This window comes from Gudongella ferriphila (assembly GCF_046224405.1).
Lineage (GTDB): Bacteria > Bacillota > Clostridia > Tissierellales > Tissierellaceae > Gudongella.
The window spans coordinates 1-49,697 of sequence record NZ_JBJXRK010000016.1; the positions used below are offsets into that span (position 1 = coordinate 1).

Consider the following 49,697-nt stretch of genomic DNA (forward strand, 5'->3'; position numbering starts at 1 on the left):
ACACACCGAATTTTAGAAAAAGCTAAAGTTTATTGGTGTGATTTTTTATTTCTATATGATTTTCTGACAGCATGGTCATTGTAGTTGATTATGGTGTAAGATTTCATTTTACGGGTATTTAAGTTTTATTAGGAGTTAAGGATAAAAACTATATAAATACTTAATATGGAAAGCAGGGAGAAATATGAAGATTGTTATTGCACACTGTGGCCTTGGAGAGGCTCTGACTCCAGAGGATACTGTTAAACACATTGAAAATGGAATAAGGGAATCAATTCCTTTAGCTAAGACAAGCGGTTATCCATTGCTTAGGGGGGATAGTCCCCTTGCGCAGGTGTCAGCTTTTGGTGGGGAAATAGTTACAGCAGAAACTACGGACCCCCTTTACAGAAAAATTACTGCAAGATACGGCATTATGGGAGGAGATCAGGTTGTAATAGATCTTAAGGAGGCATCAGGCCTTGAAAGACTTCAAGAGGATGAGCTAAATCCATTACTTACAACTACCTATGGCACTGGACTTTTAATAAAGAATGCATTGGACAGAGGCTTGAGGGATTTCTACATCTTCACCCACGGCTCAGCTACAAATGATGGTGGAGTGGGGCTTCTTTCTGCACTTGGATACAGGTTTCTCAATAGGGAAGGTGAGTCAATAACCCTTAATGGCAGCGGACTTTATGCAATCAGGGAGATAGACGAAACAAATATTGATGAGAGATTAAAGGAATCAAGATTTACCCTTGTAACTGACTATACCGACCTTTATTCTGGTGTAAGAGGTATAGCCTACGGGTATGGTCCCCTTAAGGGAGCTAGTCCCTTGATGATCCAATCACTTGACAGGGGACTTAGAAACTATGCCATGGAGGTTGAAAAGGCCACGGGAGTGGATGTTGAGAAAATAAAGGGAACCGGAGCGGGTGGTGGAACCGGAGCTGGAGTGGTTGCATTTCTAAAGGCGGAAATAGTCTCCTTTATTGAGTCCTTTGTAAGGATGACAGGAGTGAATGATGAGATTAGGGATGCGGACCTTGTAATAGTTGGCTCAAAGGAAGTGAGAAACCCCAGAAGGATGCACAGGGGCATGATGGCAACAGTCGAAATGGCACAGAAGAACCACATTCCTGTAATCGGTGTATTCGGCAGCCTGTCTAGAGGATACGAGGACCTGTATTCAAAGGGGTTCAGGGGGATATATGCCCTGTACAATCATCCCTATGGAGAGGGAGCTGCTTGGGATAAGCCAGAGAAAGTAACCCAGAAGATGGTATCGGCCTTGGCCCACCTTTTTGTGGGAGATGACGAAAATAATGAATGAAGGGAAAAGATACAACAATCTTAGCGGCTATTTGAGAGAGACCTTCGGGGGAAAGGTTGCAAAGCTCTCCATCGACGGAGGCTTCACCTGCCCGAACAGGGACGGTCATAAGGGTGACCGGGGTTGCATTTTCTGTGGGGAGATGGGGGCTGGAGAATTCGCCTCAAGGCTTGGCCCGGTCCAGGATCAGGTAGATGAACAGATCAGGCTACTTGGTAACAAATGGAAGACTGATAAATACATAGCATATTTTCAGTCATTTACAAACACCTACGCTCCTGTTGAAAGACTTAAGGAGGTCTTTGAACCAGTGCTTGGCCATCCTAAAATAGTTGGGATAGCAATTGCAACAAGACCGGACTGCCTGCCGGAGGAGGTGCTTGATTACCTGTCCCAACTGAACGAGAGGACCTTTGTATGGATTGAGCTTGGACTTCAGACCATTCATGAAGAGACTGCAAAGCTTATAAGGCGAGGTTATCCCTTGGAAACCTATGAAAAAGCGGTTGAACAATTGAAAGAGAGGGGAATTAGAACGGTGACCCATCTGATAGTGGGACTTCCCCATGAATCCAGAGAGATGATCCTGGAATCTGCAAGATATGTTGGAGAGACAGATACCTGGGGGATAAAACTCCACTCCCTGTACATACAAAGGGATACAGATTTGTACACAATGTTTTTGGAAAGACCCTTTCCTTTGATGACTCTGAAGGAGTATGTGGAAACAATATCCGAAATAATATCAATTCTCCCCAAGGAAATGGTTGTACACAGAATTACAGGGGATGGTGACAAGTCCCTTCTACATGAACCAAAATGGAGCAGGGACAAGCTTAAGGTCATAGCATCAATTGATAAGAGACTCAAGGAAATGAATATATTACAGGGCTGTGCACTGTAATTGTAATTGAATTGTAAAGACTTCCCATATGGGAGGTCTCTTTTATTGGGTATATATGATTTAGGGAAATGTTTAATGAAAGTGAGGTGCAGACATGACAAATAGAAAATGGATGTTGATTCTTGTTTCTCTTGCAATGGTTTTGGCTCTGGCAGCTTGCGGAAACAATGAAGAGGAAGTACAGGAGCCTGAGGCTGAACCTCCAGTTCAAGAGGAGCCGGTCCAGGAAGCTGAGGAAGACGAAAAGGAAATGATAATGGAGGAATTCAGGATAATCGTTGAGGACGAGAGAGCATCAGCAGCTATCATCAAGGAATTCATGGCTGAAAACCTGCCGGTTCTTGGAGAATTGGAAGGAAACTATATGCTGGATAATTTAGAGAATGCCCTAAAGAGAGAGATTAGAGACATAAACAGGGACTTGATGGAGCTTGACCAGGAGGGTCAGCTTAGTGAACTGATGGGAAACAGTGTCCAGTTTGATCCTGATATGATTGCTCAAATTGGAAATGAAGAACTTAAGGCAGTGGTACAGAATGCATACGACAACCACTACAAGCTCATAACCAGGGAAGGTCAGGTAGAGGCTGTAATAGACTATTCAAGCCTTAAGGAGTATCAAGCGAAGGTAACCGATGAGTGGAAGGAATACATCGACATCATGGCCATGGAATCTGACCAGGAACCATTCAGTGACGGAGCATTGACAATAACCTTTGATGAACTGGCAGAAAGGATTCTAAGGATAGAAAACTACCTGAACAGGTATGTATCTGGTCCTAGACAGGAAGAGCTACTCGACCTGTATGAAAACAGGCTAACTGCCTACTACAAGGGACTTCCAAATACTCCCATTGCAGCATATGATAGTGGAGAGATATTGGATAATGTATACAAGTCCTACGAAAATACAGCAGCAAATGACGGATATGTAACATCAAGCATGATTGGTGAATACAGGATAGCAATAAGGGATAACAATATGATAGTGGATGATGGAATACTGGCTCTTGCTGATCAGTATATAGAAGAGTCCGTAAGAGTATTGAGAGAATTCAAGTAAGTGGAGTTCACAAGGGGCCGAAAGGCCCTTTTGTTGTGTGATTAACAATATTTAGGGGTATATATATTAAAGTTTACGATAAGGAGTGATACAATGAGCGAGTTGATTGACAATAGAAGCAAAAAACCATACGACAAGGAAAAGCTTGAAAAGCTCAAGGAGGTAATCAAGGAGCTGCACGAGGGGAAAACAGTACAGGAGGTCAAGGCGAAGTTTGCAGATGTTCTAGAAGGCACATCGCCCTTGGACATATCCAGGATGGAGGTTGAGCTGGTAAAGGACGGATTGCCCATAGAGGAAATCCAGAATCTATGTGATGTCCATGCGGAGGTCTTCAAGGGCTCCATAGAGGAGATACATCATCCTGATGAGGTTCCCGGACACCCGGTCTATACCCTCCGTCAGGAGAACATGGCATTGACAAACATAATGGAAGAGGTTATACCTGAGGATCTTGAGAGGTTCATGGAGGATGATTCCGACGATAACAGGTTTAAGCTTGTTGAAGATATAAATCTTCTCTGGGACATAGACAAGCATTACAGCAGGAAGGAAAACCTTATATTTCCATATCTTGAAAAGGCTGGAATAACTGCTCCTCCACAGGTGATGTGGGGAGTGGACGATGAAATCAGGGAAAAGATAAAGGCGGCAAAGAAAGAGCTTATTGACTACTCTGGTGACAAGGAGCTTGTAAAGGAGAAGATACTTGCAGCAACAGAACAGGCTGTGGACATGATCTTCAAGGAAGAGAGCATCCTGTTTCCAATGACCCTGGATACCCTTACAGAGGACGAGTGGATCAAGGTTTACGAAGGCTCCGAGGAAATAGGATATGCTGTCATACCACCTCAAAAGGAATGGGAGCTTAAAAGGGTAAATGTGGTAAAGAAGGAAGAGGACAAGGGAATCACTGAAAGTGGGTTTGTAAAGTTTGAGACGGGAATACTGTCTTCTAAAGAGCTTGAGCTTATGCTAAACAACATCCCAGGAGACTTCACCTTTGTTGACAAGGACAATATTGTGAAATACTTTTCTCAGGGTAAGGAGAGAATTTTTGCCAGAACAAAGGCTATAATCGGAAGAACAGTTGAGAATTGCCATCCTCCAAAGAGTGCACACATAGTGGAAGACCTGGTAAACGACTTCAAGAGTGGAAGGAAGGACTCAGAGAGCTTCTGGATTCAAATGGGTGATAAGTTTGTCCTTATACAGTATTTTGCAGTAAGGGATGAAAACGGAGAGTTTATGGGAACTCTTGAGCATACAATGGACATAGCACCCCTAAGGGCGCTTGAAGGAGAAAAGAGGCTGATGTCTTAGGACAATAACACTAAATTCTGCAGTGGAGGTGATCAAGGTGAATAAGGTTTTAGTAATGCTGGCCAATGGTTTTGAAGAGGTTGAAGCTCTGACTGTTGTGGATTATCTAAGGAGAACCGGAATTGAGGTTAAAATGGTCTCCACGGAGAAGGATTTGGAGGTTGAGGGAGCTCATGGAATAAAGGTGATTGGTGATGTTATGATAGACAACATCAAGGACCCTTTGAATTATAGAGGAATCTTCATACCAGGAGGACTTCCAGGAGCAACAAATTTAAGGGATGATTCAAGAGTTACCGACCTGGTAAGGACCCTTGCAGATGGAGGTAAAATGATTGCCTCAATATGTGCCGGACCAATTGTGCTGTCGGATGCAGGTGTAATAGATGGGAAAAAGGTTACCAGCTATCCAGGATATGCAAGAGAACTGGTTGGAGCCTTATATAAGGAGGACCTGGTAGTAAGAGATGGAAACATACTAACCTCAAGGGGACCAGCCACCGCAGTTTACCTTGCAATGGAGATTATTAGATATCTGCAGGGCGAGGAAAAATTGAGGGAACTCAGAAAAGCCATCCTGCTGGATTTGGTCAATGAAAAGAAAAAGGGCTGATGCCCTTTTCTTTTTGGAAGTAACAATACCGGTGAAAATGTGATTTGTATCCAAATTGTAATACAACTGGCTGGATAAATAATTGTAAATACACCTTAATTATAGTATTATATAATGTAGCATAAAAACAAATGAGGTGTATTATGAAAAAACAGTTTATAGCGGTGTTTATTGCCTCTTTCATCCTTTTTGGCGTTTTTTATGGTATCTTGGCAAATACAATATTCAAAAATGATACTGTAGTTGCCACAGATCCAGATCCATTGGAAACGGAAAATGGAACAGAGGACCCCGTTGAAGAAGAGAAAAATGATATATTATTCCTGCTTATGGGTGTAGATGCACAGGATGTTACACAGTCAAAGGGAACCAGAACTGATACATTGATGTTGACAAGTGTAGACTTGGATACTGGAAAAATCAGCATTCTATCAATACCCAGGGACACAAGAACAACCGTACAGGGTAGACAGGACAAGGTAAATGCAGCACATGCATATGGTGGAGCAGAATACACAGTAGAGGTAGTGGAAAATCTGCTCAACATTGACCTGGAATATTATGTTAAGGTGGACTATCAGATAGTTCAGGATGTTGTAAATGCTATTGGCGGAGTGACCGTTGAGGTTCCATTCAACATGAGATACAGCGACCCCACTGCAAAGCCTCCTTTGAACATCAACATAGACAAGGGAGTACAGACGCTTGATGGCAAGAATGCCCATGACTTTCTAAGATTCAGACATAACAACGCCATGACTGTGGGGTATCCCGATGGAGACGTTGGAAGGACCAAAACTCAGCAGTACTTCATGAAGGAGCTTGTAAAGCAGACCATAAAGCCTAGGAATCTTTTGAAGCTTCCAAAGTTGATCGAGACATACTTTGACAATGTTGAAACCAATATACCAATTGGTGTAATGCTTAAGGGAGCTCTAGCTGCAAACAAGATAGATGTGGAAGCCATGGAAACGGAAACACTGCCGGGAGAGGGAAGCTATATAGGTGGTATCAGCTACTATATCAGCGATGGAGCTCAAGCAGAGGAAGTTGTCAGAAACATGTTCGGAAATTACTTAGTGGATTGATTTTTTGCCACAAGAATAATTAAAAGAGGTGTAATTATGCGAAGGGTAAGAAAGAAAGAACATATTGAAAACTATCTGAAGACTTCCTACAGGGGAGATACATTGCTGGGGGATGTTTTTATAGCCCACAATGCATTACCGGAATTAAACTTTGATGAGATTGACACCAGTACTGAGTTTCTTGGTAAGAAAATAAACAATCCAATAATGATAAATGCAATGACCGGCGGCTCTGACTTTTCCCAGGAAATAAACAAGGACCTGGCAACACTTGCTAAGGAGCTTGGAATTCCAATGGCTGTAGGTTCCGAGACCATAGCTCTTGAGGACGATGATAGTGTGGAGTCCTTCAAGGTGGTCAGGGAGATTGTTGGCCCTGAAGGAATAGTAATTGCCAATTTAAGTGGTATTGCTTCAGTTGATGAAGCAAAAAGGGCAATTGAAATTGTTCAAGGTGATGCCATTCAGCTTCATCTTAATCTTGCCCAGGAGCTTGTTATGGAAGAGGGAGACAGGGATTTCAGAGGTGTTCTGAAAAACATAGAAGAAATAGCGAAAAATGTTGACAAGCCCTTGATAGTCAAGGAGGTCGGTTTTGGGATCTCCTACGTTGTTGGTAAAAGACTCTACGATGCAGGAGTGAGATATATTGATATATCTGGCTATGGCGGCACCAATTTTATTGAGATAGAGAATCTGAGAAGCCACGAGGTTGATTTTTCGGAGCTGTATTCATGGGGAATACCCACGGCAGCATCCCTTGTACAGTGTAGACATCTGCCTGATGATGCAAGACTTATAGCTTCTGGGGGAATCAGAAACTCCATTGATATTGTAAAATCCTTAGTTCTTGGTGCAGACATAGCTGCCGTAAGTGGGGAGCTACTTGCATATCTGGTGCATGGAGGCTATGCAAATGCAAAGGATTATCTTGAAAGCAACCTATACAAGCTTAAGGTACTGATGATGCTGCTTGGAAAGGGGAACATCCAGGAGCTTAAGAAAACAGAGTATAAACTTACAGGAAAACTGAAAGAGATTATCTAGATTGAGGAGGGTTCCAGTGAGAACCCTTTTTTCGTACATAAAGGAGGGGTGCAAATGAAGCATAAGATTTTGGACAGACTACATGAAGTGGATGGGTTTTTATCTGGAGAAAAGCTTTCTGAGGAGTTTGGCCTAAGCAGGACAGCTATATGGAAGCATGTAAAGGCTTTGAAAGCTGATGGCTACCAGATTGAGTCGGTTACCAGAAAGGGATACAGGCTTGTGGCATCCCCGGATATTGTAAATTACGATGAGATTAAGGAGATCCTGCACACAAAAATAGTTGGGAGTAGGGTGATATATTTCAATTCCCTGGAATCCACAAACAAGACTGCTAAAGAGATTGCGGCTGTAAACAACGAAGGTACAGTTGTTGTTGCAGAGCAGCAGACAAAGGGAAGGGGACGTCTTGGACGGGAGTGGATATCGCCAAATAGGAAGGGCCTTTATTTTTCAGTTATTCTAAAACCCGATACTGATCCCACAAAGGTAGCCAAACTGACACTACTGGGAGCGGCAGCTGTAAACAGAGGACTTCTTGACATGGGGATCCAGTCCCAGATAAAATGGCCCAATGACATTGTGATTAAAGGGAAGAAGGTAGCTGGGATACTGACAGAGATGAACTGTGAGTTGGGCACCATCAATCATATAATCATCGGAATCGGAATAAATGTAAATCAATCTAATGAAGAGATTCCCTATGAATTGAGGGACAGCGCCACATCTCTTTTAATTGAAAGTAATAGGGCAATCAATAGGAAGGATCTGTTTGCAGCTGTCCTAAATAGATTGGATGAGTTTTACCTGGATTTTATTGATGGAGAAGATATGGATAGGGTTCTTGAAATTTGTCGGGAGGAATCTGCAGTAATTGGCAAGGATGTTATTGTAATTCAAGGAAGTAACTCAAGAAAAGGTCACGTTGTGGGTATCAACAACGATGGTGAGCTTCAGGTAAGGTTTAGCACAGGTCTAGAGACGGTCTACTCAGGAGAGGTTTCCATCAGAAAAGAAGATGAGTATATTTAGCATGCTGGAGCTCCAGCATGCTTTTTTTACAGAATTTTTCGGAGTCTGTTACCAAGATAAGTAGCTACTGTTAGCTTCAGCAGGTCTCCAGGAAGGAAAAGAAGGAGTCCCATATTAAGAATGGCCGTAAAGGAGAAACCCCCGTCCATTACGTGGTTAAGGATAAAAGCCATATATGGGATTCCAATTATGTACATGGAGACGGTGGCAGCTGCTCCTGCAAAAAAAATACCCATGGGTGTGGGATGCTTTCTCGAAAGAACTGAAGCAATTAAGCTTGCAGCAACGAATCCCACGAGAAATCCAAAGCTTGGTTTTAGTACTGACTGTATCCCTCCAGTAAATCCAGAAAAAATCGGGACTCCTGCCATACCAATTCCAATGTAGACAATTTGTGAAAGAGCTGCAGAGCGAGGCTTCAGTAAAAAGCCCGCCAGCAGGACGAAGAGGGTTTGCAGTGTTATGGGAACAGGTCCCAAGGGAATGGAAATGAATGCACCAATTGCAGTAAGTGCTGAAAATAGAGATATTAGTGTTATTTCCCGTGTTGTAATTTTCATGTGGCCTCCTATTGTCAACCTAAATTTAATAATATAAGTTTACAATTAAATCTTAAAAAAAGCAAGAATAATTTTGAATGATCTATTGATCGATAAAATCAACCTAATGTGTGGTCTTTAAGTGGATAAAGTGGTAGAATTAAAATAATAAAATCCTATGTCCAAAAGGGGGCTTTCCAATGAAGAGAAAAGTGGCTTTGATGCTTGCAATTATGATGTTTTTTAATGTGATGATTTTTACATCCTGTGGTAAGGAAGTGACAAGTAACCCCAAAGGATCTTCTGATACTGAATCAGCCATAGGGGTTGATCTTTATGGATACCCAAAGGAGAGCCTTGTGGATTATCTTGCTGCAAGTCCTTTTTATACCCCAGACCATCTGGAGGGAATATTTAATGAAAGTGAGTACCTTAAGCACAGGCAGACCCTTATAGGCAACATTATGTCGCTTTCAGAGGTGATGGTCTTAAACCTTGAGTATTTTCTGGGATTGTCCGATGAAATTCAGTGGGAGGTTCTCCAGGATTACAGGGAGCTTAGCAGCCTGGACCCCGAAATTGAAATGGTCTATGAGATGGTTAGGGACAGATACACCGGTCAGATGATTCAAACAGCCGGATTATTGGCTCACATAAAAGCCATTGAGGAAGCAAATAGCCAGGATCCCTTTCTGAAGGCCTGGCAGGACTATGACCTGGCAATGAAAAGACTGGAGTTGACAGCCCTTACCTTTGAGAGGATCATGGAAATTACAGAAGACCATCAGCTGCTCAGGGACCATGTAATTGAGGATCTGGGCATGGTGGACAACGAGTACATATTTATGGAAATGGATAATATTGTAGCTCAGTTTTCCAGGGATGACCTTTATGTGGAGCGTCAATACCTGAACATTGCCGAGTTGATTAAAAGTCTTGACCACCTTGGAAGGGCGGATGCTTTTGCAACCATTTGGGCAGTTGAGGACAGTATTTCATCAGTTGAAAGTGACATGGACAAAATCGATGAAGTTGAGAGAAATGGAATTTTAAATGAAACAGAAATCCAGCTTTTGGAATCATCGCTGAAACTACAGAAGGAAATGTTTCTTGGACATAGAAAAGCCATTTTGGAATCAAATGGCCTTGGGAAGGAGCTGTCCTATGATTGGGAGTCAGAAGAGCCTACACTGGAGGCCTTGAAGGTCTTTCTGGCTCAGCTGCAGCAATACCTTGAGACCCCTGTATACGCACAGGGAGAGGATAATCTCCAAACGGCAGTGGAGATTATTCAGGAACCTAAAAGGGGAGCAGAGGAAAACCGTGAGGTTTCAAAGGGATTTTTCGCATCCATGAAGGAAAAGCTGTCAAGTGCCAGGAAGTCCACTGCAAGCTTTGTGGGAAAATACCTTGAAAAGGCCTCCACTGTTACCTATAAGGCATCAATTACAGTTGTGGGAAGCTATTACGGCATAAGCAAGGAAGACATCGAGGATGAGAAAAGAGATGCGGAGGAACTGGAGAAGCAGAGGTTACTTGATGGAAGTGCAGGGAGTCAGGTTATTCGGGATGGAATAGCATGGCTGGAGGATAAGGAGCAATGGATTGGAGAAATTGCCAAGGACGCCTTGGGAGAGGATTCAAGAACAGCCAGGCTTATAGGCTACGGTTCAAAGTTTGCGATCCAGAAATACACAAGTGCCAGCAAAAGCATGATGGTGCTAATTGATTCAAATGCTACAGATGAGGAAATAGCCTCTGCATTCTCAGATGTTGTTGTTACGTCACTGGGTGAGCTGAAGGTGCTTGAGAATACAATCGGCAGACTGGACAAGGACAAGTTTGAGAAAATACTTGGAATATATGATGATGCAATGGATGTATTCAACATATCAAAGGATCTTATTGAGGATGAAGACAATCGGTACAAGGATCAGATCATAAGCAGGTTGGAGGAGAAAAATGATCAAATGGAAAGAGTGGAATTAACTGAGAAGGCTGTTGAGAGTCTAGACCAGATTGAACAGGCATCAAGGGAGAAGACAGCGGAGCAGCTGGAATTTCTCTATGGTGAAGCTGGCAGCCCAGCACTTGGAGGATACAAGACCCCTGCATTTGACTCATCTGTTTTGCTGATAGCCAAGGATATCGTGGAAGCAGGTTTGATAATGGACATGGACTTTTCAGGATTGGGGCTTGAGGACAATACCAATCCTGAGGTGGATCTTGGAATGGAAGACAAGTCAAATTCTGAGAAAGAGCCTGGATTGGAAGAGGACCGGTATGACGGTGCAGTTGTAGCTGTTGAGAACAACTCCAAGGCTGAGGATGCCCAGAATCACATAGAGGAAAAACCGATTAAAGACAATACCGAAGGAAAGCTGACAGGCACCTACACCGGGGTCATTTATGCCATAGACACAATATGGGGAAGTGCAGATCTAAATGATCCAGTACAGCTTGTAATAACAGATAATCAGATGGTGTTGTCAAATACAGGACCTTCAGAACTTTTTGAAACATCCTTTAGCTTTAGCCATACAATTGTTCAGACAGATATTAATTATGTCGCAGGTGTGGGAAAAATTCCTGACAGCTATTTTGAGTTGTTGGATGGTGGACAAATGTATGATTCCCAAATCGGCTGCAGAGTTACAGGCTACACAAAGGGCAAGGGAAAGTTGGAGATAAGCTACAAGAGCGAGTTTGCAGGAACAATTTATTTTGAGGTTGAGAAATAGGTCAAATACCAAAGACCCTATAGAGGGTCTTTAATATAGGTTTCTATATGTCTTCATAACATCTGTGAAGATATCACTCGAGGATGGGGGAGTGTAGGTAATGGCATTTGCACCTGCATCAATTGTACTTAATATGCTGGCATCCGTCGGTCCGCCAGTTGCTATGATAGGGACCTCCTTTCCAACCCTTGAACGTATTTCCATGACCATCTCAGATGTATTGTGTCCTCCAGAAACATTCAGTATACTTACTCCAGCATCCAGTTTGCCCAGGTAATCATCCTCCAGGGAGGCGACCGTAGCAACTATGGGAATGTCTATTACAGATTTCATCTCCCTTATGACTTCATTCTTCGTTGGGGCGTTCACAACCACTCCATATGCACCTAAAAGCTCCGCTTGAAGGGCAATTTGAATTGACCTGGGCCCAGATGTGAGTCCTCCTCCAACGCCGACGAAGACAGGAACGCTGGCAACTTCAAGAATTGCATGGGTGATTGATAGCTGTGGTGTAAATGGATATACAGCGATTATTGAGTTGGCGTTGTTGTTCTTTATGATTGCAACATCCGTTGAGAAAAGAAGGGACTTGATCCTGGTTCCCAGGATTTTGATTCCGCTGGCTCTGTAGATGACCTCTGGTACCACTACGGATCTGCTTCTGAGCGCTGACTTTATTTCCGGGACATATTTTTCTTTTTCCATGGGACACCTCCGTATAAAATGGGTAATCAAATACTGATTGACTATATATTATAGCACACAGATGATCGGGATGTAACAATCTAGAAAGGATATATTATGAGAAAAGAATACGTTGAATACATGAAGGATTTGCCCATCAACATATTTCTGGCTTCAATCGACCAGTATCCCCTCCATTGGCAGGATGCCATCGAGGTTATTTTTGTCCTGGATGGTTCGGTTAGGATAGGTATCGAAAGTGAAACCTATGTCCTTGACAAGCGGGAGCTTGAGATCATAAACCCCAATGAGGTTTATAGAATGGAGGGAATTGGTGAGAACCTGGTGCTGATTCTGCAGATAGACCCTGGCTTTTTTGAGAAATACTACGAGGATGCAAGGGACACCTTCTATTACACCAACACATCAGATGACAACGCCCAGGAAGAGGAGAAATACTACCAGTTGAGGACCCTTATTTCAATTTTGGTATATGAAGCGGTTTCTAAGCTTGATGACCATGAAGACCAAATAGTGGATAATCTTCTTTCCCTTATGTACCACCTGCTGAACAACTTTCATTACCTGTTCTATGACGAGGAAAGCCTTAAGGAGGATGAAATTCAGCTTGAACGATACCACAGGATAATGAAATATCTAAGCAACAACTACATGGACAGGGTAAGCCTGCAGGATTTGGCCAAGCAGGAGTTTTTAAGCTCACAGTACCTGTCCTACAAGATCAAGGAAGTGTTTGGTCATGGCTTCAATGAATATCTCAATCAGATAAGGGTGGAGGAATCAACAAAGCTGCTTCTGGATACTGACAAATCAATAAGTGAAATATCCGATGAGGTGGGTTTTTCACATCCAAGATACTACAACAAGCACTTTAAGATCCATTATAACCTGACACCCCTCCAATACAGAAAAAAGAACAAGGTATCGGAAAAGCAGCTGGAAAAGCTGAGAAAAATTCACTACTTGAGCCTGAAGGAAGCCCTTCCATATCTTGAAACCTACCTATCGGAATACGAGAGGTTCAACTTCGACAACAGAATCTTCAAGCTTGATATTGACCTTAAAAAGGAGTCTGCTGAAAAGGCCCTAAAGCCTACTGTAATAGACCTTGGGGACATTTCACTGCTTCTGGAGGAGGAAAACAGGAAGGTTCTTCGCGAAATCCAAAGTGAGATAGGCTTCAAGTACTGCATTGTGAACAACCTTTTTTCTGACGACATGGATATCTACAGAGGCAAGAACAGGATGTTCATTAACTGGACCCGTGTTGAAAATATTCTTGAATTCCTGGAAGACCTTCGATTGTTTCCTGTGATATCAACAAGGTACGTGGAGAAGTACATTGTGGAGGACTTTAGAAGAACTTTCTCACATATTTATCCCGATCTGGATAAGTGGCTTGAAAAGAGTCCCGATGAGCTTGAACCCGTATTTCCTACCCAGGAGATAAACCACAATCACGACACCCTTTTCATGGCTCCATACATACTTTACAGCTATACAGTGGAGAACAAGAGGATGGTGTTTCAGATGATGGATGAGATAACCAAGGACACTGTTCTTGACAATGAGACATTTTTTGGCGGAAGTGGATTGTTTACTGCCAACTACCTGAACAAGCCATCATTCTATGCATACAAGTTTCTCTCCCTTCTGGGAGAGGAGATTCTGGACAAGGGAGATGGTTACCTGGTGTGCAGGTCGGAGGAAGGCTACCAGATACTCCTATACAATCCTCCAAGGGTAACTCAGGAGGACATATACAGTCACAGCCTGCCCACCAAGCTTAAGGAAAAGAAGATTTCCATTAACCTCTACAACATGGATGGGGACTTTCAGATTACAAAATATGACCTCAACAAAAGCCACGGTTCTGTTTATGACAAGTGGATCTTCCTGGGAAAGCCAGAGAGATTGTCTGGAGAGCAGTGGACCTTATTGGATAATTACGTACATCCCAATGTAAGCTTCTACTATGGAAGAAAAGCTACTGTTTTTAACATAATTGCAACAGTTAAGCCCAATGGATGCATACTCTATACCTTGAACTATGGACAGAAACAGTAAAAAAAATGTACTTTTTTAAGGTTTTGTATAAAACGATTTTTTCCCATTTGCCCAAAACAATCCTAAATACTGCCTAAGCCAGTGAATGGCTTAATTCCTCCAGGATGATAATATATATATATATCAACTGGAGGTTTTATTATGAGTAACAAGGATTTTGGGGTGGAGAAAATCAGCAAATTGCTTTTCAGATTTTCTATACCTGTAATATTATCAATGCTGGTCAGTGAATTGTACAGCATGGTGGATACTTTCTTCGTGGGAAGAGAAGTAGGTGGAGAGGGTATAGGAGCACTTATTGTGGTTTTCCCTCTACAGAGAATACTGATGGCAGTGAGCATCATGATTGCAGTGGGAACAGCTACGGCTTTTTCTAGACACAACGGAAACAACAATATCGGTAAGGCAAGACAGGTTCTTCAAACAGGATTTTCTCTTGTATTCACTGTAATGGTTCCACTTGTAATTGGAATACTTATTTTTAGAGAAAAGATTGTTGGAATAATGGGGGCAGGGCCAGACATTAGCAGTTTGGCGGCTACATACCTTGGAATAATAATTATCGGTACCACGTTTTTAAGTATGACCATTTTTATTTCCCACAATATGATAGCCCTAGGTAACCCAAAGATATCAATTATAAGTACAAGCATTGGAGCGGTAATAAATATAATTCTGGACTTCATTCTTGTACAGGGAAATGGAATGGGCGTGCAGGGAGCTGCCATTGCAACGGCATTCTCACAGATTGCAGGATTCTCATATGCTTTCTATCATTACACAAAGATGAGAAAAATGTACAATATACCATTGAAATATAAACTGGACCATAAGTTAATTGCACCAATACTTTTAGTTGGGTTATCAGCCTTTGTTATAGAGGCCGAGGACGGAATCCTTATGGGAGTTCTGAGTAGTCTTCTCACCAGTACAGTAGGGGATCAGGGAATAATAGTTCTTGGAGTCGTATCAAAGCTATACATGTTCCTCTTTATAACAATATTTGGCATGGCATCAGCCATGCAGCCAATTGCCGCATATAACGTGGGAGCACGAAATTTCACAAGACTGAGAGCACTGATGACAAAGACAATTGCATATGCAACCCTTACCTCTTCTGTGATGTGGGCCGTTGCAATGACATTTGCACCACAGCTGATTGGAATATTCATTGAGGATACGGCAATTATCGGTGAGGCTACAAAGGCCTTTAGGACAATGATTGCGGTATTTCCAGTAATAAGCATGTATTATGTATCAATATTCTATTTCCAGGCTAGCGGAAGGGCGAGGATGTCCATTTCTGTTGCTGTGTTAAGACAGCTGGTCATAATGCTTCCCATATCCCTTATTTTGGTAAAGGGCTTCAATATGGGAGCAGCAGGTGTATGGCTATCATATCCAATAGCGGATGTGCTTTCAAGTATAGCATCATTTATGCTGATACGTAATGAAGGAATTGAGCTTAACACTGCGATTGCAGCACAAAAAAGAGCAAAAACTGCAAACGGAGTCGCTGCACACTGATTTAAGTTTATAATTGGGTATAAATAGGTAGAGAAATCTGCCTATTTTTTATGCCTTGGAGGCGATGACATGAGTAGGGAAACTAAAAATATCGGAAAAACAGTAAACCTTCCACCTGGAACCTTGCAGTACACAGGAGAAGGTGATGGCAAGCAGCAGTTAATTGTCACCAGGTATACTGAGGACAGTGTTGAAAGCAAGAAGCTTGAGTCCTTTGATGAGTTCCAAACCTCAAACGATGGCAGCACAATCTGGCTTGATGTAATAGGACTGAAGAATCCAGATATAGTAAGAAAAATAAGTGACATCTTCAACATCCATCCCCTGGTACAGGAGGATATTCTAAATATTGCACAGATTCCAAAGGTTGAGGAGTATGAAGGCTACCTTTTCACCGTGACAAAGAATGTGTTCTTCAAGGAGGATGGATTTCTGGATACGGAGCAGATTTCAATCCTGCTGATTGAAAATGTTGTGATTACCTTCCAGGAGTATGACACAGACAGCTTTAAGCATATTCACGATAGGATAAAGGATTCAGTATCCTTGAGAAAGCATGGAGCTCTGGATCTTTATTACAGCTTTATCGACTCAGTGGTGGACAAGTATTTCCTTGTACTGGAGAACATTGGCGATAAAATCGACTCGGTTGAAGATGAACTACTTGAGAATCCCAACAAGGATATTCTGGGGAGTATTTATCATCTCAAAAGGGAGCTGGTGTATATAAGAAACATACTCTGGCCAACGCGAAATCTTGCTAGCTCCCTGGCAAGAGGAGAATTTGCGGAGATAGATGGAAGGATGGCCCTTTACTTCAGAGACATCTACGACCATGTGATACAGATGATCGATATTGTAGAAACCTACCGAGACATATGCTCAGGGATGCTTGATACATACCTTTCAAGCGTTGGATATAAAACCAATGAAGTAATGAAGATACTCACTATCTTTTCTACAATATTTATTCCTCTTACATTTCTGGCAGGGGTGTATGGAATGAACTTCATATATTTTCCAGAGCTTAACTGGAAATACGGATATCTCATATTCTGGCTGATATCCGGTCTTATAACTGCATTTATGATAAGATTCCTAAGGAAAAAGGGCTGGCTGTAGCTCTTTTTTTATGGGGAAACTAAATGAAGGTATTGTAATATTTCGAGTAAAGTGTTATTATAAAAGTAGATACAATACTTATTTTCAAAATAGCGTAACGATACAATTTAAGCGAATGGGGTGTAGAGATGTCAAAAACAAACAGCATTGTAACCTATGGTGTTTTTATGGCCCTTACAGTAGTAATGACCATGATTATACAAATACCGGCGCCTGCCAGTGTCGGTTATCTGAACCTGGGAGATATGGTAATTTTTATGGCAGCCTTTATGTTTGGCAAAAAGGGAGGATTTCTGGTAGGAGGCCTTGGATCAGCACTTGCAGATATCCTGCTTGGTTGGGGAGTGTATGCACCGATCACCTTTGTGGCAAAAGGATTGGAAGGCTTTGTGGCAGGAATGCTTTTTGACACGGCCTGGGGAAGAAAAATGCCACTTCTTGCGGCTGGAATCGGTGGCCTGGTTATGGCGACCGGCTACTACGCGGCAGAGATATTCATGTATGGAATGAAGGCAGCACTTGTGAACTATCCGGCAAACATCATGCAGGGGCTTTTCGGAGCGGTCGCTGCAAGCATATTGTATGCTGTGCTGAAGAACAAGATAAACGTAAAGAGATAAACCAAGGAGTAACAGGAGAAATCCTGTTATTTTTTTCATCACATTTTTATCACAGAAATATCATACAATGATTTTAGTTGGACAAAATATTGAAATATTGGGTATAACGAAGGTAGAGGAGAGATTGCCATGGGTAATATACTTGTTGCTGATGATGAAATGAAAATGAGAAGACTTATACGAGAATACCTGGTTTCTGAAGGATTCACTTGCTATGAGGCAGATAATGGGAATGAGGCGTTGGAGAAATTCTCGGAGAGGGAGTACCAGGCGGTGCTGCTGGATGTTATGATGCCACAGGTTGATGGTTGGACGGTGTTGAGGGAAATCAGGAAGGAGTCCTCAGTACCAATCATAATGCTGACAGCCAGGGGTGAGGAGTATGACAGGCTCTTTGGCTTTGAGCTTGGTGTGGATGACTATATGGTAAAGCCATTCAGTCCCAAGGAATTGATGGCCAGACTAAAGGCAGTCATAAGGAGAAATAATAAAGAGGTAGAGGATGAGCCCAGGATATTCCAGGTTGAAGGAATCAAGGTGGATTTTGAAGGACACACAGTCTACATGGATGGAGAAGCTGTTAAAATGACACCGAAGGAATATGACCTTTTGGTGTATCTTGTGGAGAACAGGAATAGGGCACTTACGAGACAGCAGATTCTCGATGGCGTTTGGGGCATTGATTTCTTTGGAGAGGACAGGACTGTTGATACCCATATCAAGATGCTCAGGGAGAGACTCAAACCCTACAAGCATTTGATTGATACTGTATGGGGAGTAGGCTATAAACTGGACACAGGGGAGAAAAAATAATGAGGAAAATATCCCACAAGCTGATTCTGGGAATGCTCCTCGTGACCATATTATCCGTTGGGATTCTGTGGGTCTATCAGAGGGTTTTTCTTGAAGGTAGCTATATGAACAGCAGGGTGGAAATACTTAAGGCAACAACTGAACAACTAAGTGAGCTTTATGATGATACTGAAGCTTTTTTAGACAATGCAGAAAGCGTATTTATGGAAAGAAACATAGCAACTGAGGTTAGTACCATTGATGGTAGGATTATATATTCAACAGGTAACACAATGGGAAGAGGACAGGCAGCTGGATTCAGGGTTCTTAGAGGGGAGTATTTGGAGGATCTCCTTAGGACAGGGGAAGCTACCACCACAATGGTTCACCAAAGGCAGAGTACTGAGCTCTTTACCTACTCAAAATTATTGGAGGATGGGGATACTGTAATTACAACTAGCCTTCCAATCGAGCCAATAAACGAAACTGTTCAGATTCTTGAAAGACAGCTATTGATCATTTCAGCAATACTTGTAGTGGTCTCCATATTGATTGGAACATTCTTCTCGAGATTTTTCCTGAGACCGATCAAAAATCTTAACAAATCCGTTAACGAATTGGCTGCAGGTGATATGGAGGCAAGGGTGGATGTTGAAGCAGAGGATGAAATTGGAGAACTTGCGGTAAACTTCAACAAGATGGCTGAGCAGATATCCAAGGTTGACAGGTTGAGAAAGGATCTTGTGGCTAATGTTTCCCACGAGCTGAGGACCCCCTTGGGACTTATCAGGGGCTATGCAGAAATGAGCAGGGATATTCACCAGGATGACCCTGTCATAAGAAGGGAGAATCTTGATATAATCATAGAGGAATCTGAAAGGCTTGGGCGGATGGTGGATGAAATCCTTGATATGTCACGTATTCAGTCAGGCAACATGGAACTGTGGCAGGAGGATGTTGATATGATGGATCTTGCAAGATCTGCAGTCAACAAGTACTCAATAGTTGCAGAAAGCAAGAATATCAAGCTGGATGTTATGGGTGAAAGAGAAAGCTTTTATGTATGGGCTGATAGAAGAAGGATGGAGCAGGTATTCCATAATCTAGTATCCAACGCAATTGCCCACACGGAAAATGGCAATGTTGATATTGTACTGACAGAGAGGGACAATGTATTAAGGGTAGATGTTCGTGACACAGGAAGCGGCATCCCACAGGATGAGATTGAACATATTTGGGACAGGTACTACAAGGTCAACAGCAGCAACAGAGTCAGCGGAGGATCTGGAATTGGTCTTTCCATAACAAAGGCCATATTTGAGTCACATGACATAAAATATGGTGTGGAGAGCATACCTGGAAAGGGATCTGATTTTTATTTTGAAATTCCAATAAATAAATAAAGTTTACACCTGTTCATCATATTTTCATCACAACTTTTCTTTATACTTAAACCATAGAAAGAAAACAAGAAAAGGAGTGTTGAAAAATGAAAAAGACAATTTTGGTTTTGGCAGTTGCAGTTATGGTACTTGGAACAATGAACGTTGCATTTGCAGATGCAAGCTGGGGACCTGCAGCTATCTTCGCAGGAGAGAAAGGAATCTCCGAGGCTGATGCTTACGAATTGAAGGTGGAGAAGGACATGACATTTGGCGAGTTGGCCAAAGAAGAAGGAGTATATGAAGCCTTCCAAACAGCTGCATTGGCTGGGAAGCAAAGTATGATCGCTGAAATGGTAGACGCTGGTGAGATATCAGAAGAAGAAGCAAGCAGTATACTTGCTGCATTTGAAAACTGTGATGGAACACAAAGACAGGTTCTACAGGGAACCGGGCTTTTCGGTCAAGGCGGAGGCTTTGGACAGGGCAATGGACTTAGAGCAATGGATGGAGAAGGCTTTGGAGCCAAGGAAGGCGGATTCGGCCAAGGCGGCGGACAGATGAGAAGAGGCGGCAGAAACTAAGAGAATCAATGGTCGGAGGGATTAACCCTCCGATTTTTTTCGTTCGTTTTTATTGAATAACATGCTATAATAGTATACAATAATCATGAATTTCCATAGAATTGAAAGTTATAAATTTGTGTGAAATATAGAATGAAAGGGATGGAAAATGGAAAAATTAAAACTGTATGGATTCAACAATCTCACAAAAACCCTTAGCTTTAACATTTACGATGTCTGCTATGCGGTATCACCTGAGGACAAGGAGAAGTACATCGAATACATTGATGAGCAGTACAATTCCACGCGGTTGACAGAGATACTTGTGGAGGTAACAAACATAATAGGAGCGAATCTGCTTAACATAGCCAAGCAGGACTATGAGCCTCAAGGAGCAAGCGTGAATCTTCTTATAACAGAGGAGCCTTTGCCGGACATAAATGTTGATCCATCATGCAACAAAGGAGATTTGATCGCGAATCCAAGGAACGTGATTGGACATTTGGACAAGAGTCACATCAGCGTTCACACCTATCCCGAATATCACCCGGACAGGGGGATAATGACCTTCAGGGTAGATATAGACGTTTCAACCTGTGGAGAGATTTCACCTCTAAAAGCATTGGACTTCCTTTTTGGAAGCTTTGATTCGGACATCGTAACCTGTGATTACCGAGTCAGGGGATTCACCAGGGATGTGGATGGAACAAAGCATTTCAAGGATCACAGGATCAACTCCATCCAGGAGTATATATCAAAGGAAACCAGGGATATGTACAACAGTATAGATGTGAATGTTTACCAGGAGAACATATTCCACACCAAAATGATTCTAAAGGAGCTCGTACTGGATAACTATCTCTTTGAGCTGAATGAGGAGGATCTGACGGGAAGACAGAGGGCAGAGATTCTGGACAAGCTAACTCAGGAAATGCACGAAATATACTATGGAAGAAACTATTAGGAGGGATTTTGTGGAGCTTTGGTATTCGGAGAAAAGTACGGAGACATGTAAGTTTTCAATAAAGGTTAAGGAACAGATCTATTCAGAGCAGACTCCGTTTCAGAAGATAGCTTTTTTTGATTCATATGATTTTGGCAGGTTCTTTACCTTGGATGGCCTTATGATGGTGAATGAGAAAGATGAGTTCATCTACCACGATATGATCGTCCATGTTCCTTTGGCAGTCAACCCAGGCATAAAAAAGGTACTTGTAATAGGTGGCGGAGACGGGGGAACAGTCAGGGAGCTTACTAGATACGAACACATTGAATCAATTGATTTTGTTGAAATTGACCAGAGGGTTGTGGAGCTTTGCAGGGAGTACCTTCCACTGACATCCTCAAGCTTTGATGATGCTAGAGTTAACCACAACTACGTGGATGGTATAAAGTTCATCAGGGAGAAGAAGGATGAGTACGACCTTATACTTGTGGATTCAACAGATCCAATAGGTCCTGGAGAAGGTCTTTTCACCAGGGAGTTCTACACTGACTGCTACAATGCCCTTAATGAGAATGGGATTCTCATTAATCAGCATGAGAGCCCATATTTCCCAAACTATGCAAAGGAGATGAAGAAGGCTCATGCAAAGCTAAAGTCAATCTTTGATGTATGCGAGGTATACCAGTTCCATATGCCGACCTATGCAAGCGGTCACTGGCTTTTCGGATTTGCCAGCAAGGGGCTGCATCCCACAAGGGATCACAAAAGGGAGGAGTGGGAAGCTTTTGGTCTAAAGACCAAGTACTACAACTCGAAGCTTCACCAGGGAGCATTCGCACTTCCAACATATGTAATTGAACAGCTTGAGGAAGCGTAAAAATGTCCGGATCGATATTAATCGATTCCGGACATTTTTTAAAGGTTAAACTACCCATTCTCCATCTTTGAATATCTCAATCAAATCACCTGACGGGCTTGTTCCAACGATTGACATGTCACTTGTACCCACCATAAAGTCAACATGAGTTAGGGAGTTGTTCACTCCATGCTCTGAAAGCTCTTCATCGGACATGTCAGGGCCATTCTTGATGGTTGTTGGATAGGCCTTTCCAAAGGCAAAATGGCAGCTGGCATTTTCGTCAAAGAGAGTGTTCATAAACAGGATTCCCGCCTTCTCGATTGGGGAGCTGAAGGGAACAAGAGCTACCTCTCCAAGCCTCTTTGCTCCTTCATCCATATCAAACAGCTCAGCAAGGAACTCCTCTCCCTTCTGGGCTGAATATTCAACTACCTCGCCATCCTTAAAGACCAACCTGAAACCATCTATGATGTTTCCACTTCTGTTAAGGGGTTTAGTGCTGTAGACAACACCGTTTACACCATCCTTGTGAGGCATGGTGTAGACCTCCTCGGTTGGGATGTTTGCAACGAAATAATCTCCCTTTGCGTTGTTTCCACCACCACCGCTCCATATGTGCCCTTGGGGCAGTTCAACCATAAGGTCGGTTCCATTTGAGGATTTGTAATGGAGGGACCTGAAGTTCATTTTATTCATGTACTCCACACGTTCTGCAAGGGCCTTCAGATGGTCTTCCCAGGCCTTTAGAGGATTTTCCATATTCATTCTTGTGGCTTCATAGATAGCTTCCCAAAGTCTATCCACAGCCTCTTGCTCATCCAACTCAGGGAAGAGCTTTTTGGCCCAGCCTGATGTGGGTATGGAAAGGACACACCAGGAGTTAAGGTCATTCATGGTGTATTTCATGTTTTCCTTGTTGGCTATTGCAGCTGCCTTGTTGAAGGCCGCAATCTTCTTGGGATCAACCCCCTGAAGAACCTCAGGGTCGACTGCCGATATTGAAACAAAGGCACAGCCCTTTTCAGCGTAGTATTTTTCAGCATCCGCCCTCCACTGGGGATACTCTTCAAATACCGCCATTGGAGCATTGTCATACTTCATCCTTGTAAGCTTGTCATCATACCAGTTTATGTGAACATCGCTGGCTCCTCTGCTGTATGCCTCCTCTGCAAGCATCCTTACAAAGTCCGCCCCCTCAATGGGAGCCTTTACAACCAGTGGCTCACCTTTTTGAATATTCACACCAAGGTTTATTATAAGCCTTGCATATTCACGCTTCCTGTCGTTTGTTCCGCTCATTTTCAAATCACCTCTAAGTATTGTATATATCAAGTTTATAGGATTAGTACTAGAATGTAAACATATTTAGGAAAAAGTTCCCTGGAGCATCCAGAATTCGGATTATAAAAATGAACGGTTGTAAAAAATATATCCATCATGTAGAATTGTCATATCTCAGAGGAGACAAATTTCATATTAAGAAGGAGTGATTTGATGAGCAGCATTATGATTCAAGGAACCACATCATCTGCCGGCAAAAGCATGATGTCTATGGCTCTTTGCAGGATTTTCAGCAAAGACGGTCACAATGTCAGTCCCTTTAAGTCCCAGAACATGTCAAGGGAGTTCACCTACACAGAAGATCACAAAAAAATCAGTGTGGCACAGGCAATACAGGCAGTGGCCGCCGGAAAAAGGCCCCAAACCCAAATGAACCCGATACTGCTGATTCCGGATACAAATACAGGCTCCAAGGTTCTCCTCCATGGTGAAGAGGTTGGCCTTATGGAGGCCAGGGAGTACTTTGAATACAGGAAGTCACTGAAGGAGACAGTAAGGTCCACCTATGATGAGCTTCACAGCAGCCATGACATAGTGGTGATTGAAGGTGCCGGAAGTCCCGCTGAAATAAATCTTAGACAGGATGACATTGTCAATATGGGAATGGCTGAAATGGCAGATGCACCAGTGCTTCTGGTGACTGACATTGACAGGGGAGGCGCCTTTGCCGCGCTTTACGGGACCGTTATGCTCCTTGAACCACATGAGAGAAGAAGGATCAAGGGTCTTATCATCAACAAGTTCAGGGGAGATGCATCACTTCTGGATTCAGGGATCAAAATTCTGGAAGAGAAACTTGGCATACCGGTGCTTGGAATTGTTCCTTACGCTGAAACTCAAATAGCTGACGAGGATTCAATTGTGGAAGGGAGTAAAAAGGAGTTTCACGGGGAATCTGGAATAGATTCACTCCAGATGGAAATAGACAGGTTCAGCGAAATTGTTAGGGACTCCCTGGATATGGATTACATTTACTCCTTGCTGGGTGAGATAAATGATTGAAGTGCTCCTTGCTGTTCTACTGGATTTTATTCTGGGAGATCCGGTAAACATGCCTCACCCGGTGAGGCTAATGGGCAGAGTAATAAGCTTTGAGGAAGAGGTTTCAAGAAGGTTTGCCAAGTCTGGAAAAGGGCTTAGACTGGCAGGAACCATTTTGACACTTGCAAACATTGGACTGGCAGTATTGGTTGTCTATGGAATTATTCGGGTCTTTGATGGCTATCCCTTTGTTCAGGGTGCTGTAAAGGTCTATCTCATCTACACATGCATCGCGGCGAGAAATCTCTCCGATGAGGCAAGAAAGGTTATGGACTCCCTTGGCATCAGTCTGAATAAAGGAAGAAAAAGCTTGTCCTTTATAGTGGGAAGGGATACTGAGAGTCTTTCAGAAGAGGGAGTAATAAGGGCGACCGTGGAAACTGTTGCTGAAAACACATCCGATGGAGTCATAGCCCCTCTGCTTTATATCATGGTCTTTGGAGTGGCCGGAGGCATGGTCTACAAGTTTGTGAACACAATGGATTCAATGATCGGCTATAAGGATGAGAAATACAAGGACCTTGGTTGCTTTGCTGCCAGGACCGATGACCTTCTGAATCTTATTCCATCAAGATTGTCCGCTGTTCTTATGATCCTTTCAGCACCAAGGGGAACTGACAGGAAAGCTTCTTTTGGGATTGTAAGAAGGGATGGAAGAAATCACAAAAGCCCCAACAGTGGCTACCCTGAAAGCGCAGCTGCGGGTATCCTTAAGGTGCAGCTTGGAGGAAGCAGCAGGTACAAGGGAGTTTTGGTCCACAAACCCACCATCGGAGATCCCTTGAAACCCCTTGAAAAGACACATGTTGAGGAAGCTGTTGGAATAATGTTCAGGTCTGAAATTCTGTTTGTCCTGATTTTTGTTGTTGTAAAACTTGCGGGCATGTGGTAGCATTTAGATGACAATTTAATATATGTATTTAGGTTTTTAATATTAAAAGGGAAATGGGTTAAAATCCCATGCAGCCCCCGCTACTGTAATTGATGACGAAATCAGCAGATACCACTGGATAATCCGGGAAGGTGCTGAAAGTAGGGTGAATCATAAGCCAGGAGACCTGCCTTGAATACTTTAGTAACCTTCGGAGGGAAGGATATGCTGGTTTAATAGTTTATCCCTGTCTTTGAGTTCATGGGATTTTTTTTGCGCCCTGGACCAAAACGGCAGTGATATATTTCAGAACAGACGACTTCTCTCTAATGTGGTAAAAGAGAGAAGTTTTTAATTTTTTGAAAAGGAGGCGCCATGAGAAAGATATATTTTACTGGAACCGGTCCGGGAGATCCTGAGCTTCTTACAAGAAAGGCCGTCAGAGTGATCCGGGAGGCTGATGTTATATTTGTTCCCGACAATAGGGGAAGAAATATGGCACTGGATACCATCAAGGAGCTTATATCAGGGAAAAAAGTTTGCAGGATAGGATTCCCCATGGGAGAAGTGACAGAATATGACTATGGCAAAGCAGCAAGGATAATTCTTGATAATGTTCCCTGGAGGGGTTCAGGAGTGTTTGTGACAATCGGAGACCCAATGATATACAGTACCGCCATATACATAATGGGACGGCTGGAGGGGAAGTCCATTGAGCTGGAAGTTGTACCTGGAATACCATCATTTGTTGCTGCTGCGGCAAAAGCCCAAAAACCACTGGTTTCCAAGGGGGAGGTATTCTCACTATGTGATTATTTCAGGAAAGACATCCTGGATGTATCAGATTCCATGGCAGTTCTAAAAACCAGCAAGGATAAGATGGATATTCTGGACTCAATGGAGGATAAGGGGTTCTGGTACACATACGTGAGGGAGGCCACACTTCCAGGTGAGCAGATCACAGAAAGCAGGAGTGAGATACTGGAAGATCAGTCGTATATATCAATGATAATTGCACGAAGACAAGGAGAGGATAAGGATGTTAGGGACTAAGAAAAATATTTTGATTTTGCTGCTTCTGGTGGTAACCATTACTTTAGCAGGCTGTTCAGCAGGTGCGGATCCGGCAGCAGGAGAAGCGGAAGCGGGAAGCATGTCGAAAGCTGACAACGTTGAGGATAGATACAAGATTGAGGATAAAGGGGAAACAGTGACTTTTGACGATGGTCGAGGAGAGAGGATTGAGTTGAAAAAGAACCCTGAAAGGGTCGTGGTGCTTATGAACTCATTTGTTGACATATGGGTTGAAAACGGTGGAGAAATGGTCGGAATGGTAGAAGACCCAAACAGTGTGGTGCCAGGGACTGAAAGCGTCGAGACAGTCGGTAGATTTGGTTCAATAAGCCTTGAAAAGGTAATCTCCCTTCAGCCTGACCTTGTCATACTCAGCTCAAATTCAAAGTCCTCAACGGAAATGATTCAACCCCTGGAAGATAACGGAATACCAATAATGGCGCTTACATACGAGTTCAAGGACGACTATTTCAAGATTTCAAGGTTATTTGCCCTGGTCAATGACAGGATTGACCTGTACGAGAAAACTGCACAAAATGTTGAAAAAGATATCAGTGAAATAATCGAGAGAGTACCCGATGAGGACAATCCCACAGTGCTCATTCTGTTCGCCACATCAAAGTCGGTGTCTGCAAGGGGCTCCCTGTCAACACTGGGGGAAATGCTCAATGATCTTAAAACCGTAAATATTGCAGAACGAGATACCTTGATGGAGACAACACAATTTAGCATGGAGCAGGTGATAGCTGAGGACCCTGATTACATACTGGTGCAGACAATGGGATCTGATATGGAGGCAATAACTGAAAGACTTGTTTCAGAGGTGGAGTCAAACCCAGCCTGGAGTGAACTGTCTGCAGTCAAGAACAAGAACTATGTCATTCTTCCAAAGGACCTCTATACATATAAGGCAAACAGCAGGTATGGAGAGGCTTATGAGGGTCTAGCCAAGATACTCTACCCTGAAGTTTTCAACTAAGTGAACAGAGCCATGGAAACGCTAAACATTGCAAAAAAATCAGCGGTACTTTGGGCAATCTTTGCAGTTTTTATTCTGGCAATCTTCCTAAGCCTTGGAAATGGTGCAGTCAAGATTAGTATATCTGAAATTTCGGCAGCCATGATTTCAGAGGAGGTCACGGCAAACAGACAGATTATATGGAATGTTAGGTTTCCAAGAACTGTGGCGGCAATTCTTGTTGGAGTGGCGCTGTCCCTGTCAGGTGCAATTCTGCAGGGTATCATGCGAAATCCCCTGGCAGGGCCCAACATAATAGGGGTATCTGCCGGAGGTGGATTCTTTGGTTTGTTGATACTGATTCTGTTTCCCCAATACTTCTTCCTAGTCCCATTTGGGGCATTTGTAGGGGCCTTGTCTGCCACAATGGTCATATATCTCCTGGCCTGGAAGGACGGGGTCATGCCATCCAGACTTATCCTGGCAGGGGTTGCCATATCTTCTATTTTCGGAGCGGGGAACAATGCCCTGATGACCTTCTATCCGGAAAGGGTTTCCGGTGTTCTAGGTTTTATGGTTGGAGGATTATCCGCCATAACCTGGAGGGATGTAAACATGGTTTACCCGTTTATTTTGACAGGAGTGGCAGCGGCCCTGCTCTTGCCCGGGAAGCTGAATATTCTCCTTCTGGGGGATGATGTTGCCACGGGACTGGGAATGAGGGTTGAAAGGACTAGACTATTTGCCATAGGGGTTTCGTCACTGCTGGCGGGTGCTGCTGTGTCAGTTGTTGGGATGCTTGGTTTTGTTGGGCTTATGGTTCCGCATATAACCAGGATTTTCCTGGGATCTGATCACAGATATCTCATTCCAGGCTCCATGCTTATGGGCGGCACAATACTGCTGCTTTGTGACACATTGGCCAGGGTAATGTTCGCACCAATGGAGATACCCGTGGGAATTATAATGTCCTCACTGGGGGCACCGTTTTTTCTTTATCTACTGAGAAAAGGGAGGGGTCATCATGGATCTTAAAGTTAGCAACCTGGAGGTTTTTCTGGAGAACAAAAGAATCCTAAAGAACATCCATTTAGAGGCACATGAGGGTGAAATAATCTCCTTGATAGGGCCCAACGGGTCAGGAAAGTCGACCCTTGTCAAAACCATTTCAAGGCTTATCAAGGCCCATTCAGGTGAAATCAGCTATTCCGGAAGGCGTATAGGGTCGATTCCCACAAAGGAGCTTGCAAGGCTTATAGCGGTGCTACCCCAGGAAAAGAAGCTCAATACCGACCTTACAGTGGAGCAGCTGGTGTCCTATGGGAGACACCCCCACCTTTCCTTTGGAAATAGATTCGGAAGCGAAGACAGGGAGATTGTAATGGAGGCTATGAGACTGACAGGGATGGCGGATTACTGGGACAGGAGCATGCACAGCCTATCTGGAGGAGAAAGGCAGAGGGCCTGGATTTCAATGGCACTAGCCCAGCAACCAAGATTTCTGATTCTTGACGAGCCAACCACATACCTTGACATCTCATATCAGATGGAGGTTCTGGAGCTTGTTGAAAATCTGAACAGAAGCCTTGGCATAACGGTTTTGATGGTACTTCATGACCTTAACCACGCCTGGAGGTATTCGGACAGTATCTATGTTCTCAAGGACGGATCTGTTCACAGCCATGGTAGACCTGGGGATGTAATCGACCGGAATATGCTAAAGGATGTTTTTGGAATAGATGCAAGGATATATGAGGATACTGCCAACAATTGCAAATTCTTCATACCAGGTGGCAGGACAAAGGAGGGAGCATGATATGGAGCACGGAGGAGATATCTATACATACGGAGAAAGATTCAAGGGTGAAATTCTGGATTACAGCAGCAACATAAATCCATTGGGGCCTCCAGAGGGACTTATGGACCACCTTTTAAAGGGATATGACGAGCTTTTGAGATACCCGGATATTCAGTATAGGCGATTGGGCAGGGAGGTTTCAGCCTACCTCGGGTGTGGAATGGAGAATACCATAGTTGGAAACGGAGCGGTTGAGATAATTGACAATTTTATAATGGATTCCCATAGGGTTGTTCTTATGGAGCCATGTTTTTCAGAATACGAATTGAGAGCCCAGGCCCACAATAAGGAGCTTCTTCTGATTCAGTCCAAGAAGGATTACAGCCTTGATTTGGACTCCTTCATGGGTAAGCTGAGGAGGGGTGACCTTGTAATCCTTGGAAATCCAAACAATCCAACTGGAAAGAGGATAGAAAAAGAGGAGCTAATCAGGCTGCATGAGGAAGTTGTCCATTCTGGAGCATATTTGCTTCTGGATGAAGCATTCTTTGAATTTTCCCCTGAAGACTATGACTCGGTTGAACTGTTCAGGGAATGGGGCTATGAGTCGGTTGGAATAATCAGGGCAGCTACAAAATTCTTTTCGCTACCGGGAATAAGACTTGGGTATTGTTGTGCTGGGGCAATCAAGGCTAAGAAGATAAGGGGTTTGCAGCTTCCCTGGAGTGTAAATTCCATGGCAGACAGGGCGGGACTTCATATATTCAAGGACAAGGAATACATAAGTATGACTAAGGAATATGTAAACCTACGAAGAGAGGAACTTTTAGATGGTATCAAAAAGATACCAGGAATCCATCCCTACCCATCACAGTCCAACTATATTCTACTTAGACTGGAGAAGGTGAACGAGGACTACATATTTCAAAAGCTGATTAATGAGGGAATAATGGTCAGAAAATGCAGCTCCTTCAAGGTGCTTTCAGATAATCACATAAGGATTGCAGTTAAGGATCTTAAGAGCAATCAAATGCTTCTTGAAAAACTCAGCAGGATAATGGCAAATAATTCTAGGGAGTAGCTAGTAAGGGAGGATATGAAAATGAGCAGGAAAAATCTTGTAGCTGCAATAATTGTGGTGATTCTTATGGCAACTCCGGAAATAGGTCATGGAATGCATATCATGGAGGGTTTTCTACCTATTGAGCATGCAGTCTTCTGGGGGCTTGTGTCGCTGCCGTTTTTTGTGGCTGGAACCATGAAGTTGAAAAAAACTGTAAAGGAGGATAGCAATGCGAAGCTGCTTCTTGGATTGGCTGGGGGATTCGTATTTGTCCTGTCAGCCCTTAAGATCCCATCAGTAACTGGATCATGCTCTCATCCCACTGGGGTTGGGCTTAGTGCAGTAATCTTTGGACCTTTGACAACTACTGTCATAGGCACGATTGTATTGGTGTTTCAGGCTGTTCTACTCGCTCATGGAGGACTGACTACATTAGGGGCCAACATGTTCTCAATGGCCATTATCGGACCTTTTGTATCATTTGGAGTATACAAGGCACTTGGCAGGGGAAATATGAAGATGTCTTATGTGATTTTCTTGGCAGCAACCCTCGGAAATTTTGTTACCTATGCAGTGACGGCACTCCAGCTGGCCGTGGCCTTTCCCGATGGGGCAGGAGGATTTGGAGCAGCCCTTGCAAAATTCATGTCAATATTTGCTTTGACCCAAATACCCATTGCAATTATCGAAGGAATTCTTACAGCTTTGGTCTATGGCATGATAATTGAGTACAACACATCAAGCAAGACCATGCTAAACGTGGACAAGGTATAAAGAAGTTAATTCCACTGGTATTTCAATAAAAACGAGGAGTGTGAGGGCATGAAACTTCTGAGAAATAGCAATCTATTGGTTATTATCCTGATTGTACTTATTGCATCAGGGCCACTCTTTTTCATGGGTCAGTCAGAATTTGGCGGAGCCGATGGGGAAGCGGAAGAGGCAGTTCTGGAAATGAATCCGGGATATGAACCATGGGCAAAACCATTCTGGGAGCCACCCAGCGGGGAAATCGAGAGCCTGCTGTTTTCATTGCAGGTAGCAATGGGTTCAGGTGTGATGGGGTATGTGCTTGGGATTTTGAAGGAGAGAAAAAAACTTGCTTCCCATGGATAGGTATGCTTACACAAACAAGATAGCTGATATCGGTCCAGGTATAAAGGTTGCAGTATGCATATTGGCAATACTTATAGCCATGTCATCCGGAAACTGGTTGATAAATGCCGGGATTTTCATTGTTATGGCGGTTTCCACATTGGCATGTGGGATTCCATTATCCTTTTACAGCAAAGTGTTGGCAATTCCTTTTGGTTTCATGCTGATGGGATTCTTTGGGATAGTCTTGAATATATCTGCCGATAATATATTGGCATGGTCGGTAAGATTGGGGCCGCATTACTATGGGTTCACCCAGGAATCGGTTGCAGATGGGGTTCTTACCATATCAAGGTCAGCTGCAGCTCTATCGGGAACCATTTTCCTGGCACTTACAACCTCTGCCGACAGCATAATGAGGGTAGCCTTGAGATACCATGTCCCTAAGGTATTGTTGGAGGTATCGGTTCTTATCTACAGGAGCATATTCATTTTTCTGGAGGAGGCAATAGTGATCTACCGGGCCCAGGAGCTAAGGCACGGATATGAAAGTTTTAGGGTAGCGAGGATTTCGTGGGCAATGCTTTTGAAGGAACTTTTCAAGAGGGTTTTTTCAAGATATGACGCCATGGTGATTTCATTGGAATGCAGAAATTACAATGGACAATTCAAGATGGGTGATTAGATGATAAGAATTGAAGGCCTAAGCTATACATACGATGATGGAACACATGCATTGAAAAGGGTGGACATGGATTTCAACGCTGGAAGATCCATTGGAATCATAGGAGCAAACGGCTCCGGGAAATCGACCTTGCTTCTTGCAGTGATGGGAGTCATCAAGGCAAGCTCAGGAAGGATCACTGTCCAGGATGAGCTTTTGAAATTTGGAAAGAAGCGATTGAGACAGCATAGACAACATGTGAACATGGTATTTCAAGATCCTGAAAAACAGATATTTTTTTCAAGGATATATGATGATGTGGCATTTGGGCTTCGAAACCTGGACATGGATGAGAAACTCATTCATAAGAAAGTGAGAAGTTCCCTGGACAAGGTGGATATGACGCCCCTTGGGAACAAGCCGGTACATTTCCTAAGCTATGGCCAGAAAAAGAGAGTCTCCATTGCAGGCATCCTTGCCATGGATCCAGAGGTAATCCTAATGGATGAACCATCATCTGGACTTGACCCCCAAATGAAAGAGTCTCTAAAGAGAATAATACATACTCAATCAAGGGACAGAAGGATTGTTGTTTCAAGTCATGATATGGATTTCATATATGAGGTGTGTGATTATATCTATGTGCTGTCAGGGGGACAAGTGATTGGAGAAGGAACTCCAACAAAGGTATTCTTGGATAAGGGGCTTTTGGAAAGGGCCAGTCTTAAAATGCCTTGGCTTGCTGCGATACACGCATATCTTGGGTTTCCGCTGGAGAGAAGTGCAAAGGAGCTTTTTGAAAATGATAGGAGGAGCAAAAATGAAGAAGGGAATAATATTGGCCAGTTTTGGAACGACACATCAGGATACAAGAGAAAGGACGATTGATGTCTTAGAGAACCGAATAACTGAAGAGTTTCCGGGTGTTCCATTTAGGAGGGCCTTCACATCAGGCGTGGTCATAGACAGGTTGAAAAGCAATTATGGCATAGAGGTAAAGGACCTTAAGGGAGCAATGGAAAATCTCCAGTCAGAAGGAGTCACAGACATTTACATCCAGCCATTTCTTATAATCGGTGGACTTGAGTTCGAGAAGATTCTAAGGGCGGCAAGGGACTTTATGAAAAAATCTTCAAATACAATTGTAAGAGTGGGCACTCCGCTTTTGGGGGATGATTCCGACTACAGAAGCATAGCAGGTATGCTTGGAAGTCTTGGGGAAAGACCTCTTGTCCTTATGGGACATGGGTCCAAGCATTCGGCTGATGTATCCTATGACAGGCTGTCTGAAGTATTCAGGAAAAAAGGTTTTGACAATATTTTTCTGGGTTCCATTGAAGGAAGTGCCGGCATCGATCATGTAATCAGCAGCCTTGATGGGTCAGAGGCTGGATCGGTTACACTCAAGCCATTTATGCTTGTGGCGGGAGACCATGTGAAGAATGATATGGCATCGGATGAGGAGGATTCATGGAAGAGCATTCTGGAGGAAAATGGTTACAAGGTTCATATTGATATGATTCCTCTTGGAGAAATGGAAAAAATTCAGGAGATGTTTCTTATGAAGCTAAAGGAGGTCTTGATATCATGAAAGGATTTATGATAACAGCCCCAACCAGCAACACAGGAAAGACAACCATCACTACAGGGATCATTAGAGCACTTGAAAACAGAGGACTTCTTGTCAGCCCCTACAAAACCGGACCGGATTACATAGATGGAAAGTTTCTTTCAATGGCGGCTGGTTCAAGGGCTGGAAATCTGGATCTTCACCTGCAGGGGGTGGAAGGTGTGAGGGAAGCTATTTCCATGGGCGAAGGAGATATGGCTGTAATAGAAGGGGTGATGGGATATTTCGACGGAGCTTCTAATTCATGGGAGAACTCCTCCTACGACCTGTCCAGGCAGTTGGATATACCTGCAGTGCTGGTGTACACACCAGAAGGTGAGATGTTTTCTGCCATACCGAAAATAAAGGGGATGGCTGAATTCGGAGACTCCAGAATAAGGGCCGTGATCTTGAACAAGACAAGCAGAAAAATGTATGAAATGCTTAAGGAAGTCATTGAAAACCATACAGACCTTGCTGTATTGGGTCATATACCTTATGACGAGGACCTAAGAATAGGGAGTGGAGCTTTGGGTCTCCTTGAACCCGGGAGTATTGCCGGGCTTGAGAAGAGAATCGAAAAAATGGCCTCCTTGGTGGAGGAAAACCTGGACCTTGCAAAGCTGGTTGAGCTTGCAGAAGATGTGGACATTTTAAGTATGGACAAACCAGAAAGGACCGATCTCAGGATTGCAGTTGCGATGGATGATGCATTCTCATTCCACTACAGGGAAAATCTCAGGCTTTTGGAATCCATGGGAAGGGTCTTTTGCTTTTCACCAATGCACGACAAGGAGATTCCAGAGGCGGATCTGGTACTTCTGGGAGGTGGCTACCCGGAAAAGTACCTTAAGGAGCTTTCCGGTAACAAAGGGATGATCGAGTCAATTAAATCATACGCGGATAAAGGTGGTTACATCCTCGCTGAAGGTGGGGGGATGATGTACCTGATGGATACCCTGGAAGGAGTTGAAATGTGCGGACTACTAAGGGGTGATGCAAGAATGACAGGACGTCTTCAAAGATTCGGCTATGTCAACATCCAACTTGAGAAGGATTGCCTTTTGGGAAAGGCGGGAACTGTCATACCTGGGAATGAATTCCACAAGTCGGTTGCTGATAATACGGAAGATGCAATATTCAAGGTGAAAAAACCAATGGGGCAGGAGGGCTGGAGCTGCGGCTACAAAAAGAACAATATCCTGGGCTATTACCAGCACATAAACTTTGCCGGAAAGAGGGAGCTTCTATCAGGTATTTTGGATAGAATCGGCAATGGAGGTGGAGAAGATGTATATTAAGGACCCATGGGAAATCGAAAAAACCAGCATGGAAATAATTGATGGCTCAACGATGAATCCTGGATTTTCAGCCGAAGAGCTCCTTGTGGCAAAGCGAATGATACACACCACCGGAGACACTGAGTATATGGGAATAATTGATCTTAGGAATGACTTCATGGAGAAGGCTAAGGAATCAATCAAGAAGAGGGGAGTTATTTTTACAGATACCACAATGGCGTCCTCCGGCATCAACAAAAGGGCCATCGAAAAAGCTGGCTGTGAAGTTCGAACCTACATCAACCATGAAAGAGTATACCAGATGTCAAGGGAAAAGAACACCACAAGGTCTGCATGCGCCGTCGACCTTGCGGTGGAGGAGGGCATCGAGATGTTTGTTGTGGGCAATGCTCCAACCGCCCTGTTCAGAATTCTGGAACATGTTAGGGAAGGTAACCTCAAACCGAGGTTTGTGGTGGGAGTCCCAGTGGGTTTTGTGGGAGCGGCTGAATCCAAGGAACTGTTAAGGTCATTTTCCATTCCAAGCATCAGTACCATAGGCACAAAGGGAGGCAGTAATGTAGCGGCATCAATAGTAAACGCACTCCTTTACATGTTGGTGGAAAGATGATTGACAATGGACTTGGACATGAGATTGTGGCTGGCAAGAAGCTAAGACGCGGCTATACAACGGGAAGCTGTGCCACAGGTGCCGCTAAGGCGGCAGCCTTGATGCTTGAGGGTATATCATCGGACTGTGTGGAGATCGGGACCCCTTTTGGAGTAACACTGAGACTTGAAGTGAACAAGAGGTATATGGAAGGGGATGAAGCAATCTGCTCCATAATAAAGGATGCAGGAGATGATCCTGATGCCACAGATGGAATTGAGGTTTTTGCCAGGGTGTCCAAGAGAAGTGACGGCAAGATAATCATTTCAGGTGGAGTTGGTGTAGGTCGAATAGTCCGGAAGGGAATTTTCGGTGAAGTGGGGGAGCATGCAATAAACAAAGTTCCCAGGCAGATGATTGGAAGGGAACTTCAGCAGCCTGGCTCCACAGGTTACAATGTCCAGATATTCGTTCCCGAGGGTGAGGAAATTGCGAAAAAAACCTTCAACAGGAACATTGGAATTGAAGGTGGAATCTCAATAATAGGAACAACTGGAATAGTACAGCCCATGAGTGAGAAGGCTCTTCTTAAGACGATCTATCTTGAGATGGACCAGGTTCTTTTGGAGAGAGGGGACACTGGACTTTTACTGGTCCTTGGCAATCATGGTGAAAAGTTGGCCGAAGGTATGTCGCTGGAACTTCCGGCAGTAAAGATTTCCAACTTTATCGGTGATAGCATCCAATATGCCTATAACAAGGGGTTCAAATCAATAGCACTTCTTGGACACGTTGGGAAGCTGTCAAAGCTAAGCATAGGGGCATTCAACACCCACAGCAGGATCTGCGACACCAGAATTGAGGCTTTTGTATATCATCTGGCCCTGATGGGTGTTCCTCTGGACTTTCTGCAAGACCTTCAAAACTGCCTTACTGCAGAGGAAGCTGTACACCGCTGCATTGACGAGGGATACCCAGAGGTTGTCAAAAGGATGGAAGAATCGGCCCAGGAAAGGATCAGGACATATTTAAAGGATGACGGATATGAAATCAGGGTTATTATGTACTCCATGGAAGGGGGTGTCGACCTATGTTGACTGTTGCAGGTGCAGGTCCCGGAAATCCAAGATTGCTCACTGGAGAAGTGGTGGAAAGGATCAGAAGTGCCGGGAAGGTCATTGCATTTGGAAGAATTGCAAGGGACATTGCAGGTCTTCGAGATGACGTGGTTCAGGTCAAATCGGTTGAGGATGTGATGGGCCATGTTGAAGATGAAGGGGATTGTCTGCTCTTGGCTTCCGGGGACCCCTTATTCTACGGGATAGCAGGTTATCTCAGGAAAAGGGGAGTCATTGTCGGGAGGGTGATTCCAGGGATATCATCATTTCAATACATGATGTCAGCTCTTGGAATGGACTGGCAGGATGCATTTCTAACTTCAGGCCATGGAAGGGAACTGGACGCCCAGGGGGTAAAGAGGAGCAGGGTTTCTGTGATCCTTCTGGATAGCGGGGAGACTCCTGATGACATTTCCAAAAAGCTGCGTGGGCTTGGAATCAGGGGGAAAATACATGCAGGGTGCAATCTGTCCTATGAGGATGAACTTATTGTAAGCTGCAGGATAGGGGATGAAATAGTGATGGATTCAAAATTAAGCTTGGTGGTGATTGAGAATGAAGCTTTTAAGGGATAATGAATTTGCACGGGGGAATGTACCAATGACGAAGTTTGTCACCAGAACCCTTGTCATAGGCTTGCTGGAGATAAAGGAAGGTGAGCTGTTTCTTGATATTGGAGCCGGTACAGGGTCGGTTTCAGTTCAGGCGGCCTTAAGTGGTGCCCGGGTGATTTCCATAGAACGTGAAAAGGATGGTATAAGCCTGATTAGGGAGAACCAGGACAGATTCCAGGTAAGCTTGGACCTGGTCCAGGGTGAGGCCCCATTCAATCTCCCTGAAAGGGTTGTGGACAAGTGCTTTATAGGGGGAAGTGGAGGTAAACTTGAGGATATAATGGACTACCTTGACAGGAACCTAAGGGAGGATGGAATCCTTTGTGCAGCATTCATTACCCTTGGTAATCTCAACAGGTTTCTGCAGCTGCTAAAGCTTCGAAGATACAGATCAGTTGAGGCCAGAATGGTTCAGGCCACTGACATAAATGAAGCCGGAATACTAAAAGGTCAGAACCCTGTATTTATAGTAAGGGGAGTGAAATAGAATGATAAGCTTTGTCGGTGCTGGGCCCGGAGACCTGGACCTGATTACAGTAAAGGGAAGAAAACTAATGGAAGAGGCGGACCTTGTAATATATGCCGGAAGTCTTGTTTCACAGGGGCATCTTAAGTTCTGCAGGGAGGATTCCACAGCTATGAACAGTGCATCAATGACCCTTGAGGAAGTTGTACATGCAATGGAGGAGGCCTTCAAGAATGGCGAGAAGGTAGTGAGGCTTCACACAGGAGACCCTACCATATATGGCGCCATAAGGGAGCAGATAAGGGAGCTGGAGAGGAGAGGAATCCCCTATCAGGTAATCCCTGGAGTCAGCTCCTTTACAGCAGCCTGCGCCGCGATCAACAGGGAGTTCACCTTGCCCGGAGTGAGCCAGACTGTAATTCTTACCAGGATGGAAGGCAGGACTCCGGTTCCGGAAAGGGAGGCTCTTGAAAATCTTGCCAGGCATCAGTCGTCAATGGCGATTTTCCTTTCTGTAAAGGAGATTGACAAGGTGGTCGGGAAACTGGCAAAAGGATACGGCAGATGGGATGTTCCTGTTGCAGTTGTGTATAAGGCAAGCTGGGAGGATCAGAGGATACTGCTTGGAACGCTTGAAGACATCGGGGAAAAGGTCAGAAATGAGAAAATCGAAAAAACCGCCCAGATTCTTGTGGGGGATTTCATTGGAGAGCAATTCCACAGGTCTCTTCTCTATGATCCTGGATTCTCCCATATGTACAGGAGTGAAAAAGGATGAAGTCTGCAGTGATATCATTCAGCAAGGAAGGCCATTTAGGGGGGGAGAAGCTTGCAAAGTCGGCTATTGAAGGATTCTGCTTCACACATTACCCCTTTTCAAGGGAAGATGGGTCTGCGCCTTGCCTTGTCCGGAAGCTTTGGCACTCATATGATGCCCTCGTGTTCATATCGGCTGCAGGCATTGCGACCAGGCTGGTAGCACCTCTAATTGCGAGCAAGGTAGTGGACCCTGCAGTGGTTTGTATGGATGATCTTGGAAAATACGCAATACCCTTGCTTTCTGGTCATCTGGGGGGTGCAAATCTTCTGGCAAAGAAAATCGGCATCCTAACCGGTTCCACTGTAGTCATTACAACAGCAACAGACATAAGAGGGATACAGGCACCGGACCTGTTTGCAAAGGAAAACAACTACCTTATCACAAATCCTGAGAGCCTTACAGGAATAACAGCATCAATGGTAAACGGAAAGCCAGTGGGATTCTACAGTGAGTGCGAACCGGAAATAGGCTATGAGGGCAGGGTGGACCTAAGTGAAAAGGAGGTTGAAAAGAGTAGTCTGCCGGGAATGATAATTGTTTCAAGCAAACGGAGGATTCGGCTGCCCCGAGTTCCATATCTACTGCTCAGGCCCAGGAACATAAATGTTGGGATAGGTTGCAGAAGGGGAGCTGGTGGGGATGGTATAATTCAGTTTATCAAGGATTTGTTCAGGGAAAATGAATTGTCACTTGATTCAATAGGAAACATCGGAACGGTTGAGATAAAAAGGGAAGAACCTGGAATACTGGAAGCTGCGGAGTATTTTAGGTGCAATCTGAAGGTGGTATCAATGGAGGACATCGAAAGGGTCCAGGATAGATTTCCAAAGTCACAGTTTGTAAAAGAAAGTGTGGGGGTCTATTCCGTATCCCAGCCGGTGGCATATCTTCTTGGAGGAGAGATGCTTGTCCAAAAGGCGATTAGAGACGGAATAACCATATCCATATCAAGGGAGGCGTAGGAGATTGAGCAAGCTATATGTTGTAGGGATTGGACCTGGCGGCCTTGAACACATGACCTACAGGGCGGTGGATGTGTTGAGGTCCTGTGATGCAGTTGTGGGATACAATGGATATCTCAAGTATGTTGAGGATTTTATTGGAGGAAAGGAAGTCTACTCCACAGGAATGAGGGCAGAGTTGGATCGCTGCAGAATGGCTGTTGAATTTGTCAGAAGAGGAAAGGATACAGCAATAATAAGCACAGGGGATGCAGGCCTTTATGGGATGGCTGGGCCCATACTGGAAATGTCTGGGGACGTTGAAGTGGAAATTGTTCCAGGAGTTAGCTCCTGCTTTTCAGCGGCTGCGGACCTGGGAAGTCCCATAATGCATGATTTTGCAACAATAAGCCTCAGTGACCTGTTAACACCTTGGGAAGCCATTGAAAAACGGCTGAGACTAGCAGCACAAGGGGATTTTGTGATCTCCATCTACAACCCAAGATCAAAGGGGAGACCGGACTATCTCAAGAGGGCGGTGGATATAATCCTGGAATTCAGGGATGAGGGAACACCAGTTGGTCTAGTGAAGAATTCAGGAAGAGAAGGGACTGAAAAAATGGTTTGGACACTGGGGAAAATGGACTATGAAGCGGTGGACATGATGAGTGTCCTTATAATCGGTAACAGTAATACATATATTAGAGACAACCTGATTATAACCCCAAGAGGATATGATATACTATGATATGGGTAATTGGTGGGACCTCCGAGGCAAGGGAGTTCATAAATCTTTTTGAGAACCGGGAGAAACTAATTGTCACAGTGGCTACAGAAGATGGTAAACGAATCCTATCAAGAGGAAAGGTACTGACAGGAAGACTTGATTATGATGGAATGATTCAATTTGTAAGGAGTAACGGGATCAAGGTTTTGGCTGACCTGTCACATCCATATGCCGTTGAGGTTTCAAGAAATGCAGAAAAGGCTGCCGAAAATGAAGGCATTCCATATTTGGTGTTTAACAGAAAATCAACTGAGAAATTTAACGAGGCGGTATACGTTGACTCCTTTAGCTCCTGTTATGAGCGGGTCAGGGATTTGAAGGGGACCATACTGTTTACAACAGGGGTTAAGACTCTACCTGAGTTTGAAAAGCTCAAGGGAGACAATAGGTTTGTATACAGGATAATACCCTCCCAGGAGAGCCTCCGTATATGTTTGGAGGAAAATATCGCAATGAGGGATATAGTGGCCTTGCTGGGTCCCTTTTCAAGGGAGCTGAACAGGGAGATGTTCAGGGAATATGAGGCCGACTACGTTGTCATGAAGGATAGTGGGGATAGAGGTGGAACAAGGGAAAAGCTACTGGCATGCAAGGACCTTGGAATAGTTCCCATAGTCATTGGCAGAAATGGAAATGATGGCTATCATGACCTGGTGACCATGAAGATAGATGCAATTGGATTATACAAGGGGTGAAGTGAAATGGAGAATTCATATAGATTCTACAGAAATACGGCATGTGAATATTTTCCCTGCCACAAGGTTGAGAACAAGGAGGAGTTTAACTGTATGTTCTGCTACTGCCCCCTTTATCTTATGGAGGATTGCGGAGGGAACTTCAGGCTGCTAGATGGGATAAAGGATTGTACAGGTTGCATTATTCCCCACAAACCAAATGGCTATGACTACATAAATTCCAAGATAGTGGAGCACAATAGAAAGAAGAAGTAGACCAACTATGTAAGAAGGGGTGGTAAAATGAATTTATTGAAGGAAACACTTGACGTGATCAAGCCTGCAGACAGGAAAGCTATGGAAAGGACCAGGAATAAGTGGGATGGACTTGTTAAGCCCATAGGGAGTCTTGGACTTATGGAGGAAGTGACAATCAAGCTTTCAGGTATTACAGGGAAGGTAGACAACAAACTTGACAGGAAGGTCATAGTGGTAATGTGCAGCGACAATGGAGTTCTTGAGGAGGGTGTAAGTGCAGCGCCCCAGGTTTTCACCCAGCTCCTTGCAGAGAGCATGACAAAGGGAATAACTGGAGTCGCTACCATGGCAAAATTTGTGGGATCTGACCTTGTCACCGTTGATTTGGGAATGAATGGACAGGTTGACATTCCCGGAGTAATGGATAAAAAGATTGCAAATGGGACAAGGAATCTTGCTGTTGAGAGCGCAATGACCCATGATGAGGCTATCAGGTCCATCGAAACAGGAATAGAGGTTGGGGATGAGCTCTTCCAAAAGGGGTATGACATCCTTGGGACAGGAGAGCTTGGAATGGGAAATACAACAACATCCGCTGCCATGCTAAGCGTGCTGGGAGACCTGGATGTTGCAATTACCTGTGGCAAGGGTGCAGGACTGACCGAGGACCAATACCTGCACAAGATGAACGTCATCAAGCGTGGCATTGAGGTTAACAAGCCTGACAAGGATGATCCAATTGATGTCCTGGCAAAGGTTGGAGGCTTTGACATAGGAGGAATGTGCGGACTGTTCCTATCAGCCGCAAAGAACAGAAAGCCTGTTGTGATGGATGGATTCATATCATCAGCCGCAGCACTTTGTGCAATAAAGCTTAATCCCAATGTTAGGGACTATATAATACCATCACACCTTTCACAGGAGCCAGGGTCTGTGGCAATGATGAAGGTGCTTGACATGTCCCCTATGGTAACCATGAAAATGAGACTTGGAGAGGGCTCTGGGTGTCCCCTGGCTTTCCAGATTCTCGATACGGCTCTGTTCACCCTGGAAAATATGGGTACCTTTAAGGAGGCTTCAATAAACAGTGAGGTCCTGGTTGACATGAGGGAAGAGGAATAGACTGACTATTGCAATTCAGTTGAAAATAGTGTATCATCACTTATTGAACACTCTCGCCACTTATAGAAGTGGGAGATTCCTGATTCATAGTCTTGTGCCTCCTAAGATAGCTAGGCCTTATTTAGGACTCCACAGGCTTAAAATCGGGTGGTTCCAGCACCCTAACATATAGTGGCAAAAGGCTTATGAAGCTATTCTCAAGCCTTCGGCTTTGATGTTTTTAGCTGCATTTTCATCCCTATGATGAAATGCACCACAAGAAGGACATTCCCATGTCCTGATATGTAGCTTCTTTATGTTTTGGTTAATATAGCCACAATTTGAACAGAGCAGACTACTTGGGAAAAAGCTATCTACTTGGACATAGTTTCTTCCGTACCAAGATGACTTGTATTCAAGCATATTAAGAAATCTGCCCCAAGATGCATCAGCTATAGATTTGGATAACCGTCTGTTTTTAATCATGTTTTTAGGTTTTAATCCTTCTACAACGATAGTTTGGTTTTCGGCTACTATTGTAGTGGATAGTTTATGCAGGAAATCCTTTCTAGTATTTGCGATCTTCTCGTGAAGAAGTGCTACTTGAAGCTTAGCTTTTTTATGATTTTGAGAGCCTTTCTTTTTCTTGGAAAGTCTCCTTTGAGCTTTGGCTAGTTGCCGTTCATATTTTCTAAAGTGTTTAGGATTAGGTACCACTAAGCCTTCCGAAGTTACCAAGTAGTCTTTTAAGCCTAAGTCGATGCCAATTTCGCCAGAAGATGAGGCCATGGTCTCGATCTCAGTATCAACACAAATCGAGATGTAGAATTTATTCGTGTTGGTCCTGGAGATGGTGACATTAAGTATTCTGCCTTCAACTTCTCTGGATTTAGCAAATTTCACTAAACCTAGCTTTGGTAGTCTTATGTGGTTGTCTGTAATTCGGATATTGTTATTTACCATTTGACAACGATAGCTCTGCTTAGGGTTTCGCTTGCTTTTAAATTTAGGAAAACCTCCTGACTTTTTAAAAAAGCGAGCAAAGGATTTGTCTAGATCCTTTAGTGTTTGTTGTAGAGAGGTGGATTCCACTTCTTTTAAAAATGGATATGCTTTTTTAAGCAAGGGAAGAGCCTTTGCATATTGATTGTAGCTAAGGTATCCATCACTTTTAGCTAATGCTAAAAAATGATTGTAGATGAATCTGCTACAACCAATGTTTTTGTTAATTAAATCAGCCTGTTCAGTTGTTGGGTATATTCTATATTTATATGCTCTGTTCATCATACTCAACTCCTTGATATGAGTATATCACAGCTAGCTTAATCGAACAAGTGTTTGTGTGAATTTCTAGCAAGAATACTACTACCTATAGAAAAAGGAGTATTCTTGCCAAAAGACTTTAATAAACTATTGAAAGTGGTGAAGTGATATGGTTAAGTTTTCAAATAGAATGGAAAACATGAAGGATTCAGCAAATGTAATAAGGGGTCTTTTCGGGGCCATGACAAATCCAGGGATGATATCCTTTGGAGGGGGTGCTCTTGCAAAGGAATCACTACCCGTTGATATCCTAAGGGAGATATCCCAGGACATACTAAGGACTGATTCAAGGGGCTATGAGGCTCTTTCCTACGGACCGGTTGAAGGGATAAAGGACCTTAGGGAAATAATAGGGACCGACCTTCTGGCTCCCAAGGGTGTGGAGGCAGACCCCGACAACATTATGATACTGACCGGTGGTCTCGAGGCAATGAACCTCATGTGTCAGCTCTACATCGATCCAGGTGATGTGATTCTTGTTGAATCACCGACCTTTGTCCATAGTGTTGAGATATTTGACATGTTCCAGGCCAAATGCATCTCCGTCAAGATGGATGATGACGGTATGGATCCTGAGGATCTTGAAGAGAAGATCAGGGAGCATAATCCAAAGATGGTCTATGTAATTCCAACCTTCCAAAATCCAACAGGAAGAACCCTTACCCTGGAACGAAGAAAAAGAATTGCAGAGCTTGGAAGCGAGTATGATGTAATAATCCTTGAGGATGACCCATACAGGGACATAAGATACAGTGGTGAGGAGATTCCACCCATTAAGTCCTTTGATAAGACCGGGAATACAGTCCTTGCAAACAGCTTTTCAAAGATATTTTCACCGGGAAGCCGTCTAGGGTATATCCTGGCAGACAAATCCATAATTGACAAGATATACGATGCAAAATCAGCTACAAATTCACACACCCCAATGCTTCCTCAGATTCTCTGTGCTGAGTTCTTCAAAAGGGGCCACTACAAGGAACATCACAAAAGGCTTTGTGAGATTCACAGGGAAAGACGGGATGCAATGATGGAGGCTTTGAAGATGTATTTTCCCAAAGAGGCAAAATGGACCTACCCAGACGGAGGTCTTTTCACCTGGGTGGAGCTTCCGGAAGATATAAACACAACGGAGCTACTTAAGGAGTCCCTAAGCGACCCTGATGTAATGGTTGCATATGTTGCCGGAGAGGGCTTCTACACAGATGGAAATGGAATGGGCAGCAATGCCATGAGGATGAGCTTTGGTGCCGTGCCACCGGAGCGGATATTTGAAGGAATCGAGAAGTTGGGAAAATTGATTAAGTCTAAGCTATAAAACAAGGCTGCAGGAGAAAATAACCTGCAGCCTTGTTTTATGAATTTTTGTAGGTTTTTAGCTTTCTGTAAATTGTGTTACGTGATATCCCCAACTGCTCAGCTGTCTTCTTCTTGTTTCCATTATTCTCATCAAGGGTTTTTAATATAAGCTCAGCCGTTATTTCGGAAAGATCCTTGGTCTTGCCTCCAACCTTTGACAGGGTGGCCTCGTCAGCCAATAGCCCGGCTCTCAACAGATTATCCTTGGTGACGTATTCTCCATCACAATAGAACAATGATAGGGAGATTATATTTTCCAGCTCTCGTATGTTCCCTGGCCAATCATAGTTAAGCACCAACTCCTTGGCTTCATCGTCCAATCCGTAAATTCCTTTAATGGTGTCATTGGAAAATTTGTGGACAAAATAATTGCATAGCTCAAGCACATCACTCCCCCTGTCCTTAAGGGGTGGAAGTGAAAGGTAGAGAACCTTCAGCCTGTAGTACAGGTCTTCCCGGAATGATTCCCTGGAAATCATGTCCTCGAGATTCCTGTTGGTGGCAGCGATTATACGAACATCTATGTCAACCTTTTTATTGCTTCCAATCCTGCTTAGGCTTCTGTCCTCTATTATTCTCAAGAGCTTTGCCTGCAGATGCATATGCATTTCACCGATTTCATCAAGGAATATCGTTCCTCCGTTTGCAAGTTCGAATTTTCCGATTTTGCCTCCCTTTTTGGCACCTGTGAAGGCTCCTTCGTCATATCCAAACAGCTCACTTTCGAACAGGTCTCTTGGATAGCTGGCACAGTTAATGGCTACAAAGGGTCCGTTCTTTCTGGAACTGTGGTTGTGGATTGCCTGTGCCATAAGTTCCTTGCCTGTTCCGCTATCTCCAAGGATGAGTACGTTCTTGTCGCTTTTTGAAAATTTCTTTGCTATTTCAATGGTATCCTTTATCTGTTTGCTATTTCCAATAAAATTGCTGAAATCGTAATTTGCATAGTGTCCCATAAGATCAGAAGCGACCTTTATGGATCTTGTCTTTTTCCTGTATATATCTATTGCACCAGTGAGCGAACCGACATTATCGAATACAGGATAAGCCGAGTTCATAAGATTAACAGAGTGACTGGGAAGTTCAATCTGATATTCCACATCCAGAACAGGTTTTCTTGATTTGATGGCTTTTACCAGGATGGAGTTAGGGATGAAGGTTTTCAGATCCTGGTGCAGGATGTCCCTTTTCTCTGATTTAAGCATATTACAGGCAGGCTGGTTGATATATGTTACAAATCCATCACCATCACATGCGGAAATTCCCTCATCCACAGAATCAAGACAGTCAAGGAGATACTTATATTTTTTGCTTATATCTGTGTAATCCAGAAATAATTTTTGGAGTGTGGTCTTTGTTGTTGACAGTGTTTTCGCAAGAGTCTCAGGAGATATGTTGGTTGATACAGCCATGATTACGTAGCCTTCTTCACACCCTGGTGTTTCCAATGGACCGGACTTGGATACATCAAACTCATGCTCACCGCTGTTGAAAAGCATCCAGGTTTCCTCAGGATTTGAATCCTTGAATGATGAAAATCCAGAAACTGGATTACCGTCATCTTTACATAGGAATAAGGATACACCATCCAATCCAATCATATCTGTAATACTTTCAAATATATCCTTAAGCAATTCCTCCGTTGATTTAACATCCTCCTGAAGCAAAGCAAGGTTCCCAGAGTTTCTGTTTTCTAATACCATGATATGTACCACCTCTCAATAAGTTACATGTACCAAAATGTAGCACTAACCACTATTGCTGCCTCGAAAAGCAATGAAAAGCATTTGTTGGAATTGCAAGGATTCAAGGCGTGGAAAATAATGGCAAAAAACCAGGAAAACGTTGCAAAATCTATATGTTAGATAATGGAAAAAATATTTGTGTAACAATATGGTACATGCTGTATTGATTATACAGGTCGACAGCTAAAAAAGCAATACTGGAGAAATGTTTACAGAAAAAAAGCAATCCCTTGAAAATGTTGGAATTAAAGGTGATTGAAGGTGCTGATTCTAAAGAAAACACCAACTATTTTGATCACAAATAATAGTTGGCTTGAAAGTTGCAAATACTATTATGGATTAGCAAAGGAGGTGAGGGATAAAATTGGAGTTTAGAGATTGTATAAGGAATATGAGGAAAACAAGTTATGCCAAGGAAAATGGTAGCATCAAGGATACTTCAGGATTTATGGACTGTTCCAATGGAATCAATCCTTTTGGAATTTCTGGAAGGGTGTTGAACTCACTGAAAAATTTTGATGTCACTAAGCTAAATACATATCCAAAACCAGCGCTCAACCTGAAGAATATCATTATGGAGTATTGGAAAGGGATTAATGTGATTGATGAGGATCAAATTGTACTGGGAGACGGATCAATAGAACTCATTTATAAAATTAATAAGCTATTTGTGGACAATCAATCACTGGTATTGGGATATTCTCCACAGTTCTCGGATTATGTGGATGATGTTCAGGCTAATGGTGGAATATACGAAAGCTATATACTTGAAGGCTCAAACAACTTTAGAATGGATCCGGAACAGTTTATGGATAGGATGGATAGAGGACATTCGCTTTTCTACCTTGACAATCCAAACAATCCCACTGGCCAGGTCATAGATGTGGAGGACTTGGAAAAAATCGTAACTAAGGCAGCTGAGTATGACAGACCGGTAATAATTGATGAAGCATACGGTGACTTCATTCCAAAGGAACTTTCTGCCGTATCATTGGTCAATAAGTTTAACAATCTGATCGTGATTAGATCACTGTCAAAGGGAATAGGACTAGCGGGAATCAGAGCGGGTTATATTGTAACATCAAAGGAGATTGCAGAACAGTACCGAAAAATATCAAACCCGTATGAGATGAACAGTATTGCCAGGCATCTAGCGGAGGCTGCAATACAGGATACGGATTTCATGACGGATTGTTGTGAAAAGATCATACTCATAAAAGGAAAATTTATTAAGGCCTTAAGTAAGTTGCAGGTGCTGGAGACCAGTGAATCGGTGCCTATTATGACTTTGAAGCACCCTGACAATGGAACTGATCTTGAAAAACTTCTGCTGGATCAAGAAATTAAATCAGTATCTTGCAAGGAATTTGTGGGACTTGGACAGAATTATGTAAGACTTATGATCAATCCAGATATCGACAGGCTAATCGCTGGAGTACAAAGAGTAGAGGATCAAGTAAAGTAGATGAAAAAAGGGAGCGTTTAAATTGAAATATGACAGATGTATGGAGATAGTTGAAAGAGATGCCAAGGTTTACTCGGACTTTGCAAGAATACCATACTACCCTCTGGCGATTAAGAGAGGTAGAGGGGCAATTATTGAGGATATGGATGGAAACAAGTTCATAGATATGCTTTCTAGTGCATCATCCCTGAACACAGGACACAGCCATCCTAGAATTACAAAGGCGATTACAGATCAGCTCGAAGACTTTATAAGCTATACAGCTGCATATACATACTCTGAGCCTCTCATATCCCTGGGAGAAAAACTTTGCAGAATAACTCCTGGAGATTTCGAGAAGAGAGTCGTATACGGACTGTCCGGGTCTGATGCCAACGATGGAATGATAAAAATGGTAAGAGCATATACTGGTAGAACCAAGATAATATCCTTTGTGGGTTCCTACCATGGATCAACGCTGGGGTCATTATCATTATCTGCAATCAGCTTGAATATGAGGAGGAAAATCGGACCGCTTCTACCTGATATATCCCATATCAAGTATCCTGACTGCTATAGGTGTTCCTATAGCAAGGAAAGTGACAGCTGCAGCCTGGAATGCTTAAGGGATTTTAAGGAAGCGCTTAAGACGTACATGCCACCAGAGGAAATTGCAGCTGTTGTGATGGAACCAATCGCAGGTGATGCAGGGTTGATTGTCCCTCCTGGAAAGTACGTAAACGAACTCTACAGGATTTGCAGGGAAAACGGCATCCTTTTCGTAAGCGAGGAGGTACAGCAGGGTTTTGGAAGAACTGGGAAATGGTTCTGCATTGAACACTTTAACGTCGTACCTGACATAATCGTAATGGGAAAATCTATGGCATCAGGAGTTCCTTTAAGTGCAATAGTGGCAAGGAAGGAAATCACCGACTCGCTGGGTCCGCCGGCTCACCTTTTTACAATGAGCGGAAATGCGCTATCATGTGCAGCTTCGGTGGAGACCATAAATATAATTGAGGAAGAAGGGCTGCTTGAGAGATCCAGGGAATTGGGTGATTACGCTAAGGCCCGGTTCAATGAAATGAAGAAAAAATATGAGTTAATAGGGGATGTTAGAGGAAAGGGTCTATCAATAGGAGTTGACCTTGTAAAGGATAGGATTACAAAGGAGGGGAACAAGGAAGCGGCAGCAAAGATTTGCTATAGGTGCTGGGAAAAAGGAGTGATAGTGATATTTCTAGCTTCAGGGGTTCTAAGGATTCAACCACCCCTTGTAATAAGCAAGGAAGAGTTGGATAGGGCTTTGGATATTATTGAAGAGTCAATACAGGAATTTATTAATAACGAAATACCGGATTCTGTTTTGGATGTTGCAGTAGGCTGGTAATA

The 49,697-nt window shown here is 43.5% G+C and carries 49 protein-coding genes and 1 riboswitch; of the genes, 44 read left to right on the forward strand and 5 right to left on the reverse strand.

The window, feature by feature from the left end; translation table 11 throughout:
• The first annotated feature begins 184 nt into the window (after positions 1 to 184).
• The 8 genes from ACKVDP_RS09070 (at position 185) to ACKVDP_RS09105 (ending at position 8,391) form a co-directional block, all read left to right on the forward strand.
• Entirely contained in the window at positions 185 to 1,321 is a 1,137-nt protein-coding gene (locus ACKVDP_RS09070) for a glycerate kinase (protein WP_409228507.1), read from the forward strand.
• A complete protein-coding gene (locus ACKVDP_RS09075) occupies positions 1,314 to 2,225 on the forward strand; it encodes a TIGR01212 family radical SAM protein (protein ID WP_409228508.1) in 912 nt (303 codons plus the stop codon). Before ACKVDP_RS09070 ends, ACKVDP_RS09075 begins: the two co-directional genes overlap by 8 nt.
• Before the next feature lie 94 nt (positions 2,226 to 2,319).
• Complete coding sequence (locus ACKVDP_RS09080) at positions 2,320 to 3,288, forward strand: hypothetical protein (RefSeq protein WP_409228509.1); 969 nt, start codon at positions 2,320 to 2,322, stop codon at positions 3,286 to 3,288.
• A gap of 93 nt (positions 3,289 to 3,381) precedes the next feature.
• Positions 3,382 to 4,611: a DUF438 domain-containing protein gene (locus ACKVDP_RS09085; RefSeq protein WP_409228510.1), complete on the forward strand. Its 1,230-nt coding sequence runs from the start codon at positions 3,382 to 3,384 to the stop codon at positions 4,609 to 4,611.
• 37 nt (positions 4,612 to 4,648) lie between these two features.
• Positions 4,649 to 5,224: a DJ-1 family glyoxalase III gene (locus ACKVDP_RS09090; RefSeq protein ID WP_409228511.1), complete on the forward strand. Its 576-nt coding sequence runs from the start codon at positions 4,649 to 4,651 to the stop codon at positions 5,222 to 5,224.
• A gap of 143 nt (positions 5,225 to 5,367) precedes the next feature.
• Positions 5,368 to 6,312 (forward strand): LCP family protein, encoded by a 945-nt coding sequence (locus ACKVDP_RS09095; protein ID WP_409228512.1) that lies wholly within the window; start codon positions 5,368 to 5,370, stop codon positions 6,310 to 6,312.
• Between the two features lie 36 nt (positions 6,313 to 6,348).
• Entirely contained in the window at positions 6,349 to 7,359 is a 1,011-nt protein-coding gene (gene fni / locus ACKVDP_RS09100; protein ID WP_409228513.1) for a type 2 isopentenyl-diphosphate Delta-isomerase, read from the forward strand.
• Between the two features lie 54 nt (positions 7,360 to 7,413).
• Positions 7,414 to 8,391, forward strand: a complete 978-nt coding sequence (locus ACKVDP_RS09105) for a biotin--[acetyl-CoA-carboxylase] ligase (RefSeq protein ID WP_409228514.1) — start codon at positions 7,414 to 7,416, stop codon at positions 8,389 to 8,391.
• Between the two features lie 26 nt (positions 8,392 to 8,417).
• On the opposite strand, the gene ACKVDP_RS09110 is transcribed toward ACKVDP_RS09105, so the two are convergent.
• A complete protein-coding gene (locus ACKVDP_RS09110) occupies positions 8,418 to 8,951 on the reverse strand; it encodes a biotin transporter BioY (RefSeq protein WP_409228515.1) in 534 nt (177 codons plus the stop codon).
• A gap of 179 nt (positions 8,952 to 9,130) precedes the next feature.
• On the opposite strand from ACKVDP_RS09110, the gene ACKVDP_RS09115 reads away from it, so the two are divergent.
• Positions 9,131 to 11,671, forward strand: coding sequence for a hypothetical protein (locus ACKVDP_RS09115; RefSeq protein ID WP_409228516.1), 2,541 nt, complete (start codon positions 9,131 to 9,133; stop codon positions 11,669 to 11,671).
• A 30-nt stretch (positions 11,672 to 11,701) separates the two neighbouring features.
• Here ACKVDP_RS09115 and ACKVDP_RS09120 read toward each other — a convergent pair whose 3' ends face one another.
• The gene (locus ACKVDP_RS09120; protein ID WP_409228517.1) at positions 11,702 to 12,376 is read right to left on the reverse strand and encodes a hydrolase; all 675 of its coding nucleotides are present in this window, start codon (positions 12,374 to 12,376) and stop codon (positions 11,702 to 11,704) included.
• A 96-nt stretch (positions 12,377 to 12,472) separates the two neighbouring features.
• Here ACKVDP_RS09120 and ACKVDP_RS09125 point away from each other — a divergent pair, with 96 nt between their 5' ends.
• The 9 genes from ACKVDP_RS09125 (at position 12,473) to speE (ending at position 22,272) form a co-directional block, all read left to right on the forward strand.
• Positions 12,473 to 14,443 (forward strand): helix-turn-helix domain-containing protein, encoded by a 1,971-nt coding sequence (locus ACKVDP_RS09125; protein ID WP_409228518.1) that lies wholly within the window; start codon positions 12,473 to 12,475, stop codon positions 14,441 to 14,443.
• 141 nt (positions 14,444 to 14,584) lie between these two features.
• Complete coding sequence (locus ACKVDP_RS09130) at positions 14,585 to 15,970, forward strand: MATE family efflux transporter (RefSeq protein WP_409228519.1); 1,386 nt, start codon at positions 14,585 to 14,587, stop codon at positions 15,968 to 15,970.
• A 69-nt stretch (positions 15,971 to 16,039) separates the two neighbouring features.
• Complete coding sequence (corA, locus tag ACKVDP_RS09135; RefSeq protein WP_409228520.1) at positions 16,040 to 17,092, forward strand: magnesium/cobalt transporter CorA; 1,053 nt, start codon at positions 16,040 to 16,042, stop codon at positions 17,090 to 17,092.
• 128 nt (positions 17,093 to 17,220) lie between these two features.
• Positions 17,221 to 17,712, forward strand: coding sequence for an ECF transporter S component (locus ACKVDP_RS09140; RefSeq protein ID WP_409228521.1), 492 nt, complete (start codon positions 17,221 to 17,223; stop codon positions 17,710 to 17,712).
• 129 nt (positions 17,713 to 17,841) lie between these two features.
• Positions 17,842 to 18,525 carry a response regulator transcription factor gene (locus ACKVDP_RS09145; protein WP_409228522.1) on the forward strand — a complete coding sequence of 228 codons (684 nt, stop codon included), beginning with the start codon at positions 17,842 to 17,844 and terminating at the stop codon, positions 18,523 to 18,525.
• A complete protein-coding gene (locus ACKVDP_RS09150; RefSeq protein ID WP_409228523.1) occupies positions 18,525 to 19,907 on the forward strand; it encodes a sensor histidine kinase in 1,383 nt (460 codons plus the stop codon). Before ACKVDP_RS09145 ends, ACKVDP_RS09150 begins: the two co-directional genes overlap by 1 nt.
• A gap of 86 nt (positions 19,908 to 19,993) precedes the next feature.
• Positions 19,994 to 20,470 carry a hypothetical protein gene (locus ACKVDP_RS09155; protein ID WP_409228524.1) on the forward strand — a complete coding sequence of 159 codons (477 nt, stop codon included), beginning with the start codon at positions 19,994 to 19,996 and terminating at the stop codon, positions 20,468 to 20,470.
• 148 nt (positions 20,471 to 20,618) lie between these two features.
• Positions 20,619 to 21,413, forward strand: a complete 795-nt coding sequence (gene speD, locus ACKVDP_RS09160) for an adenosylmethionine decarboxylase (RefSeq protein ID WP_409228525.1) — start codon at positions 20,619 to 20,621, stop codon at positions 21,411 to 21,413.
• Positions 21,414 to 21,423: 10 nt separating this feature from the next.
• Entirely contained in the window at positions 21,424 to 22,272 is an 849-nt protein-coding gene (gene speE, locus ACKVDP_RS09165; RefSeq protein ID WP_409228526.1) for a polyamine aminopropyltransferase, read from the forward strand.
• 45 nt (positions 22,273 to 22,317) lie between these two features.
• On the opposite strand, the gene ACKVDP_RS09170 is transcribed toward speE, so the two are convergent.
• Positions 22,318 to 23,553: an aminopeptidase gene (locus ACKVDP_RS09170; RefSeq protein WP_409228527.1), complete on the reverse strand. Its 1,236-nt coding sequence runs from the start codon at positions 23,551 to 23,553 to the stop codon at positions 22,318 to 22,320.
• A gap of 195 nt (positions 23,554 to 23,748) precedes the next feature.
• Between ACKVDP_RS09170 and ACKVDP_RS09175 the strand changes: the two genes are divergently transcribed.
• The 23 genes from ACKVDP_RS09175 (at position 23,749) to cobT (ending at position 42,458) form a co-directional block, all read left to right on the forward strand.
• Positions 23,749 to 24,597 carry a cobyric acid synthase gene (locus tag ACKVDP_RS09175; protein ID WP_409228528.1) on the forward strand — a complete coding sequence of 283 codons (849 nt, stop codon included), beginning with the start codon at positions 23,749 to 23,751 and terminating at the stop codon, positions 24,595 to 24,597.
• The gene (gene cbiB, locus ACKVDP_RS09180; RefSeq protein ID WP_409228529.1) at positions 24,590 to 25,528 is read left to right on the forward strand and encodes an adenosylcobinamide-phosphate synthase CbiB; all 939 of its coding nucleotides are present in this window, start codon (positions 24,590 to 24,592) and stop codon (positions 25,526 to 25,528) included. The genes ACKVDP_RS09175 and cbiB overlap by 8 nt, the downstream gene beginning before the upstream one ends.
• Positions 25,529 to 25,542: 14 nt before the next feature.
• Positions 25,543 to 25,716: riboswitch (cobalamin riboswitch) on the forward strand.
• Positions 25,717 to 25,882: 166 nt separating this feature from the next.
• A complete protein-coding gene (locus ACKVDP_RS09185) occupies positions 25,883 to 26,560 on the forward strand; it encodes a precorrin-2 C(20)-methyltransferase (RefSeq protein ID WP_409228530.1) in 678 nt (225 codons plus the stop codon).
• Entirely contained in the window at positions 26,547 to 27,560 is a 1,014-nt protein-coding gene (locus tag ACKVDP_RS09190; RefSeq protein WP_409228531.1) for an ABC transporter substrate-binding protein, read from the forward strand. The genes ACKVDP_RS09185 and ACKVDP_RS09190 overlap by 14 nt, the downstream gene beginning before the upstream one ends.
• 12 nt (positions 27,561 to 27,572) lie before the next feature.
• Complete coding sequence (locus tag ACKVDP_RS09195) at positions 27,573 to 28,574, forward strand: FecCD family ABC transporter permease (protein WP_409228532.1); 1,002 nt, start codon at positions 27,573 to 27,575, stop codon at positions 28,572 to 28,574.
• The gene (locus ACKVDP_RS09200) at positions 28,564 to 29,355 is read left to right on the forward strand and encodes an ABC transporter ATP-binding protein (protein ID WP_409228533.1); all 792 of its coding nucleotides are present in this window, start codon (positions 28,564 to 28,566) and stop codon (positions 29,353 to 29,355) included. Before ACKVDP_RS09195 ends, ACKVDP_RS09200 begins: the two co-directional genes overlap by 11 nt.
• 1 nt (position 29,356) lies before the next feature.
• Complete coding sequence (locus ACKVDP_RS09205) at positions 29,357 to 30,418, forward strand: pyridoxal phosphate-dependent aminotransferase (protein WP_409228534.1); 1,062 nt, start codon at positions 29,357 to 29,359, stop codon at positions 30,416 to 30,418.
• Between the two features lie 21 nt (positions 30,419 to 30,439).
• Positions 30,440 to 31,174: an energy-coupling factor ABC transporter permease gene (locus ACKVDP_RS09210; RefSeq protein WP_409228535.1), complete on the forward strand. Its 735-nt coding sequence runs from the start codon at positions 30,440 to 30,442 to the stop codon at positions 31,172 to 31,174.
• A 48-nt stretch (positions 31,175 to 31,222) separates the two neighbouring features.
• Entirely contained in the window at positions 31,223 to 31,516 is a 294-nt protein-coding gene (locus ACKVDP_RS09215) for an energy-coupling factor ABC transporter substrate-binding protein (RefSeq protein ID WP_409228536.1), read from the forward strand.
• The gene (gene cbiQ / locus ACKVDP_RS09220; protein WP_409228558.1) at positions 31,509 to 32,180 is read left to right on the forward strand and encodes a cobalt ECF transporter T component CbiQ; all 672 of its coding nucleotides are present in this window, start codon (positions 31,509 to 31,511) and stop codon (positions 32,178 to 32,180) included. The genes ACKVDP_RS09215 and cbiQ overlap by 8 nt, the downstream gene beginning before the upstream one ends.
• A complete protein-coding gene (locus ACKVDP_RS09225; protein WP_409228537.1) occupies positions 32,181 to 33,047 on the forward strand; it encodes an energy-coupling factor ABC transporter ATP-binding protein in 867 nt (288 codons plus the stop codon).
• Positions 32,980 to 33,750: a sirohydrochlorin cobaltochelatase gene (locus ACKVDP_RS09230; protein WP_409228538.1), complete on the forward strand. Its 771-nt coding sequence runs from the start codon at positions 32,980 to 32,982 to the stop codon at positions 33,748 to 33,750. The genes ACKVDP_RS09225 and ACKVDP_RS09230 overlap by 68 nt, the downstream gene beginning before the upstream one ends.
• A complete protein-coding gene (locus ACKVDP_RS09235) occupies positions 33,747 to 35,069 on the forward strand; it encodes a cobyrinate a,c-diamide synthase (RefSeq protein ID WP_409228539.1) in 1,323 nt (440 codons plus the stop codon). The genes ACKVDP_RS09230 and ACKVDP_RS09235 overlap by 4 nt, the downstream gene beginning before the upstream one ends.
• Positions 35,059 to 35,679 carry a precorrin-8X methylmutase gene (locus tag ACKVDP_RS09240; RefSeq protein WP_409228540.1) on the forward strand — a complete coding sequence of 207 codons (621 nt, stop codon included), beginning with the start codon at positions 35,059 to 35,061 and terminating at the stop codon, positions 35,677 to 35,679. Before ACKVDP_RS09235 ends, ACKVDP_RS09240 begins: the two co-directional genes overlap by 11 nt.
• Complete coding sequence (gene cbiD / locus ACKVDP_RS09245) at positions 35,676 to 36,755, forward strand: cobalt-precorrin-5B (C(1))-methyltransferase CbiD (protein ID WP_409228541.1); 1,080 nt, start codon at positions 35,676 to 35,678, stop codon at positions 36,753 to 36,755. The genes ACKVDP_RS09240 and cbiD overlap by 4 nt, the downstream gene beginning before the upstream one ends.
• Positions 36,749 to 37,351 (forward strand): precorrin-6y C5,15-methyltransferase (decarboxylating) subunit CbiE, encoded by a 603-nt coding sequence (cbiE, locus tag ACKVDP_RS09250; RefSeq protein ID WP_409228542.1) that lies wholly within the window; start codon positions 36,749 to 36,751, stop codon positions 37,349 to 37,351. Before cbiD ends, cbiE begins: the two co-directional genes overlap by 7 nt.
• A gap of 25 nt (positions 37,352 to 37,376) precedes the next feature.
• Positions 37,377 to 37,877, forward strand: coding sequence for a precorrin-6Y C5,15-methyltransferase (decarboxylating) subunit CbiT (gene cbiT, locus ACKVDP_RS09255; protein WP_409228543.1), 501 nt, complete (start codon positions 37,377 to 37,379; stop codon positions 37,875 to 37,877).
• A gap of 1 nt (position 37,878) precedes the next feature.
• The gene (gene cobM / locus ACKVDP_RS09260) at positions 37,879 to 38,634 is read left to right on the forward strand and encodes a precorrin-4 C(11)-methyltransferase (protein ID WP_409228544.1); all 756 of its coding nucleotides are present in this window, start codon (positions 37,879 to 37,881) and stop codon (positions 38,632 to 38,634) included.
• Positions 38,631 to 39,638, forward strand: a complete 1,008-nt coding sequence (gene cbiG / locus ACKVDP_RS09265; protein WP_409228545.1) for a cobalt-precorrin 5A hydrolase — start codon at positions 38,631 to 38,633, stop codon at positions 39,636 to 39,638. The genes cobM and cbiG overlap by 4 nt, the downstream gene beginning before the upstream one ends.
• A 4-nt stretch (positions 39,639 to 39,642) precedes the next feature.
• The gene (gene cobJ / locus ACKVDP_RS09270) at positions 39,643 to 40,365 is read left to right on the forward strand and encodes a precorrin-3B C(17)-methyltransferase (RefSeq protein WP_409228546.1); all 723 of its coding nucleotides are present in this window, start codon (positions 39,643 to 39,645) and stop codon (positions 40,363 to 40,365) included.
• Complete coding sequence (cobK, locus tag ACKVDP_RS09275; RefSeq protein ID WP_409228548.1) at positions 40,362 to 41,099, forward strand: precorrin-6A reductase; 738 nt, start codon at positions 40,362 to 40,364, stop codon at positions 41,097 to 41,099. The genes cobJ and cobK overlap by 4 nt, the downstream gene beginning before the upstream one ends.
• A 6-nt stretch (positions 41,100 to 41,105) precedes the next feature.
• Positions 41,106 to 41,354, forward strand: a complete 249-nt coding sequence (locus tag ACKVDP_RS09280; protein ID WP_409228549.1) for a cysteine-rich small domain-containing protein — start codon at positions 41,106 to 41,108, stop codon at positions 41,352 to 41,354.
• Between the two features lie 27 nt (positions 41,355 to 41,381).
• Positions 41,382 to 42,458: a nicotinate-nucleotide--dimethylbenzimidazole phosphoribosyltransferase gene (gene cobT / locus ACKVDP_RS09285; protein ID WP_409228550.1), complete on the forward strand. Its 1,077-nt coding sequence runs from the start codon at positions 41,382 to 41,384 to the stop codon at positions 42,456 to 42,458.
• 183 nt (positions 42,459 to 42,641) lie between these two features.
• Here the strand turns inward: cobT and tnpB are convergent, their stop codons facing one another.
• Positions 42,642 to 43,724 (reverse strand): IS200/IS605 family element RNA-guided endonuclease TnpB, encoded by a 1,083-nt coding sequence (gene tnpB, locus ACKVDP_RS09290; RefSeq protein ID WP_409228552.1) that lies wholly within the window; start codon positions 43,722 to 43,724, stop codon positions 42,642 to 42,644.
• Between the two features lie 145 nt (positions 43,725 to 43,869).
• Between tnpB and ACKVDP_RS09295 the strand changes: the two genes are divergently transcribed.
• Positions 43,870 to 45,075 carry an aminotransferase-like domain-containing protein gene (locus ACKVDP_RS09295; protein ID WP_409228553.1) on the forward strand — a complete coding sequence of 402 codons (1,206 nt, stop codon included), beginning with the start codon at positions 43,870 to 43,872 and terminating at the stop codon, positions 45,073 to 45,075.
• A gap of 37 nt (positions 45,076 to 45,112) precedes the next feature.
• On the opposite strand, the gene ACKVDP_RS09300 is transcribed toward ACKVDP_RS09295, so the two are convergent.
• Complete coding sequence (locus ACKVDP_RS09300) at positions 45,113 to 46,819, reverse strand: sigma-54 interaction domain-containing protein (protein ID WP_409228555.1); 1,707 nt, start codon at positions 46,817 to 46,819, stop codon at positions 45,113 to 45,115.
• Between the two features lie 406 nt (positions 46,820 to 47,225).
• On the opposite strand from ACKVDP_RS09300, the gene ACKVDP_RS09305 reads away from it, so the two are divergent.
• Positions 47,226 to 48,326, forward strand: a complete 1,101-nt coding sequence (locus ACKVDP_RS09305) for a pyridoxal phosphate-dependent aminotransferase (RefSeq protein ID WP_409228556.1) — start codon at positions 47,226 to 47,228, stop codon at positions 48,324 to 48,326.
• Positions 48,327 to 48,348: 22 nt separating this feature from the next.
• Positions 48,349 to 49,695, forward strand: coding sequence for an aspartate aminotransferase family protein (locus tag ACKVDP_RS09310; RefSeq protein WP_409228557.1), 1,347 nt, complete (start codon positions 48,349 to 48,351; stop codon positions 49,693 to 49,695).
• The last annotated feature ends 2 nt before the right edge of the window (positions 49,696 to 49,697 follow it).

Excerpts from the sequence above, each read along its gene's own strand:
- ACKVDP_RS09070 (WP_409228507.1), top strand. The coding sequence starts at position 185 with ATGAAGATTGTTATTGCACACTGTGGCCTTGGAGAGGCTCTGACTCCA.
- ACKVDP_RS09075 (WP_409228508.1), top strand. The coding sequence starts at position 1,314 with ATGAATGAAGGGAAAAGATACAACAATCTTAGCGGCTATTTGAGAGAG.
- ACKVDP_RS09080 (WP_409228509.1), top strand. The coding sequence starts at position 2,320 with ATGACAAATAGAAAATGGATGTTGATTCTTGTTTCTCTTGCAATGGTT.
- ACKVDP_RS09085 (WP_409228510.1), top strand. The coding sequence starts at position 3,382 with ATGAGCGAGTTGATTGACAATAGAAGCAAAAAACCATACGACAAGGAA.
- ACKVDP_RS09095 (WP_409228512.1), top strand. The coding sequence starts at position 5,368 with ATGAAAAAACAGTTTATAGCGGTGTTTATTGCCTCTTTCATCCTTTTT.
- fni (WP_409228513.1), top strand. The coding sequence starts at position 6,349 with ATGCGAAGGGTAAGAAAGAAAGAACATATTGAAAACTATCTGAAGACT.
- ACKVDP_RS09105 (WP_409228514.1), top strand. The coding sequence starts at position 7,414 with ATGAAGCATAAGATTTTGGACAGACTACATGAAGTGGATGGGTTTTTA.
- ACKVDP_RS09110 (WP_409228515.1), bottom strand. The coding sequence starts at position 8,951 with ATGAAAATTACAACACGGGAAATAACACTAATATCTCTATTTTCAGCA.
- ACKVDP_RS09115 (WP_409228516.1), top strand. The coding sequence starts at position 9,131 with ATGAAGAGAAAAGTGGCTTTGATGCTTGCAATTATGATGTTTTTTAAT.
- ACKVDP_RS09120 (WP_409228517.1), bottom strand. The coding sequence starts at position 12,376 with ATGGAAAAAGAAAAATATGTCCCGGAAATAAAGTCAGCGCTCAGAAGC.
- ACKVDP_RS09125 (WP_409228518.1), top strand. The coding sequence starts at position 12,473 with ATGAGAAAAGAATACGTTGAATACATGAAGGATTTGCCCATCAACATA.
- ACKVDP_RS09130 (WP_409228519.1), top strand. The coding sequence starts at position 14,585 with ATGAGTAACAAGGATTTTGGGGTGGAGAAAATCAGCAAATTGCTTTTC.
- corA (WP_409228520.1), top strand. The coding sequence starts at position 16,040 with ATGAGTAGGGAAACTAAAAATATCGGAAAAACAGTAAACCTTCCACCT.
- ACKVDP_RS09140 (WP_409228521.1), top strand. The coding sequence starts at position 17,221 with ATGTCAAAAACAAACAGCATTGTAACCTATGGTGTTTTTATGGCCCTT.
- ACKVDP_RS09145 (WP_409228522.1), top strand. The coding sequence starts at position 17,842 with ATGGGTAATATACTTGTTGCTGATGATGAAATGAAAATGAGAAGACTT.
- ACKVDP_RS09150 (WP_409228523.1), top strand. The coding sequence starts at position 18,525 with ATGAGGAAAATATCCCACAAGCTGATTCTGGGAATGCTCCTCGTGACC.
- ACKVDP_RS09155 (WP_409228524.1), top strand. The coding sequence starts at position 19,994 with ATGAAAAAGACAATTTTGGTTTTGGCAGTTGCAGTTATGGTACTTGGA.
- speD (WP_409228525.1), top strand. The coding sequence starts at position 20,619 with ATGGAAAAATTAAAACTGTATGGATTCAACAATCTCACAAAAACCCTT.
- ACKVDP_RS09170 (WP_409228527.1), bottom strand. The coding sequence starts at position 23,553 with ATGAGCGGAACAAACGACAGGAAGCGTGAATATGCAAGGCTTATAATA.
- ACKVDP_RS09175 (WP_409228528.1), top strand. The coding sequence starts at position 23,749 with ATGAGCAGCATTATGATTCAAGGAACCACATCATCTGCCGGCAAAAGC.
- cbiB (WP_409228529.1), top strand. The coding sequence starts at position 24,590 with ATGATTGAAGTGCTCCTTGCTGTTCTACTGGATTTTATTCTGGGAGAT.
- ACKVDP_RS09185 (WP_409228530.1), top strand. The coding sequence starts at position 25,883 with ATGAGAAAGATATATTTTACTGGAACCGGTCCGGGAGATCCTGAGCTT.
- ACKVDP_RS09190 (WP_409228531.1), top strand. The coding sequence starts at position 26,547 with ATGTTAGGGACTAAGAAAAATATTTTGATTTTGCTGCTTCTGGTGGTA.
- ACKVDP_RS09195 (WP_409228532.1), top strand. The coding sequence starts at position 27,573 with ATGGAAACGCTAAACATTGCAAAAAAATCAGCGGTACTTTGGGCAATC.
- ACKVDP_RS09200 (WP_409228533.1), top strand. The coding sequence starts at position 28,564 with ATGGATCTTAAAGTTAGCAACCTGGAGGTTTTTCTGGAGAACAAAAGA.
- ACKVDP_RS09205 (WP_409228534.1), top strand. The coding sequence starts at position 29,357 with ATGGAGCACGGAGGAGATATCTATACATACGGAGAAAGATTCAAGGGT.
- ACKVDP_RS09210 (WP_409228535.1), top strand. The coding sequence starts at position 30,440 with ATGAGCAGGAAAAATCTTGTAGCTGCAATAATTGTGGTGATTCTTATG.
- ACKVDP_RS09215 (WP_409228536.1), top strand. The coding sequence starts at position 31,223 with ATGAAACTTCTGAGAAATAGCAATCTATTGGTTATTATCCTGATTGTA.
- cbiQ (WP_409228558.1), top strand. The coding sequence starts at position 31,509 with ATGGATAGGTATGCTTACACAAACAAGATAGCTGATATCGGTCCAGGT.
- ACKVDP_RS09225 (WP_409228537.1), top strand. The coding sequence starts at position 32,181 with ATGATAAGAATTGAAGGCCTAAGCTATACATACGATGATGGAACACAT.
- ACKVDP_RS09230 (WP_409228538.1), top strand. The coding sequence starts at position 32,980 with ATGAAGAAGGGAATAATATTGGCCAGTTTTGGAACGACACATCAGGAT.
- ACKVDP_RS09235 (WP_409228539.1), top strand. The coding sequence starts at position 33,747 with ATGAAAGGATTTATGATAACAGCCCCAACCAGCAACACAGGAAAGACA.
- ACKVDP_RS09240 (WP_409228540.1), top strand. The coding sequence starts at position 35,059 with ATGTATATTAAGGACCCATGGGAAATCGAAAAAACCAGCATGGAAATA.
- cbiD (WP_409228541.1), top strand. The coding sequence starts at position 35,676 with ATGATTGACAATGGACTTGGACATGAGATTGTGGCTGGCAAGAAGCTA.
- cbiE (WP_409228542.1), top strand. The coding sequence starts at position 36,749 with ATGTTGACTGTTGCAGGTGCAGGTCCCGGAAATCCAAGATTGCTCACT.
- cbiT (WP_409228543.1), top strand. The coding sequence starts at position 37,377 with ATGACGAAGTTTGTCACCAGAACCCTTGTCATAGGCTTGCTGGAGATA.
- cobM (WP_409228544.1), top strand. The coding sequence starts at position 37,879 with ATGATAAGCTTTGTCGGTGCTGGGCCCGGAGACCTGGACCTGATTACA.
- cbiG (WP_409228545.1), top strand. The coding sequence starts at position 38,631 with ATGAAGTCTGCAGTGATATCATTCAGCAAGGAAGGCCATTTAGGGGGG.
- cobK (WP_409228548.1), top strand. The coding sequence starts at position 40,362 with ATGATATGGGTAATTGGTGGGACCTCCGAGGCAAGGGAGTTCATAAAT.
- ACKVDP_RS09280 (WP_409228549.1), top strand. The coding sequence starts at position 41,106 with ATGGAGAATTCATATAGATTCTACAGAAATACGGCATGTGAATATTTT.
- cobT (WP_409228550.1), top strand. The coding sequence starts at position 41,382 with ATGAATTTATTGAAGGAAACACTTGACGTGATCAAGCCTGCAGACAGG.
- tnpB (WP_409228552.1), bottom strand. The coding sequence starts at position 43,724 with ATGATGAACAGAGCATATAAATATAGAATATACCCAACAACTGAACAG.
- ACKVDP_RS09295 (WP_409228553.1), top strand. The coding sequence starts at position 43,870 with ATGGTTAAGTTTTCAAATAGAATGGAAAACATGAAGGATTCAGCAAAT.
- ACKVDP_RS09300 (WP_409228555.1), bottom strand. The coding sequence starts at position 46,819 with ATGGTATTAGAAAACAGAAACTCTGGGAACCTTGCTTTGCTTCAGGAG.